Here is a 57,671-nt window from a genome sequence, read left to right on the forward strand (position 1 = left end):
TTGCACCAAGCTGCATGGATGTACAGTACTATTCGTAGTGTAACAAAATAAATAAGGATAAATATATGAGCTCTATTTTTATCATTAATATTAAAGAGCCGATGTGAATAAAAGGATTAGAGCCCTTTAAGTAAACTCTTCTGTAAAAACAGTATTTCAGTAGGTCATGTGATACCAGGAAACTATGAGCCAATTACAGGTTAACAATATATATAAACTATTTACTCTGGTTCATTGAAGGTGATGATTTATTTAAAGCCATTCTCGCTGTTAAAGTTTTCTACTAGCTTCCTTGCCATGCTTTTTTACATCAATACTTTTTAGTTAATAATTTTGTTGCCTTTTACAATAAAAATTAAATATAAACAGCGGAGTCATAAACACCGAAGGCAGGTTCGTTGAAATATCAGCGACGTGCTCATACTGACATATTAATCGAGTTATACTACGCCAGTTCCGGGCTCTTTGTTGACATAAATCGGCCTAACTTTGAAGACTAATTTAGGTCAGTCCTTGATCGAAAATAACTAAAACGTATTGTGCTTATAACGATGTGGTAATCTATTTCTGTCAAAAAAGAGCAGCTCGAAAGTATAATAGTTTATTGTAAAGGGTGATTCTTTTTTGTTGAGTATAAAACTTTATAGTCACTGCACATAAAACCCTAGTCCTCTTCAGGTGAATAACTTACTGCTTTATTAGCAATATTATATGCAAAGCCTTTAGCTACTAGGTGCCGTAATGCTTTTTGTTTAAGCTTTAAATCTTCAATAGGCTCTGCGCCAAATTTTCTTATTTTTAGTATTAGCGCTTTCTCAAAATACTCTTCGTCTGTTGTTTCAAGTTCACTAACACATTCAGCAATTGTTTGTGAGGAAAAGCCTTTTGAGTAAAGTTTTTCTTTGATCTTATTAGCGCCGATGTTTTTTTCCGATAAGCTCGCGGTTAATCGCTTTGCATAACGGAGATCATTAATAATATCTCGCTCAATTAGGTACTCAAGCGCAGGCTCATTAAATTGCTTATCGTCTTTAAACAATAGGTTGGCTTTTTGTAACATAATTTTAGCGGAGTAATCGCCATAGCGCTCAATCATCCAAAGCATATAAGACTTTACTCGCTCATAAGAAATAACTTGCGGCTTAGCGTCTTGTTTTCTTTTATACATAGGAGTTGTCACCCTTAATAGCGAAGACCAGTTGAAATTTACTGAACTTTTTCTAAAACTAAAAAGGTGCCTTTTGGCACCTTTCTCATGCTTTACTGACAGCTGATAGCTTTAAACTTATAGCCTGAATTTATAGCTCTACCCTATAAACCTGCAGCAACAAAAGCGGCACTTACAAGCTTTTGTGCATCACTAATAATTAGCTGTAAATGTTCGTCGTCAATAAAGCTTTCTGCGTATATTTTATAAATATCTTCAGTGCCTGACGGACGAGCTGCAAACCAACCATTTTCAGTGCAAACTTTAATACCACCAATTGCCGCGTTATTACCTGGCGCATGTGACAATATTTGGCTAATTTTTTCGCCTGCTAATACATCAGTGGTAATAGCATCGGCAGTGAGTGAAGTAAGCACCTGCTTTTGCTGTAAGTTAGCTACAGCTTCAACACGGCCATAACAAGGTTCACCTAGTTGCTCAGCTAATGCTTGATACAATTGATATGGGTCTTTGCCTGTAACAGCTAACATTTCAGCGGCGAGTAACGTCATAACAAAACCGTCTTTGTCGGTTGTCCAACAGCTACCATCTTTTGCCAGAAACGTTGCGCCAGCGCTTTCTTCACCACCAAAGGCATAACTTGAGTTATGTAAACCATCAACAAACCACTTAAAGCCAACAGGCACTTCAGAAAGTGGTCGGTCAATAAGGTTAGCAACACGGTCGATTAATGAACTTGAAACCAGTGTTTTACCTATTTTACAGGTTTTAGACCAATCTCTATGAGTCATTAAATAATGAATAGCTACGGCTAAGTAATGATTCGGATTCATTAAGCCGCCGGTTTTGGTCACAATACCATGGCGGTCAAAATCAGGGTCATTACCTACGGCAATATCAAACTTGTCTTTTAAAGCGATTAAGCCAGACATAGCGTAAGGCGATGAACAGTCCATACGTATTTTGCCGTCTTTATCTAAGGGCATAAACGCGAAACTAGCATCAACTACGGGGTTAACCACAGCTAAATTCAAACCATATTTCTTTGCTATAACGGGCCAGTAATGAATCCCTGAACCACCTAGCGGATCAACACCAATGTGAACACCGGCTTTGGCTATCGCTTCCATATCAACAACTTGACTTAGTTGTTCAACATAAAAGTTAATAAAGTCTTCACGCCCCAATAGCGTAGATTGCATTGCTTGAGAGAAACCTACGCGCTTAACATCGACCAGTTTATTACTGATAATTTCATTCGCACGTTGCTCGATAACTTTGGTTATTTCGCCTTCTGCTGGGCCGCCATGAGGAGGATTATATTTAATGCCACCATCGGTTGGTGGATTATGAGAAGGTGTAATGATTAAGCCATCGGCTTGAGATTCGTGCGTTTTATTATGCACAATAATAAGACGGGAAATAACAGGTGTTGGCGTAAAGCCTTCATCGCTTTGAATAACCACAGGAACATTGTTGGCTATTAATACTGAAATAGCTGAAGCAAATGCAGGCTCAGACAAAGCGTGGGTGTCTTTACCTAAATAAAGTGGCCCTTTAAATCCTTGCGCATTTCTATACTCTGCCACGGCCTGACAAATAGCTTCTATGTGCTGTTCATTAAAGCTTAACTTGCTTGCATTACCACGGTGCCCGGAGGTGCCAAAGGTAACTTTTTGCTCAGCTATTGTAACGTCGGGTGAACGTAAAAAATAATCACTGACTAAACGACCAATATTAATACGGTCTTCAGGTCTTACGGGATTTCCTGCATGCTGATGAACTGTCATGTCAACTCCTTGTACTCATATATGCGCTTAAATAAGGTTTGTCATTCAAGGTGAACATATATTAAAAATATAATGACAACATTAGAGTAAATCGCGGATTTTCTCTATATCTTGTTCATCATAACCTAATGCTCGACTAACTTCGGTCAGCATCATTTTCTTACGTGTGGTGTTTGAGTTCGTGATCACCCAGTATGGACTATCAGGGATTTGACGTGGTTTAGTACTGCTGCCACTTTCTGAAAGCTCAGTCTCACTGGCAGCAAAATATAATCTATCACGACCTCTTATATTACAAACTGTAGAGAATTGTTGATTATGAACACGGTACAAAGCAGCTAAAATTAATAAAAATCGACCAACGGCGCCGCGCTGCATAGCCAACTCTTCTCTATTAATGTAGTTAAATACTGAACCATTAATATCGAGCTTAAGCTTAGCTGCTTGAGTAGGAGCAACCTCATCTTCATTTCTATTTTTATTTTCGTTTTCGTTTTTTTCGATAGTATCGCTTGCAACTGCAATAAGGCTTGCAGCATCATTCTCACTTGGTAATTGCATAAGACGACGTAATATCGACGAAGCACTTTCGCCAATAAACTGTGTATTGGAGGCAATGTGCTGATAAAGCTCTTCATCTATTTCGATGTTTTTCATTGATGACCCTAGGATAATTATTATCGATCGCGGCAAGATTATACTTACGTTGATAAGAAGTCTCTAGTGTGGATCTGCAAATGATGACATTATTTTTCATAATGTAATTCCACTTAATGCCTAAAGCTCAGTGCAATTAAAACGCTATCGCTCATTTATGGTTAATTTCAGCGCAATAAATCACCTGAACTCTGGAGAATGAGTGCTTAATGGCTTAAAAGGGAACATTGAGCAAATGCTGCTTATCCAAAGTTTAGGTTAAATAGCACATTAAGCTTGCTTTTACGTTGCATCAACATCTTAAAACAACGACAATTCCTGCTATTAAACATCATAAACTAGAGAAAATAATGGCCAAGTTTTTAAACTTTCAACAATCCGGTAGCGGTAAAGACATTATTCTAATTCATGGCTTGTTTGGCCGTTTAGAAAACTTAGCAATGGTGGCTAAACCTTTAGCAGAAAATTACCGTGTAACTAGCGTAGATGTTCGAAATCATGGCGATTCATTTCACGATAACGTGATGGACTACCCTACCATGGCTCAAGACATTATTGAGCTTATGCAACACCTTGACATAAAAAGTGCCGTTATTTTAGGTCATTCAATGGGGGGGAAAATTGCCATGGAACTTGCGTTAACTTCGCCTGAGTTAGTTGAAAAGTTAATTGTTGCTGACATCGCCCCTGTTGAATACCCACCACATCATAATAAAATAATAGCCGGCTTAAAGTCGCTCGATTTTTCAACGATAAAACTACGAAAAGATGCCGACACCCAGCTTGCAAAATATGTAGAAGAACTTGGTGTTCGACAATTTTTACTCAGTAATTTAAAAAGTGAGAATGGACAACTAACATTTAGGTGTAACGTCGAAAATATTGCAAACAATTATCCTGAAATAATGAAAACCTACCAAGGTAGTAATAGCTATCAAGGCGCAACCTTGTTCATAAAAGGCGCAAACTCTAACTATATATTACCCGAACATCGCAGTGAAATTGTACGCTTATTTCCCAAAAGTCGTGCTCGCGTTATTCAAGGTGCTGGACATTGGTTGCATGCCGAAAAAACAATTGCTTTTAACCGAAGCGTAGAAAGTTTTTTAGCAAGTTAATTGATATCGTACATTTTTAATGTGCTTAAAAGCACTGATATGCTATAGTGCCGCCTGAAAATTCTAGGGTTGATTATGATAGCAAAAAACTTTGAATTAGTTGAAGCCATAGGGCTGAATTTATTTTATGCTTTTATCTTTATTTTCATTGGGTTAACTATCCATGATGTAATGAAAAAAAATGATGTCCCTAAGATGGGCAAGTTAGTAGTTTATTTTGTATTATTTTTAGGATGTGCCGGATTTATCGCAAAAGGTATCATTCAGTTTGTTTGGGAAAGCCAAGGCGTTGGATAAGTAAATAATAAAATGGCAAAAGAAGTAGCAGATTTAACAACCATTGATTTATTTAGCGATGAGAAGCGCCCGGGCCGTCCTAAAACGAACCCACACTCGCGCAGTGTTCAAGTCAAAATAAACAAACGTAATCAAGTCAAGCGCGATAAAAACAATGGTTTAAAGCGAGTAGAGTTTAAGTTACATCAAGATGTATTTGAACGTTTAGACGCTTTAGCGAAAGATAAGGGTGTTAGTCGAAGTGAATTAATAGAAATACTATTAGTTCAATCGCTTGATACCAACGATATTAAAGTTTAGTTAGATATTAAAAGGTTAGATTGATGGCAATTGTAGGTTTATTTTTTGGCAGTGATACAGGTAACACAGAAGCCGTAGGCAAAATGATCCAAAAAAAATTGGGTAAGAAACTTGTCGATGTTAAAGATATCGCCAAAAGTACTAAAGAAGAAATCGCTGAGTTCGATTTATTAATCTTAGGTATTCCTACATGGTACTACGGTGAAAACCAATGTGACTGGGATGATTTTTTACCTGATTTAGAAGAAATTGATTTCACTGACAAGTTAGTGGCTATTTTTGGTTTAGGTGATCAAGAAGATTATGCTGAATACTTCTGTGATGCGATGGAACCTCTGCGCGATATCGTTGAATCTAAAGGTGCAATCGTTGTTGGTAACTGGTCAACAGAAGGTTACGAATTTGAAGCTTCTAAAGCATTAACAGACGAAAACACTTTCATCGGTTTATGTATCGATGAAGACCGCCAACCAGAGTTAACAGAAGCACGAGTTGATGCTTGGGTTAAACAAATTTATGACGAACTGTGTTTAGCTGAATTAGAAGATTAACTTTAAGCAAAACACTCGCCGTTAATAAAGCCAGCTTCACGCTGGCTTTTTTGTCAGTAAAACCCGATAGCGGCATTTTACTTTCACCTGCTAGGGTTTGATAAAATAATAAATAAAGCGTGTTAACTATCATTCAGTAATTTGGTATAAAAATCTCTTGAGATATTGTTAACCTAAAACCACTCTAGCTTAATTATTTACCTAGCATCGAGACCTTATTAGTGAGCCAAGAACTTATGTACGACAAAAATAGCTTAATAATTATCATTACTTTGTTCATTTTAATGTTAATTATTAATCAAATAGCCTACACCTTAGGCCGAAACAATAAAGATGTTGAAAACGTTGAGATGAAAGCTCAATCAACGGCGATTCAAACAGGTATTATTGGTCTACTCGCCTTATTATTAGGCTTTACATTTAATATGTCATTGCAAAGATATGATGCACGCAGCAGTGCCGTAATAGAAGAGTCAGGTGCAATTAACCGAGTGGCTATGCAAGCAAAACTATTGCCTGTTGAAATTAGAAACGCGGTTTTTAATGAGTTAGAAATATACTTAACACTACGTATTTCCTTAAGCCAAATAGACTTGTCAAACCCTGAGCAAAGAAATGCTATTAATAAGAAGGTGAGTCAATCACAATCCAACCTGATTGAATTAGCGCAAAAAGAATTGGTTAATCCAAAATCACTTTTAATCGCCAATGGCTTTTATCAGTCGTTATCAGGGATGATACAAATAGAAAACAAACGTACTTCAATGTTGAGGTTGCACGTACCTGAGCCAGTGTTGTTTTTGTTATTCAGTGTATTTGTCACTGTTGGCGGTATGTTAGGTTACAACAGTGGTTTAGGAAAAAAGCGCCCAGCATTCCCCACGATTTTATTATTCACATTAATCGTGCTAGTGGTGTTTATCATTATTGATTTAGACCGCCCTAAACGCGGCATTATTCAAGTAAATCAAGACAGCCTGCACGATACTACAGTTACACTGCACGATTACAAAGCAGGTTAAAGTAACTATCTTAATATTGGCACTAAAAGAGCAGTAAATATTTACTATTTTCTAGTGCCAACATTTCAACTATCACTGCAATGATAGCTATCAAATTAGTAAATTAAACTGCCCTTTTCTTTCTTATATATAAAGTTCTATTCAGCTTAGCCACAACTTCGCCTTGCTCATCTTTAACATAAACCGGAATTTGAGGTAAATACTTCTCACCTTGTGCTGTGTTAGCCAAAATATCATCAATAAAAGCATCGGTAATAAGAAACTCTGCGGTTACTGTACCCTTACCTGGCTTAATGTAGTCAATATCGGCTGACTTATCCCACACAACATAACCTTTTCCTAAGCGTGACATAACCAATAACATACAAAAAGGATCTGTCATTGCATATAACGAGCCGCCAAAATGCACACCAACAGCATTTTGATTAAACATACTAAGCTTTAAACGCACTTTGGCTTTACGAAAATCTTCTGAAACTTCTAAAACACGAATACCTGTAAATAGAAATGGCGGCCAAAGATTTAATAATAATTTCATTTGCCAAGCTTTTTTAAACATATAACTACCTTGAAAACCCTTTATAAACTTTATTACCCATATAAACCGTATGGTTTATTATGCTAGACTGTTCAATTCTGACGGGCATTATGACGTTTCAGCTCAATAAAACCAGTAAAAGAGTTAATCATTTACAACTAGCTCTTTAAACCAAGCTCATAACAACCTATAATTTTCCCTAAATTGAACGCCGATGTAGAGATAAAAATTAATGCCTGAACAAAACGAAGAACTAAAAAGAGCCGGACTAAAAATTACTCTGCCGCGCATTAAAATTTTGGCTATTTTACAAAACCCAAATAATCAACACATAAGCGCAGAAGACGTATATAAAATTTTGCTTGAGCAAAACGAAGAAATTGGCTTAGCAACGGTTTATCGCGTATTAAACCAATTTGATGATGCCGGTATAGTAACTCGTCATCATTTTGAAGGTGGTAAGTCAGTATTCGAGCTTAGCCATAAGAAACATCATGATCATCTTGTTTGTCTTAACTGCGGTAAAGTTGTTGAGTTTGAAGATGACGTTATTGAACAGCGACAAGAAGATGTTGCTAAGTTGCATAAAATTAAGCTCACTAACCATAGTTTATACCTATATGGTGAATGTGAAGACGAAGAAGCTTGTGAAGCATACCGTAAAGCCCAGTTTTAAAACCGTAAATACCCTATAAATAAAAAGCCCTAGTTATTAAATTAACTAGGGCTTTTTTAATTAATAAGCTTGTAGTTCAAAATTAAATTTTAGACCAAGTAGACTCATTGTTTGATTCTTTTTAAATGCTCCGCAATGCTATTTATGCTGAGTGTTAGCCTTAATAGCCGAGCGCATATTATGTTGTTAGCTGCACTTATTGCAGTGCAAAATCGTGTTTTACTTATGCAGTACTTATCTCACTATTCTCGCTATATCGTGTTTAACTGCCAGCTAACATTAGAAAGTTATCAGTTATAATCACCAACGTTCTATAATCCATTGAATTGCCATAAAGGCTATTAATAAAGAGCCAGCAGGCATAATAGCTTTACTATAAACTTTGCTGTTACGCAGTAAGATCAAAATCGGTAGCAAAATTACCAATATCGCTAGTTGCCCTATTTCAACTCCTAAGTTAAAGGCTAAAATACTTAACAGTTGTTGATCAGCCGGTAGACCTAGTTCACCTAATACTCCAGCAAACCCCATACCGTGCAATAAACCAAAGGCGAAAGTTAACCAAGCTAACCGTAAAACAACAGGCTTTATATTATTTATTGCCGCAAACAATACCGAAACCGCAATGCCAAGCTCTACCCAACGACTGCTTGGCGTTAACCAACCTAATGCCGTAGCTGTTAATGTTAGCGAGTGTGCTAGTGTGAACGCGCTAATAATCCAAACAGTATGCGTTAAAATAGGTTTAACACTTTCAATAGCTTGCCACTGATTATTTTTTCGGTGCAATACTGCCGGCAATAATAATGCGAGTAGGAAAAGAATATGATCTATTCCTATCCAAATATGAATCATGCCTTGATAAACGAATTGAGTGAAAGTGGTTTGCCAACTACCTGCTTTTATATCTAGGCTTATTTCTCGGGTGGTATCGTCTAAAACAAAACTGTGTGAATTACTGGCATCGCCAATATTAAGGATAACTTCATGACTACTATCTAATGCGAATATCGCACTGTAATTAACATTTAGTGGGCCACTAATTGCGCATTGCCCTGAAAAATCGGTAACTGCAAAAGCTTCGTTGGCATGATCTTGTAAGCGCTCTACCACCCCAAAACTAAGGTTACATGAAAGGTTATCGCGAGTAAGTAGTAAATGCTCTGCTAAGTAACTAGCAATGTTAGTTTGACTACGTTTAACTTCTCCCCATGTTAATTCGCCATTGGCATTTAAGTCTAAACCTACTGCTAATTCCAAATCGGTTAAGCTTAATTGCCATTGGCCATTAATGCGGCCGGTATCGTCCATTTTAGCAATAATGTAACTGGTACTTAATTGATGAGCTGCAACGACATGGCTCAATAAAAACGATACTAGCACTAAGCTTATTTTTAACCACTTCGACATAGTTTACTCACTATCCTAATTTTAACTGTTAAAATGTTTATGGTGTTTGCTGTTATTAAATGTTGCTCGATTTTTGCGCTGCTTTTGCCCGTTCAAGAATACGCTTATCAGTGTGTAATTTTGCTTGTTGCCAATTAATTTCTGCCCAGTAAAGCGCTTTACTTTGATCCGGTTTAATATCTAAGTAATAACGAGCAATGTCTGCTGCGTGTGCGGTGTCGTTGCGCTTTAAACGTATGTCGATTCGTTGCTTTAACCTATTTTTCCAAATAGTGCTTATCGAGTTACCGCTGAGATTAATATTTTGTTCTGCTAAAGCGAGTCGTAATAATAAAGCATCATCAAAACTATCACTGCTTAAAACTATAGGGCCAAGGGTATTTAATACCGAATTGTTTTGTTGTTCTGACAACTGAATATCAGCCCATAAAGCTAAATAACTTACTGGCATTTCTGTTAACGGGTAACCTGCTAAATGCGCGTTTGCCTGTTGCGTCAACTGTTGTCGCTGCGCTAAATCAGCCAAGATTTGCTTAAGCCAGATATTCTCTTCATGTGGAATATCGCCTGCAACACTAACAACATGTTTTAACTGCTGGTAACTCTGCTCAACCTGACCTTGTTCCGCATTAACTTCTAATACACAAACTGTACTGACAAAAAGGCCGCCTTGACCTAATGCTTGCACACAGGCTTTTCTAGCTGCGGCTAAATCGCCTTGTACCATGTGAATATTGGCTTTCATTAGCCAAGCGCTGATATGACTTGGCTGTTGTTGTAGTATTTGAGTAAGCAACTGCCGCGCTTGGTCAAATTGATGATAATGCTGAAGTACTGTTGCTGAATAAAACTGTAGTTCTACATCATTAGGGCTTGCAGCTAGCAAAGGCTTAAGTAGTGCACTTGCTCGACCATAATATCGACTCGCTAAGCCTGGTTTACTGGCATCTTTAATGAGTTGAGCGATAAAAACTTTCGGTTGCTTTGCCGGTTTAGGCACTGTCCATTTAGCAACAATACTTTGTTCTGATTTAGGAATATAACTTTCGGAAAATACTGGAGACGTAATAAATAAAAAAGCCAAGATAAATACGTTTTTAAAGCGAATTATTCCACAACTTTTTAATTTAGTTTTAAGGTTGGTTTTCAGCGTTTTAATGGTGTAAGCGGTAAACATTTGCATTGGCATATTTTCATCCATAAAAGGGCGCCTTCCTTGGCGCAGTCAAGCTCGATATTACTGAGAGAGTATGTCGTCGTAAGCTGTTGGATCTTCAACATCTTGAATAAACACTCGACCATTTGTCGATAGTGGTTTATCTGTTGGCTGTTGATTAAAAGCTGCACGACTCGATGTATCAAAAGATACTGCTAACGCTTCAATGGTAATATTAACGGTGCCAGTAACCGGTGTATTTACGCCATCGGTTACTGCAAAAGTAAAGCTGTCACTACCAGTAACTTCGTCATTAGGCTGGTAAATAAAACCACCATTTTCAGCAATGGTTACAACCCCTAACATCGCTTGTTGATCTAAACTAAAGGTCAAAATATCGCCATCAGCATCATCAGCACTTAACAAATCAGTAATAGATGTTTCTGTTTGCGTGATCAGATCAACCGTTATTGTAGTGGGCGCTGTATTAGGTGTTTCAGCTTTATCATCATTGTTACAGCCGGCAAGCACTATTATTGCTCCCAAGCTTAAGCTCAATAATTTAAGTGGACGACGTGCATTAGTGTTCAATGCCGTATTGTGTTTACTATAATTCATCATAGTGATCCTTATTCAGAACCAGGTAATGGCATGGCTAAGTAAGGAAAACTTGTTCCTATCATAGAAGCATTACTAGGGGCTCCATCTGTAAATGGTACGTTACCAACGCTTGCATCTTCAGGCGCACACAAACCTAAATCAGTATCGGTGCCGTTAACTGGAATTGGATAACATAAACGTCCCATTACAACACGAAGCGCAATATCTACTACATCATCACCTGGACGACGACCATTTGGGAAGCCAGCTAAATCATCACCCGCAACACCAAACGATGACTGCATATCAGCAGAAACAGCTGCTATCCCAGTGTTTAAACGTAACATTTCCGAAGCAGTTACAGTTGACATTTGATTCACGCCAGGAAAGCCGGTTAAAAATGCTGTAACTAAATCAACACGTGGAAAGTTAGTTGGTGCAAGCGTTTCGATATTGGCATTAAGTGTGGTATTAACCGCATCTTTAAATAAGATGTTTAACAACTCAGGCAAGGTTGGGTGTGTTACATAATCAGCAAACTGTCCATCATTACTTGGATGCGAGGTAGAAAACTTATCTTTATCCGCAATACCAATAACTAACTCATTAACCAATGGAGAGCCAAGACGTGAAACTTGTGTCATTGCTCCGCCGTTTACTTCAGTTTTATCGAAGCTAGCATTTGGGTTTAAAATTCTCGCTTGCGGTAAACTTGCTGAAGTCCAGCTGCCAATTACACCATTACCATCGCCCGTTAAACAAGCAGTAGGCACTTCAATGGCAATACTAGTAACATTTTTGTCAGCTAAGTCATCATTCATTGCTGATTGTGTAATACCGCCAGGAAAACCAGCAGCATCGCCCGCACCTGGAGCACTATCACCTTCAACAGGCACAAAATTGACTAAATCAAATACGCGACCTAAATTAACGGTAAAAGCATCTTTACGTTGACCAACAAAAACTTTAGCAGGAGCGTCACAACCCGGAATAGCTGCTGAATAGATATGACTATTCGCATAAGCCATGTACTGCTGTGCACTACTGAATGTTTTATTACCAATGTAATCTAAAGGTTTAGCAAAGCTCGCGCCACCAGAGGTAGTATTTGTAACACTTACGCTAGTGCCAGTTGCCATTGGGCCAGAAGTCATTTTAACGGTATAGCTTTCAGAGAAGTTGGCTGCAGCTTGGTCTGCCATACTAATGCCACCTACGTTTTTAAGTGGCACACCAACCGACTTTTGTTCACCTTCAGGGCCAACCATTAAGGTTATACCGGCATTATTGTTACCTAACATTTGGCTGAAGTTAAAGCTAAAAGTTATATCTTCAACAGCATCACCATCGTTATCAATATGAATATCATAAGATGCTGCCGGATCCATAGCAAAGTAGTTAGGTCCACCATAAGCGTCTTGCAGGGGAATATAGTTTGCAATTAATGTGACGTAATCACCGCGACCTTCTTCGTAACTATTGAATGCGTAAAAATCTGTGGAATCTACTGTTGGCATACGCGTAAGATTAGGTGCTTCACGATGACTCGATGCTGAAACAGCTTGAGACAAGGTAGCACTCATGATTACCGAGGTAATCAGCGTTATTTTAAATTTTTTCATGACGTTTCCTTTTTAATTTTATACTTCTTAGTGGTTACTTTCTTGAAAGCTCATAAAGTTAAACGTCTGAAATTCGCTATTGGATTCAAAAAAATGAATATATTTTTCAAATAATTATATTTTCCTTTCATTATTTTATCTAAGTCTTTGTTAACCAATACTTATTAACAATATTTTAAATTTAATATTATTTTACCCTGAACATTCATCTCGAAAAGTGTCGTTGTAAATATTAACTAGCATGGTTATAGCAAGTAGATTAATGAAATAATCTAGGACTGAATCTGTAAAAAAGAGCTTAATAGCGCAGTAGCGCATTCATGTTAAACAGGTAAAATGAGTAGGTAATTAATCAACTTGATATTATTTCTAGTCATAAAAAAAGCGAAACAATTGTTTCGCTTTTGGCATTTACTGTTAAACCGCTCCATTTAGGTGTTACTTAAGCATTACGAAAGCGTGACAAGCTTAGAGGTATATAATACCGTTGTTGGTGAACCATTTGGTGAACCGCCTACTGGCTCTAAACTAACCGCTAACGCAGCAATGTCAATTTGGTCAAATATTGCTGGCTTACTTAAGCTTACCTTACCTGTTTTAGGCAGTAGCCCTAACGAAATTGGTGCTCTGCCATCGGCTGCGACTATCCACAATTCATAATCAGCATTGGCTTGTGCTACTAAGCTTTTAGTTGCCTGAACACTAATAGTATCGGCACTTATTTCTAATGCCCATAATAATTGCGTTTGTTCATTATTCACCAAAGCAATTTGCTGGGTGTCTGGAACGCTTGCATCAAGGTTAACTAGAAGTACAGCAAGAACTAATGCGGCAGCTGAAGCTAATCCTGCAATACTTTGCCACACTCTAGATTTAGCTTTGGTTATTGGTACAACTTTACTGACGGTTTGTTCGCTTGTTTTTATTGGCTGGTTATTTTGAACTGGCGCGTCAGTAAAGCCTAATTGTTGCTCTATTCGCAGCCAAACAGAACTATCCGGTGTTACCGGTGGTAGTTTTTGGCCTAAAGTATTTAAGTGTTGCTCCCATGTTGAAGTTGCCTCGCTGAAAGCTGAGTGTTGCATTATTAGCTTTTGAAAGCGTTGACGAGCAGGACCACGCAAAGTACCAAGAACATATTCTGCTGCTAGTGAGTTTTTGAGGTTTTCGGATTGATAATTCATGATGTTAAACAACTTTGTAAGCTCATAAGTCCGCGTCGGATCCAACTTTTAATGGTGCCCAACGGATTATTTAAGTGTTTAACCACTTCTTTATGAGAACAGCCATTAAAGTAAGCAAGGTATATTGCTTGGCGCTGTTGAGTATCGAGCTGTTGTAAGCATTTATCTAACAACAATTGCTCAGCATCGCTAACCTGCTCAATGGTTTCAATATCAAAATTATTACTTTCATCAAACTCACTTTCTTTTCTTACTTTGTTATAGCGAAGAACATCTAATGCACGATACCGTACAATACTTATCATCCAAGTAAGCACGCTACCCTTACCTTGGCGATATTCAGAGGCATTATGCCAAATACGTACATAGGCTTCTTGAAGTGCTTCTTCGGCTAATTCTTTACGCGTTAGCATTTTCAAACTCACGGCATAAAGTTGTTGGCTGGTTGATTGGTAAAGCTCTGAAAACGCCTTTTTGTCACCCTGGGCAATAGCCCCAAGTAAGGCTAGGTGTTGTTCATTTTCCATTTTATTGCTCTTTTAATGAAGGAATAATTTACTCATTTGAAACGATAGTATACTAAACAACCACCAATTACCTAGTGTTGTAAAAAACACCTGCTCAATTTTTTGCACCAAATAAATAAAAAAAACTTTGAATCAAAGGTGTTTAGCCTTTCAAAAAATCATTTAATAAACGCATAAAAATCCAACTAAAAAAACAGGCATTTAATAATTTATAACAACAACTTAAAACAAGAAGTCATTAATCTGCCATATCTATTAGTTGTATAGGTACAACATGTTTATTAACAACATTACCTCTTTTAAAGTGATATTTTATAAACTCAGTATTTTAATGGTCGCGTATAGCAGCGCTAAACTGATAGCAATAAAAGCGATAATCATTGAAAAGAACATAAGGTTAACCAGCTTGCTTTTTATACCACTAAACCAACCTTTATTTACTTTACTGGTATTGGGTATTTGCGCCAGCAACCCGATTATGGCACTAAATAACAAACTCCAAGTCGCAAATAATAAACAGGGTATGGCATAAGTATTTTGACTTTCTATTGAACCGTTAATAAACAAAATACCTATAGTCATGATGCCAATGACAAAGCTTAAATTTAATAATGGTTTGAGAAAAAATAATCGCTGCGCTAATAGGCTAACATGCATGCTAACTTCCCTTTTCCTTTAAACTAAATGTTCTCTAAATGTACTATTGCGATCACAGATTAACGGTTGGCTGCTGAGCATAAAACCATTCATTTCATGCTCAAAATAATCCTTTAAAAGTAAACATTTAACGAGAACTTAATAACCACTGTGGAACTAAAGTAGCATTCTAAACCTTTATATTATACGCCATGCTGATAAGCTGAGGTTGCCTCTTTTTACCTTAATATATAACACCCGATTTATAGTTTTTAACTTTGGAAAATTATCATGTATAAATGTCTATCGATGATTATTGTCACTACAACATTTTTTTTTACTAACGCTATCTTTGCAAAAACTTCAGCACTTACTGAGTTTGGCAATAACCCAGGCGAGTTAAGCGCTAGCTACTATCAGGGAGATATAAACAGTAAGACTTTAATTGTTTTACTCCATGGTTGTGTGCAACAAGGTGAACGCCTTGCAGAGCAAAGTGGATTAATGACGCTATCGCAGAAAAAAAAGTTTTCATTACTCATTCCACAGCAAAGTCAGGATAATAACATTAAAGGCTGTTTTAATTGGTTTTCCACCCAAGACATTGACAAAAATCAAGGTGAAAGCCTGTCTATAAAAAATATGATTAACACAGTTAACGCCGAGCAAGAGTTTAGCAATGTTTATATCATAGGTTTATCGGCTGGTGGCGCTATGGCAAGCTCTATGGTGGTAAATTATCCTGAGTTATTTACCGCAGGTGCTATTGTTGCTGGTTTGCCTTATCCTTGCGCAGATAATTTAATTACCGCTATTGCTTGCATGCGCAGCGGCCCTTCACAAACGGCTGAACAATTAACTGCTTTAGTAAAACAGCTAAATACAGTACAGCCAAAGTGGCCGGCATTGTCGATATTTACCGGTTCAAATGATGCAGTAGTAAATCCTAAAAATTCACAACAATTAGCCATACATTGGGCACAATTAACGGAGTCAACGCCGCGACCTAAGATTTCAAAATATCAAGGCTATCAAGTAAGCCAATGGCATGGAAAAAACAAAAATATCAATGTTGAGCTCATAGAAATTGAAAACATGGGGCACGGTATCGCTGTAGCGCCAGAACAAACCGATGGAGGCAGTGAAGCGCCATTTGTGCTCAGCACCCCTATTAGCACCATAAAGTACTTACTTGATGCATGGAAAATTTAACTTTAGGAAAATATCAGTAACAAATAACATATAAAAACAATTAAAATTAAATTTATACTCTTTATTTACAATAAGTTAAAACAAAAAATAGCAGCATACTACTATAGTACAAATTAACTTTTTTCAAATTTACTATAGAGTTTTATCCACACTAATAAAAAAACAATAAAGTGCTGGAACTAGCGGTTTATAAGATTAAAAAATACGGGGAAATACCATGAAACGTTTTAATACTAGGTTAAGTATTTTAGCCATAACAATTTCTACAGCATTAACTAGCCAAAGCATTATGGCTGCAGAGACCGATGAACAAATAAAAAATGATCCAACGTTAGAGCGTATTGAAGTAACAGCGCGTAAATCTTTAGAAAGTTTGCAGTCAGTGCCAGTTTCTGTAACGTCTGTTGGTGCTGAGCAATTAGCTCAAAATGGCGTCAGTGTCATGTCTGAGGTTCAACAGTTTTCGCCTAATACAACTTTACAAGCAAGTCGTGGTACTAACTCAACATTAACCGCTTTTATTCGTGGCGTAGGTCAAGATGATCCATTGTGGGGTTATGAACCCGGTGTTGGTATTTATGTTGATGACGTTTATATGGCTCGCCCACAAGGTGCGGTATTAGATATTCTTGACGTTGAACGCATCGAAGTTCTACGTGGACCACAAGGTAGTTTATACGGTAAAAACACTATTGGTGGTGCAATTAAATACGTGACCAAAAAAATGGCTGGTGATTTAGAGCTAGACCTTAAAGCAACCTTTGGTAACTATGGCCGCCAAGATTATAAAGTAGCGGGTAAAATCCCGGTAATCGACGACAAACTATATGTCGGCTTTGCCTTAGCTAATTTAACCCGCGATGGTTACGGTGAGTTTTTACAATCTGATCAACCTAATCAAGACCTAGAGAACTACAACAAAGATGTATTTGCTGGCCGAGTTACCATTGAATTTGAACCGACTGACGATTTGTTTTTCCGCTTTAACTATGACAAAACAACCGACGATTCTAATGCTAAAGGCGGTTACCGTTTACTACCAAGCATAATAACGGATGCGCCAGTACCGGATAGCGTTTATGACTCTTACACCAGTATGCCTACTTGGAATAGTGTTGAATCTGAAGGCTTTAGCTTAACCGCTGAATACTTTATCAACGATAATTGGTCAGTTAAATCTGTAACAGCAAGCCGCGAAAACTACTCAAAAACGAATATCGATTTTGATAATACCGCAGAGCGTATTTTTGATGTTCCTGCGATTTATGACGATGAACAGTTCAGCCAAGAGTTTCAACTTAACTATGACTCAGACAATTTAACCTTTGTTTCAGGTTTATATTACTTTGATGGCGAATCGTGTGGCGTTTTTGATGCTATTTTAGAAAACTTTGGTCAATCTTTAGGTTTACCAGGATTAACTCGCGAGGTTAGCGGTTGTAACAACAGTGAAAGCTATGCTGTTTATGCCCAAGGTTCATACGACCTTACTGAAAAGTTATCAATGACTTTAGGTGCACGTTATACCACAGAAGAAAAATCAGCTAAGGTGAATAATGGTTTAGCATTTGAAACCGTGTACCCTGAAAGCGATTGGGTACCAGGTTATGTGCGAACTTCGACCGAATTTCCTGAAGTGTTAAATGACAAAGAAGACTGGTCACGTTTTACACCACGCGTTGGTGTTGAGTATCAATACTCGAACGACATGATGTTCTTTGCTAGTTACTCTCAAGGCTTTAAGTCAGGTACTTTTAATCCTAGAGCAGAAGGTCCAGAGCCAGCAGTAGATCCAGAAGTTGTTGATTCATTTGAAGTAGGTGTAAAAAGTGAGTGGAATGATAACTTAAGGGTTAATGCCACCGTTTTCTACCTTGATCACAAGGACAGACAATTTGTGACTGTTTTACCTTCAGAAGACAACAGTGCTTTAAGCCAACGATTAGGTAACATTGGTAAATCAACCGCATCAGGTTTAGAGCTAGAAATAGAATACGCTGCAGCCCATAACTTAAACTTATTTGCCAGCATTGGTTTAATCGACTCTTCTTTTGATGAAGTAAGATCATTTGATGAAGCGGGTAACCCAATAGATATTAGCGATAGCTTTACAATTACCAATACGCCAGAAACTACCGCAAACTTAGGTTTTGCTTATGATATTGAAACCTCTGCAGGTGCTTTTGTTGTAAATGGTAACTACTACTATCGCAGTGATTACGACTTAAACGTTACCGATAACTTACTAACACAAGATGGTTACGGCTTACTTAACTTTGGTATTAACTGGTATAGCAATGACGGTGATTGGACCGCAGCACTACATTGGAAGAACATTACCGATGAAGAGTATTTAGTAGGTAATTACGCTTTCTTAGGTGCACAAAATACTGATGGTAGTTATGCGCCTGGTTTAGGTGGTGATACAACCTTGATTGGCTATTACGGTGACCCTGAAACTATTTCATTAACTATTGGTTATAGCTTCTAAAACAAGCGTTACTTTTAAACAATAAAAAGAGCTGGTTTTTACCGGCTCTTTTTTTGATAATAAAGCATCAATAAATAAGGCTGAGTTTTCGACTTGATGTGGAATAATATGTCACTTTATCCGCTCCTATATTGTTAATCATTCTTATAATTTTAATCATTTAAAGGCTACTGCAATGACCCAAGCAAAAGTAATTATCGCTGACGATCATCCCTTATTTCGTACCGCTTTAAAGCAAGCAATTGTAGAGTGTATTGAAGATGATGAAACCTTAGAGGTAGATAACTTTCACGACTTACTAAAAGCCGTTAACGAAAACGACAGTTTGGAAATTGTTTTTCTAGACTTGCATATGCCCGGCAACGACGGTTTTACGGGTTTAACGCAATTGCAAAACCATTTTCCTGATATTGTTGTGATCATGGTGTCATCAGACGATAACTCTGAAACCATGCAAAAAGCGATTAACTTTGGCGCTGCCGCCTTTATTCCAAAATCAGCTGATTTAGCCACTATAGCAAAAGCTATTGAAACGGTATTAGATGGCGGTATTTGGCTACCCGCACATATTGAGTTTAATGCTGATCAACAAACCGATTTAGCGCATCAAAAGCTTGCCAAACAATTAAGCCAACTGACTCCGCAACAATACATCGTATTAACGCAAATAGCTGATGGGCAATTAAATAAACAAATCGCTTATGATCTCGACATTAAAGAAACCACCGTTAAAAAGCACGTTTCTGCTATTTTATTAAAGTTAGAAGTGAATAATCGTACCTTAGCAGGGTTGGCTTACCAGCAACTAATGCTAAGTCCTTCACAGCATTTAAATGTCTCTTAATAAAAAATATTCAATGCCTATTGAAAAGTTACCTCGCTTTTTAACGGTAACTAATGGCTTTCTTGTTGAGTGGGATACTCAGCATAGTTAGCCACTCAAGCTAAGTCAGTAATTGTTTCATTATACGTTTTAAAGCTAACGATTTAATAGGTTTTCGTAAAAACAAACATTGAGCATCGCTGGTGTGCTGCCTAACACTTTCAGATGGGTCAGCAGAGCAAATTATGGTCGGTAATTGCCAGTTTTTAACTGCAAGTAGGTTAGCAACTAACTCAACGCCATTATTGCCATAATCAAGATGATAATCGGCAATAATTATATCTGGCTTAAGGCCGGCTTGTGTTAGCTTTTGCTGACATGACACTTGATCGTATGCCGTTAATACTTGGCAACCCCAGTCAATCAGTTGTTTAGTCATCGCCGTCAGCATTAATTCGTCATTATCAATTAATAAAACCACAATATTATTAAAAGGCTTAGTTGATGATATTTCTGAATTAGCCTCTGAACTTATATTACGCTTATTCGCTGCATTGGCAGTTAACAACGTCGCCTCAGTCGTGTTAACTCTTGGTATTTCAATACTAAAGCATGTACCTTTACCCTCTTGCGACTTAACCGATATAGATAAACCGAGTAATTTTGCTATTCGCTCAGAAATAGCTAAACCTAAACCTAAACCAGGTATTTCACGGTTTTGTTCTAAGCGCTCAAACTCACGAAATATGGCTTTTTGTTGTGCTAAGGCAATACCTGGTCCGTTATCCCAAACCTCAACTCGAATCATAGATTTCGTTCTTCGTATGCCGAGTAAAATTCTATTTCGAATACCTGCTTTCTTACCTTGCTTATCATTACAGTAATGCACGGCATTCGATAAGAAATTTTGAATCACTCTTCTTAACATCCGCTTATCGGAATGCACAACACATTGGCTTAATTGATAAGAAAACTGAATGTTCGCCTGCGTTGATAAGGCTGAAAATTCATTTTTTAACGGGCTAAGTAAGTCATCTAAGGCAAAGTGGCTTTTATCAATTTTTTCAGAGCTGCTATCTAAACGAGAGATCTCAACTAAATCAGACAATAACGCTTCAACGACATTAAGTGAATCATCAATATTTTCTGCAAGCGCTGTTAACTCATCTCCTTGTACTTTATTTTTTAACATAGATGTAAATAAAGATAAGGCATTAAATGGCTGCATTAAATCATGACTTGCTGCTGCTAAAAACCGACTTTTACTGCTATAAGCCGCTTCTGCTTCAGATTTTGCTTTTTGCAATTCTTGAGTGCGGCTTTCAACCCGCTTTTCTAAATTTTCGTTGGCTTTTTTTAGCGCTTTCTCCGCTTCAATATGAGCAGTAATATCAGAAAAAGTGCTCACAAAACCACCCGCAGGCATCGACTGACCACTGATTTCTAAAACAATACCGTTTGGCATTTTTCGTTGAAAATGATGACTATCGCCGTTTTTCATATGCGCAATGCGTTTAGCGATCATTTGCTCATTATTTGCATTGCCGGCAATAATGCCTCTTGAAATATTAAACTTTAACAAGGTTTCAACAGGTAAACCGGCTTGCACAAAGCCTTCGGGGTAATCAAGTAATTCGATATAACGTTGATTCCAAGCCACTAACCTCATGTCAGCATCAACAACACTGATGCCCTGCTCAATGTTTTCTACGCCCGATTGTAATAACTCACGGTTAAATCGAAACATTTCATTGGCTTCATCGACAATACTGACAACATCTTCAAGTGGCATTTTTTCGGAGGTTGATGCAGCCTTCATTACCATACGTGTTGAGGCGGAGCCTAAAACACCGGATAGTTGCAAACGTGTGTATTCAATAAGGTTAATAGCATCAACATTGTTATTACTTTGTGCTGCTTGATTCGACTTTGCAATTTTTAGCAAGGCATCGGCGGCATTTTTGTCGATAAAACGTAATAATAAACTGTAAAGATCTTCTGTACTTAAGTTACGTTCATGTTTGCGCTGACTTTTAGAGATAAAAATATCCGCTTGAAGTTTTTCACCAAGGCTACGATGAGTCAGCAAAGAAACAAGCACAAAACAGGCAATATTACTGATTAAGCTATAAAACACACCATGGCTGGTTAAGTCTAAAAAATCGATCCCCAAAAGCGCTGTCGGCTTTAACCAAGCAACGCCGAAAATACCGTTTTCTACCCAAGCTAAGTTAGGCGCAACTATGGGTAAAAATAAAGTAAAAAACCACATAACGCTACCAACAATCAACCCTGTTAATGCCCCTTTACCATTGGCTTTTCGCCAATATAATGCGCCGATAATAGCGGGCGCAAATTGCGATAGTAAAACAAACGAGAGTAGGCCAATACTGGCCAGGTGGCTTTGTTGATTTATACTGCGCTCGAAGGCAAAAGCAAATAACAAAATAGCGGTAATAGCGAAACGGCGTTGTTTCAGCAAAAGGCCTGAAAACTGCGGTGCGCCTGCCTTACTAAAGTATTTAAACTTTAATGTTAACGGCGTAATAACTTCGGTTGAAATCATAGTCGATAACACGATCGCAGATACAATTACCATGCTAGTAGCTGCGGCTAAACCACCAATGTAAACCAAAACACCTAGCCATGCTTGTTGAAAAAACAAAGGCAGCGTAAGCACATAAGTATCAGCGTCTACACTACCACCCGGAAAGGTAATTAGACCGGCAATAGCAATGGGTAAAACAAAAATATTGATGAGTATAAAGTAAACCGGAAATAACCAACGTGCGGTTTTTAATTCTTGCGGATGATGATTTTCGATCATCATCATATGAAACTGCTGCGGTAATACAAAAATAGTTATAGCGCCCAAAATAGCTTGCGCCACTGAAAGATAAACCGAATTGTGATCGGTAAATAATTGCTCGTTTTGTTGTTGCTGCGTTGCTAAATCTGCAAAGCCATCAAAAACAAAAAATGTCGCAAAAATCCCAACCGCGGTTAAGGCAATAAGTTTTACCACTGAACTAAAAGCAATCGCTAACACTAAGCCTTGATTTTGCTTGCTCGCAGCAATTTGGCGTGTACCAAAAAATATACTAAAAACAATTAACACAATTGTTACGACAAAGGCGGTACTAATACCCGATTGGAAGGTACCGGTAAGTAAATCAAAACTGGTGCTAATTGCCCGTAGTTGCAAGGCAATATAAGGCACGGTGCCAACTAAAGCGATTAATGCAACGGTAATGGCTATTTTAGGCGAGCGGTCGTAGCGAAAAGCAATAAAGTCAGCAATAGAAGTTAAGTTTTGCCGTTTGATGATTTTTAACATTTTCATCAACATAGGCCAGGCAAAAACCAAGCAAAGTATCGTGCCAATATAAATTGGTGCTAGCCAAGCTCCGGTAGTAGCAGCCTGCCCAACCGTGCCATAAAAGGCCCACGAGGTACAACTAACCGCTAATGAAAAACTATAAACCCAAGGTTTACAACGCCATTGTTCAGGTGACTGATTTTGGCCTTTATAAGCAACTAAAAAAAGTAGGCAAAGATAGCCAATAGAAAGAATGGTGATCAACCATGTGTCAATAGATAGCCAAGCTAACAAATTTATTCCTTTGTTTTAAAGATGCTATGCCTAGCATAGAGATGTCAAGAACTAGCATATCACTTAAGCTAGTGAGTTATAGTGCACTAAGGTAGTACTTATTTCCCCAACATCCTCAGGTAACCTAGTTATTCATTGTTGTTTTGTATAAAAGTTATCATAGATGAAAATTACTAACAAATATTTAGTCGAAGCTATTGTTTTCTTTAGTTATGTATTATTTGCCATGGCTTGGGTTGGTGGCACCGCTAGCATGCAAAGCATTATGCTTTCGCTCGACGTACACAGTTTAGCTTCAGCAAGCTTTATTAGTGGAGCAGTTACCATAGCGAAAATTGTGGGTACTTTCATCGCGGCTTGGATAGCAATAAAACTGGGCATTAAATATGCCTTTTTTGTCTCAAGTTTATTAATTACCATTGGCCTACTCACGCCTTACGCGCCCAATTATGAACTCTTACTGTTAAGCCGTTTTTTAATGGGTCTTGGTGGTGCGTTTATGGTGGTGTATTTCAACCCGATTGTTTTACAGTTTTTTAAAGCCGAAGAGCGCTCTACGATTAATGGAATTAATGCCGTAGCATTTAATATTGGCACTGCTGTAATTCTGTGGCAGATGGGCAGCATTAACGACCTTACCGGAGGTTGGCAGAATAGTTTAACGCTTTTCTCTGTGATGAGTTTACTTGTTGCTGTGCTTTGGTTATTCGTAAAATTTGAAGAGCCAGATGCTCCTGCGCCAAATGTCGATGTTACGCCAGAGGTATATCATTATCGTGAAGGCCTAAAAGACAGCTTTAATTGGATTTACGGCCTAGCATATTCAGGCATTTTAGCCTTCTACATTTGTTTATTCACTTTTTACCCTAAAGCGGGCATTGTACAAAGTAAGTGGGTAATAGGTTTTGGTATTATCGGTACTATATTTGGTATTATTTATGCCAAAAAAGTTCCTTTGCGTATCCCCGTTATTCGTTGGTCTGGCTTTGTAGTGATTATTAGCACAGCAATATTTTCATTTAGTGAACTCTATTGGTTACAAACATTTGCGGCCATGGTGCTAGGTTTCTTTATCTTCTTACCCGTTACCGCTTTAGTGTCAATTCCGCACGAATTGCCGAAAATGACTTTACCGCGCATTACCATTATTTTTAGTATGTTTTACTCAATCAGTTACATAATTTCGACCTTTATTTTATGGATATTCGGTAGTTTGGTGGATAGTCATCAAGGTGATTTTACTTGGTCGTTTATTTTGATCACCGTACTTAGTTCAACGCTATTTGTTGGTAGCTATTTTTTACCAGAGTCTGGCAAGAAAACAAATATACAAGCAGGGAGTTAATATGCGAGGTAGTGTTTCAGAAAACTTAAAACCCTTACTTAAGCAAGTAAATGCTGGAATTGAACAAGCAAAAGCAAGTGGCGCGGCTTTTGATCCTACGATTATTAGACAAAATTTAGAAAACCTAACCGCATATATGATCCCAGGCCCTGAAGTGCCTTTGATAAAAAATACTTTTATTAAAGCCTCAGATCATAATGTGGCGGTACGTATATATCATCCCAACCCAGAAAAAGCCTTACCGGTTTTATTACATTTTCATGGTGGTGGCCACATGTGTGGCAGTATTGAATTGTATGACCCTATAAGTCGCGAGCTAGCCATAGCGGCTAATGCAATTGTTATTTGTATTGATTACCGCTTAGCTCCTGAACATCCGTATCCCTGTGGAATAGATGACTGTCAGTTTCTTTTGGAAAACTATCAAGACCTACTCCAAGGTTATAGGTTTAATGAACAACTTTATATTGCCGGTGATAGTGCTGGTGGTGCAATTTGTACTAGTTTGGTTGCCAACAACATTAATAATACTGAAATCAATATTGATAAGCAGATATTGCTTTACCCAAGCGTTGATTACACCATGAGCTGTCCGTCAATTACCGAAAATGGCGAAGGTTTTTTACTTGAAGCCGATAAAATCCGTTGGTACTTTCAGCAATATTTTCAGCTTGATAATATAGAATTAGAGACAAATGAAGCTACAGCATCATTAATAAAAAATGCATCGCCACTACTGGGCGAGTTTACGCATAAAATGCCGAAAACATTAGTGATAACCGCAGGCTGCGATCCCTTACGAGATGAAGGTTGCTTATATGCTGACAAAGCTCAACAAGCGGGTGTAAGTGTTGAGCATTATCAATTTGATGAATTAATTCACGCTTACATGCTGCTTTCTAAATTGGTACCTGAGCAATATCATCAAACTTACTTGATGATTAAAAAATTTATTGCAGCTGAATAAGGCGCACTGTAATAGCCTTATTTAAGACAATTTATTCAGTAACTATAACATTCAGTAACTATAACATTCAGTAACTATAACATTCAGTAACTGTAACAAATACAAAGACTAACTCAAAATAACTATAACTATAACTACTTTACTAACTTCCTATGGGCTCCTCATTTATCCGAGACAGCCCTTTTTTTTACTGCTTTTTTTTACTTTTTTAAATGACCAAAGCTAGCTTACTATTGTGCGGTCCAGGCACCATCCATAGGCAATGCAGAGCCGGTAATACTTCTTGCGCTTTCACTACAAAGAAATAAAATAAATTCGCCTATTTGCTCTGGTGCCATCATCTCAGGTAAAGGTTGTTTTGCCGTTACCAATTTGTATTTTGCTTCATCAAAACTAATGTCTTGTTTTTCAGCTATAGCGGAAATTTGATTGTTTATTAGCGGCGTATCAACCCAGCCAGGACAAATAGCATTTACCGTAACACCATGCTCTGCGCATTCTAACGCTAGCACCTTTGTTAAGCCCACTAAACCATGTTTTGCTGCACAATATGCCGACTTATTTACTGAGCCAACAAGACCATGAACAGAAGCAACATTAATAATTCTGCCCCAATTGTTTTGTTTCATTTTTGGTAAAGCGTATTGAATTGCATGAAACGCGGCTGACAAATTAATCGATAGAATTGCATTCCACTTTTCTAACGGAAAATTTTCAGCCGACTCAGTGTGTTGTATGCCAGCATTATTAATTAAAATATCAACACTGCCCATTTGCTCAATAGCGTGTTGTATTAATCGCTCAATACTTTCAACTTTCATTAAATCGGCATCGTCAAAAATGGCTTTAATACCATATTGAGCAGAAAATTCAGTCGCTAACTCTTCGCCTTCATCAATTGACATTAAGCCATGTAAAACCAAGTTAATTCCCTGCGCGGCTAGCACATGGGCCGTAGCTAAGCCGATACCGCTAGTTGAGCCGGTAATCAAGGCAACTTTTTCGTTAAGCATAAGGTTTCCTTATTATATATTGGTAATATAAATTTATGCTCAAGATTAACTTATTTCGGCTTGTTAATATTTGGTCCCTTAGTACCATGTGAGTTAGCAATAATATTATTGTTGCTGAAGTATTACTTTATAATTCAAGATCAAAGACCACATCAATGGTTGCTGAAAAAACAATATTTTCTTGAAGATAACGACCAGGTTTTGCGGCGCTATCAGCCATACTTGATCTCATTTTATAACCTTCATTATTCGCACCGTATCTATGATAGCTTTGATTTGAACTGGCATTAATACTATAAATTGCGCCCAATTCAGCATCAAAAGCATTAGCTAACGATTTACCTTTGCTTTTAGCGTTACTAACAGCAAGTGCATTAACTTCTTGTTGTAGGTTTTTCTCATTTGACGACTTTAACTCTATATTTCGAATCGCATTAATTTTTACCGAGAGTACAAAGTCCATAAAGGTGTTCAGTTTATCAATATTATTTAACGTTACTTTTAGTGTTCTTCGAGCAATGTAACCTTCAATAGTATCTTGCTCACCGCGGTTATAACTGCGGCGTATTTCTGTTGAAATATTAGACGCCGAAACATTGTCTTCATTAATATCAAAATCGACTAAACCATCCAGTAAATTATTCACTCGCAGGTCCACTTCTTTTTTTGCCTCTAAACTGGTTTTTTGTTCACTTTCAACATTTAAATGTAGCACGGCTATATCTGGCATTGTCATTAACTCAGCCGTGCCGGTAACTGAGATATGGCGGTGAGTTGGCAAACTATTATTAGCAAATGTAAAAGAACAAAAACCGAGTAGTAATGTCACCATAATTGTAGAGGTAAATAATTTCATAAAATATCCTTTTGAAAATTGAATGGTAATGCGCCACCAACAGCAGCGTTATTATTAGATTAAACAAGCGATTTAATCACACTATCGTAAAAAATTAAGACGATTTTTAAACGGCGACTTTTGTAATAAATTAATCGCTATAAATGATTAATATTTTAAACCTTAGCTCAAAATATATACCACAAACTACAGGCATTAATCGCCAAATATTGCGCGATTAATTATAATTTAACATCAGTTTACTTAGTGCAAGCTGAATCTTAGCTGAACGAATGCAGTACGCGTTTTATCGGCGAATAGTTATAATCAAAAATTAAAGTCATATTTCACTCGATTTGTCGCTTTAAATCCATTATGGTGCCACTTTTATCGCACTAAAGTACGTTCTTAATGTATTAACTTATAGGTAACTCATGCTTCAAAATCTTCTAGAAAACAAATCTATAGTTACTATTGTTTTAATTGTTACTATCATTACCTTCAAGTTAGTTATTACCCGCTTTATAAAACGTCGTGCAAAAAAGAAAAAAATCGACAAACGCTTCACCGTTAACTTTTTAAATAATATTTTCAACTTTGGTCTGATCGTAATTTTGTTCAATATTTGGTCAGTTGAAATACAAATGTTCGCCTTTTCAATTGCCGCTTTTGTTGTCGCTATAGTGCTGGCAACAAGGGAGTTTATTCAATGTTTTATTGGTTTTATTTATGTTGTATCTAACCGTCCATTCAGAGTCGGCGATTGGATCCAAGTGGGTAATTATTGTGGTGAGGTAAACTCTATTGATTGGATTAACTTAACCTTATTAGAAGTGAATATAAGCAATTATCAATTTACAGGTAAAACGCTTTATTTACCGAACAATCAATTAATTACTACCCCTATTAAAAACTTAAACTTTCTTAAGCGCTACGCAGTACACCATTTTACCTTGACTCGCGATGGCAGCGTAAACCCGTTTGAATTTATTGACGCACTTAAAGAAAAAGCCAACAGCTATTGCGCTGATTTTAATGATGTTGCCGCGAGATATAACCAAGTCATTGAACATAGATTAGATATAACCATAGCTGGGCCTGAGCCGCACATTGAAGTTGCCACGTCAGAGCTTGGCGATACACAAATTATCTTCACCATTTTTTGCCCAACAGAGCGAGTAATGGAGATTGAAAACAAGCTAACGGCAGACTTTATGAATTTCTGGTTCAGTGCTAAGCAACACAAATAAGTAAGTTCACCTTCACTATCAAGCTTTTAACCTGACTTATTCAAGTTAAAGCTCGTAAATCTTTCATACGAGTTAATTTTACTTTTTATTTACAAATTAACTCGTTAGAATTAAATGTTTCTCAAAATTGGTTGCTTACATGCTTTTTCGTTTTCTCTCGCTTATTTTTATCCTGTGCTCTATCTCCAACGTAAATGCCGCTCAATATAATAGTTTTAAGAAAAAGCTTTCAAACAGTATTAATACTGAATTAAATAAATTCAGTATTCCTGGTGCTGCTTATGTTGTTGTTAAAGATGATAAAGTTATTGCCATTGAGAGTTTTGGTTACACCGATAAAACGAATAAACAAAAAATAAACGAAAACACGGTGTTTCGTCTCGCTTCTGTTTCAAAGCCTTTCGCAGCGACCATTGCGACTATGTTATCGCAAGAAAAAAAGCTTAATCTATCTGATCCTATTACAAAGTTTTTACCTAATTTCGCACTGGCAAGTAAAGGGGCAGCAGAAAAAATTCAATTAACACACTTACTCAGTCATTCAACGGGTTTAATGCCAAATGCCTACGACAATTTACTCCATGAAAACTGGAGTATGGCAAAAATAATTAGTCGTTTTGACCGTGTTACGCCTATTTGTCAGCCGGCTAAGTGTTACGGTTACCAAAATATTGCTTACGGATTTTTGCAACCTGCTATAGAGGCCGTTACTAAGAGAAGTTATGCAAGCTTGCTGCAAGAGCGAGTGTTTACTCCGTTAAAAATGGATAATGCTTCAGTCGGTATTGATGTGTTTTTAACTAAAAATAATACCGCTCAACCGCATATTTTAAGAAAAAGAGTAAAAACGGGTAAAAAAACTCGAGCAGGAAAAGACATCAGGCGCTATATTTGGCGCACAGTAAATGTAGAGCCCGACTATTATAAAGTTGCGCCAGCCGCTGGGGTAAATGCCAGCATCACAGATTTATCGAAATGGTTAATAGCCAACTTAGGTAATAACCCTGAAGTACTTTCACCTGCCCTGCTTTCTGAGCTCACCACACCAAGAATAAAAACCAAGAAAGATTTACGCCGTCGATATTGGCGAGAACACCTCACCGATGCTCATTATGGCTATGGCTGGCGAATTTATCAGTTTGCAGGCCACCCAATAATTTATCACTCTGGTTGGGTTGCTGGTTATCGTGCTGATATAGGCTACTCACCAACACTTGATATAGGTTTTGCCATTTTAATCAATGCAGAATCGAATGTTATCAATAAAATATCGAGCGATTTTTGGACTCAGGCGCAACACGTTTTTGACAATGTAGATTAATCGCTAAAGTCTTAAAATTTGATATGTAAGAGATGCTTATAACTTACTTTTACTGCTTTTGTTGACTTTAGTTTTTATAAAAACTTACCCTGCTAACAATGTAAAATGTACCTTAGTAGCTAAACGCAATAACTTATTCTTGCGCTCCAAAGCCATAATTTTGCCACAATTGCTCACCACTTTGCCTCAATGTTAACGCCTCGCATCCTTTTTGTTTTGTTGAAATAGCCCCAATAACTCAATATTGGAGCTTCAAGTGTTTAACTCAAATAAAAATTTAAGGCTAATCGATTATCAACATTCATACTTTTATCAACAAAAGCGCAAAAAACAACGCCGAAAATGGGTTAAATTTATCATTCTATTTTTGCTAGTAACAAGTGTTATTGCTGTTATTGTACCTTTTGCTCGAGCCGCTACAATTAATCAAGAATTACCACCGAAAATGTCGTCGGTTACCGAAAAACCTTTAATTCAGGGGCCTCAATTGTTATTTAGTCACCCTGACAAACGCCTACGCGCAGCATTACCGGTAGATATTACTGCAAATGTCGAGGTTAATGGCATAGTGGCTTATGCACGAATAAAGCAAGTATTTATCAACCCTTATAACAGCTCGGTTTCGGGTAAATACCAATTCCCTTTACCTGAAAGCTCAGCCATAAAACACTTAACTATCAAGATGGCTGACCAAGTTATTATTGGCCAAATTATGGAGAAACAAGCGGCAAAGGCCGTTTATCAGCAGGCAAAAAAACAAGGTAAGAAAGCGAGTTTAGTGCAACAACAAAAGCCAAATTTGTTCACTAACAACATTGCCAATATTCCGCCTTTATCAAAAGTAGAGGTAACGTTAGAGTTTATTATGCCGGTTAACGTTACTAAAAATGGTTTGAGTGAAAGTATTTTTAATTTACGCTTACCTATAGCAATAACCACTCGCTATCAAAGTATTCATGATCAAAAAACATTGGATGAGCCTAACTCTGGAGCACCTTTTGATAGCGCTAAAGAGACTTTACAGCGCGTTGAATATAGCTCAGAAGCATTGCCCAAAGCGATAGCAGATAACCATACTGCGATTAGTATTTCGCTTAATGCTGGAGCTAGCATTAGCACCATTAAAAGTGCTAGCCATAACATACAGACACAAGCGCTTGATAACCAAGAATCCCAGTACTTAATTACCCTACAAAAACAACAAACAACGGCTAAACAGGATTTTGAAATCAGTTGGCAGCTTAAAGCGAGCTATGAACCTCAAGTCAGTAGTTTTACTGAGCAAATAGGTGATGAATACTTTACTTTATTAACCTTTTTTCCGCCAGAAAGTGAGCAGGTGTCAACGTTATCGCGAGATATTATCTTCATTATTGACACGTCAGGATCTATGCAGGGAAGCGCTATAGCACAAGCTAAAGAGAGCCTTCAACAAGCGATTTTAAACTTAGGTCCAAAAGACAGTTTTAATATTATCGCCTTCGACGATAACGTAACGCTATTATTTGCCAAAACAAAAATGGCCTCTCGGCACAACATAAATCAAGCACAGCAATTTATTAATCATTTACAAGCTGATGGTGGTACTGAAATGTATCGTCCTTTAAGTCAAGCACTGGTTATGGCAAAAGATCAACAGCAAACTGCAAAAGCCATTCGACAAGTTATTTTTATTACTGATGGCGCAGTGGCTAATGAGTTCGAATTAATGCAGTTACTTGAAGGTGCCCAAGCCAACTTTCGCTTATTTACAGTGGGTATTGGCACAGCTCCTAATAGTTATTTTATGAAAAAAGCGGCGCAATTCGGTCGTGGCAGTTATGTTTTTATTAATAATAGTGAGGATGTGCAAAAACAAATGACTGCCTTAATGAGCAAAATAAACCATCCGGCGATAACCAATATTTCATTGATTTTTGATAATCTAGTTCATCAAGAAACTGAGGTTTTTCCAAAAAAAATTACCGATTTATACATGGGAGAACCCTTACAAATAACCGTAAAATCTAAACTCCCCATTACCAGCGTGCAAGCTATGGGTGATAGCGCACAAAGCCCTTGGTACCAGCAAGTAATAGTTGATGAGAATCAATCATCGAAAGGTATATCAACACTTTGGGCCCGCCGAAAAATTGAAAGCTTGTTAGACAGTTTGGTTACGGGTGCTGATAAAACGCAAGTAAAAGCAGAAGTCATTTCTACTTCAATCGCCCATCAAACCCTATCGCCATACACCAGTTTTATTGCCGTAGAAATGCCAACAGAGTTACTTCCTATAACGGCAAAAAATAGTGTGAAAAATAGTGCAAAAGATAACGCGATAAAAGCTAAGTACCAAATGAATACATTAGCAAAAGCCCATGAAAACTTAATGGTGGCCATGCCCAGAACAGCACTGGGTTGGCATCAACAGTTACTTATCGGTTTGTTATTAATGTTAGCCGCCCCAGCTTTGTTGCGTATTTGGTCTAAATAACATGACTAATGTCGCTAAACTATTTCGAAAATTAATCGTTTCAGCCTTGGTCATTGTTGGAGGCGTTATGTCTATTCAAGCCAGTTGGCTGCCAACTAAAGCGTGGGTGTCGCAACAATTAATTCATAACAGTTGGCAGCAATCAATAACAGCACATGAACGTTTAGTAGTGGTTAAACCTTGGCCTTGGGCTGATACATACCCTATTGCTGAACTGATATTTCAACGTTTAGATAAAAGTATTGTGGTGTTAAATGGCGGCGACCCAACCACATTAGCGTTCTCAGCTGGTGCCGTTGCGCCATTTAACCAACCTAAAGCAACAAAACCTTTTGTGGTGGCAGGTCATAGAGATAGTCATTTTGCTTTTTTAGAGGATATTGCCATGAAAGATGTTATTTCATTAGTTGACGGGCAAGGAAAAACCCAACTATATCAAGTACAAAATATTGATATAGTCGATGCCACAACAGGTCAACTGCCGTTAATCGCTGATGAACAAACATTAGTATTAATTACATGCTACCCCTTTAACCAACTAGGCAACGACTCAAACGAACGTTATGTTATTACAGCAAAACCCTTATGAAGTTTTAAGTTCGAAGCTGTCAGCTGTCAGTAAGAGACTAACAACTTATAGCTGATAGTTGATAGTTGATAGCTTAAAGCTGCCCTTAATACCCTGTAAGTTTATTAACTGTGGTAGGTAGCTGACCGGTTGTGCGGTAAGTTGTTATGTTTTTTGCGACAATGTCACTGGCACTATTGAGGTTTGTTGGCGCTGAAATATGTGGCAATACAGTTATACCTGGGTGTTGCCACAGTTCGCTTTCTGCGTTTAGGGGTTCATGTTCAAATACGTCGAGTACGGCGTGGTTAAGGTGATTGGTATCTAAAGCTGCTAGTAAATCGCTGGTGTTAATAATGCCACCACGTGCAAAATTAATAATGGCGCTACCTGTAGGTAGTTGATTTAATAAACCTTTATTAATAATCCCTTTCGTGATTGAAGTTAACGGCAGCAAGCACACTAGAATATCACTTTGCGCGACCATTTCAGCTAAGCCGCTATCGCCACTAAAACAGCTAATGTTTTCAATAGCTTTTTCAGTTCGGCTCCAGCCCATAACATTAAAACCATTAATTTGTAGCTGTTTTGCACTAACTTGCCCAAGTTCTCCTAAACCCAGAATACCAATACGTCGCTTACTCGCTGGCACTAGTTGATGTTGCTGCCATTGTTTGTTTCTTTGCTGCTTGGCATAGCGCGGCATCTCTCGGTGTAAATATAAGCTCCATGCTAACACCGCTTCTGCCATGGTTTGGCTAAGCGTTGGGTCCACTAATCGTACAACGTCAATCGATGAGTTAGCCAGTGAAAGTATTAAATTCTCAACGCCAGCCCAAACACTGTGCACCCAAATTAGGTTTTTAAGTTCAGCCAATTCATCGATATTTGGGTTAGCGACAATGGCTAATTCAATACCCGCTTTATCACTAGATTTAAGCTCAGAAAACGACACAACATTTTCATTCGGTAAGCGTTGATTAAGCGCTGCTAACCACCTGACTTCTTCATCTTTAGGTAACTGATTTATAAATGGGATCATAAGGCGTTGTGTTAATGTAAAATAGATTTGATTATACTACCCCAAGTTAATACGTAAACCAGACAATGTTTTAATCTATTGATAAATAAAAAGTTATAATTTTGTTCTATCTTCCAACGCCCAACTAAGGTATAACGGCGCTATGAAAGTACCTAAACGCATACAGCCACTTGTAAATGATGGCCTAATAGACGAAGTAATAAGCCAATTAATGAGTGGAAAAGAAGCCACTGTTTATATGGTGCGTTGCGGCGATGATATTCGCTGTGCGAAAGTTTACAAAGAAGCCATTAAGCGCAGCTTTAAAAAAGCAGCACAATATCAAGAAGGCAGAAAAAGTCGCAACAGTCGTCGTGCTAGAGCAATGGAAAAAGGCTCTAAGTATGGCCGTGATCAACAAGAATCCGCTTGGCAAAATGCTGAAGTTGACGCGCTATATCAACTAGCAGAAGCAGGCGTGCGCGTACCACAACCTTTTGGTTGTTTCGACGGCGTATTATTAATGGAACTTGTTACCACCGACGATGGCGATGTAGCACCACGCTTAAATGATGTAGTTATGCCAGCAGAGCAAGCAGAAGAAGATCACACCCTAGTTATGCATTACGTTAAATTAATGCTTTGTGCTGGGGTTATTCATGGCGATTTATCAGAGTTTAACGTTTTAGTAGATGACTACGGCCCGGTTATTATTGATTTGCCGCAGGCAGTTGATGCTTCTGCTAACAATAACGCCAAGTCAATGTTAATGCGTGATGTTACTAATATGACTAACTACTATGGTCAATTTAGTCCAGCATTAAAGCAAAGTAAATATGGCCAAGAAATGTGGGCATTATTCGAATCAGGCGAGTTAACACCAGAAACCCCGCTAACCGGCTTGTTTGAAGAAGATACTGACGCAGCTGATGTTGATACCGTGCTTGAAGAAATTAAAGCGGCATTTGAGGAAGAAGAAGCGCGCATTGAGCGCATTAAAGATGCAAATGCTGTTGATAGTGAATTTTAAATAAAGCTGTCAATTAATTAAAACGACATATTAAATTTGTGCGTACTACGACACGTCGAATACGCACTTTTTTATTTAGCCGCTAGCTGTTATCTATGTATGCTTATAAAGCCTTATTAATAAAAAAATATAATGCCCAAAATAACCAACCCAGCTAAAAACACGCTCTCACCCGCCATTAATAATACCGGGCGCCAACCAACAGATAACACTTGTTTTAACGATGTTCTAACACCAATGGCTGCAATAGCAATAACCAGTAAACTACTCGACAAGCTTCGAATAATGTCAATTAACCAGATAGGTAACACGCCAACATTTTTTAAAAATGCCAACACGAAAAACATAATTAAAAAACCCGGTATAAAAGCGCTAACACCAGCCGACATTTTGCTGTTTTTCTCTTTAAAGGCAAAAAATACCATCATTACTATTGGCATTAACAGCGCGACTCTAAGTAGTTTAATGTAAGTGGCAACATCGCCCGCTTCAGGAGAAATAGTATAACCAGCACCAACAACTTGAGCGACATCATGAATAGCGCCACCAATAAAAACCCCAGCAAGCTCGTCTGAAAAGCCCAAATAGCTCGCCACTATCGGATAAAAAACCATCGCTAAAGTGCTGAAGGTGGTAATACCTATCACCGTAAAGGCAAAGTATTTCTCTTGTGATTTGTCGTTTGGTAATACGGTAGAAATTGCTGCTGCGGCTGACACACCACATACTGCAACTGCGCCACCCGACAACACACCAAATACTTTCGACAAGCCTAAAATACGCGCAAACAGCACACCAAAAATAATCGTTAAAAACATACTTCCCATCACGATCAAAGGTGGTGTTATCCCCAGTGAAACAATATCAGAAAAAGCAATACGCACGCCGAGCAAACCAACACATAAGCGTAATAACTCTCGCGAACAAAAATTAACACCAAGTTGAAGGCTTGAATGACTATAAAAGGAATGTAGGCTCAAACCTATTAACAAAGCAAATAGAATAATGGGCGCTTGATAGCGTGTAGCAATAATAGCGGCGATAACCGCGATAGCTGCACATAAGGCGACACCGGGCAATTTAGCTTTAATTTTGGTGAGCATAATTCGTATAACCGCAGGGTTTTATTACTATAAATTAATCAAGAAAGTGTATCACTAAGCAAGACTTTATTAACTATTTTCAATTGCTAAAAATTGTTAACAACAGCGATTAATAAACAAAAAGCCTGCAATTGCAGGCTTTCAGAATAAACGTGTTATCGAATTAAATGGAGAAGTATTAGCTAAACCAGTTATTGTTACGACCTTTAATCGAAAATGCGACTAACAAGAAAGCGATAATGATTACCATAAGTGGCATTACCGTGCCGCCTGGACCATAAACCTCATAAGAGTTACTAATGAAAAATGAATGAAACATTTGCACCAATACCGCCACTAATGAAACGACAAATAAGGGATAACAAATGCGCTTTCTCATTAATAACGCAACACTACCTAAAGCCCCAGCAAACACAGCAACCGTAAAAGCAATGGTTGCCCATAATGGTACTTCGCTATAAAGTGCTTGCTCTGCTTGAGGTAGTTCGGCTATCGCTTCTGAAGTCATCGTTATATGACCAAAAAATGCCATAACGCCAAGTAAGTTCCAAACAAGTGCTAAAATAGCCACTAATGTAAACCAACGAGGTAAGCCGTTTATTAGTGCTGTTTGTGTATCTTCTGACATAGGTAGTTCCTTATTTTTATAATAATATAGAATCTATTTATTGCTGATGTATTTTTACATTTAGAGCAAAAAAGCCAGTGTTAACAAGTAACTATTCGCCCCAAATATCTTTCGGTTTAAGTTTTAACACTTTACGTTCGCCAGGCTTGCGTTCAACTTTTGTTTTATTCGGGTTAACATAAATTTTGCTCGCATTAGCTTTAGCCGAATTATAATTTTTATTTGCTAACACCTTTTCTAAATTATCTTTTGCTTCTTCGACAACCGGCTTGTTTTCTTGCGCTTTAGCGCGACGTTGTACATGAAACTTTTTATCAATACCTTGTAAAAAATTACGTAAAACTTGATCTTTACATTCGCGATAATTTTTATGATCTGGCTTGCGAGAAAAGGCGCTTAATTCTGGTTTATTTAAACGAAAGTTTGCTAATGCCAACATTTCAATAATATCTTCTGCTTTTAAATTAAAAGCAATTTTAAGCTTAGTAAGAATAATATTATTATTTAAGCGTTTTTCAGCTTTTGCTGGCTCGCCTTCTTTTTTGCCACGACGTTCATTAATAAAGCCATTTAAAAAAGCGGCAAAAGTGGTATCAGGGCAATTTACATAAGCCGGATCTTCTTCTTTTTTTAACCAGTTACTTATTTGCTCGCGCGTTACTGTTAGGTCGCCCGAAGCAAAAATAGCTATAACCTTTTGATCATTAAAATTAAAAGTGTATCGTAAGCGGCGTAAAACATCGTTATTAGTCAAAAATTTTCTCCAAGGGCCAACGGTTTTCGCTGGATATTATTACTGATATTAAACGTAAACTTAATAACATGCAGTAACATGTAATGATTTAATTGTGCGCTATTATACACGCTTTAAATAACCAGATCTTTACCCGTATGTGCTATTTATCCTAAAAGCGGTAAAGCATTAAATTTAGCGGTTAAAGTTCAGCTAAAACTCATGTTAAGATATGGAAAATTTGAGCATATGGCGTACGAGTAAAATGCATAAAATATTGCTTGAATCAAAATCATCAATGAGTAAGTTTTTCCAAGTTCACCTTTTTAAAACGCAATTAAATTACGAGTAATCATGAGTAAAAACGTTAGTATCTTCAGTCCTGTATTAGCTAAAAGCCGCGGCAAAAATGCCGATAAAAAGGTTTGGCAAAACCTGCCTGGTAGTAGTGCCACTGTTGCTATTTTTCATGGTGCGTTATCTACGCAACAGCCAATACTTTTATTAACTCATGATACGCCTTCGGCTTTACGTTTAGAGCAAGAGCTTGCCAGTTTAAATAAACAAGAAAAACTGCCTATTTGCTTATTTCCAGATTGGGAAACACTGCCTTACGACACGTTTTCGCCACACCAAGATATTATTTCTCAACGTTTAGCGACCTTATATCAATTATCTCGTATGGATAAAGGCATTGTTATTGTGCCTATTTCCACCTTGATTCAACGTTTAGCACCCAAGCAATATATTGAAGCAAACAGCTTAATCATCAAAAAAGGTGATAAAAAAGATTTACACCAACTAAGACAAAATTTAGAAGCGAGCGGTTATCGTTGTGTTGACCAAGTAATGGAACACGGTGAATTTTCTGCTCGTGGCGCTATTCTTGATATATTTCCTATGGGCAGCAACACTCCGTTCAGATTAGACTTTTTTGATGATGAAATTGACGAAATCCGTTTGTTCGACCCAGAAAACCAACGTTCTAGCGATAAAGTTGACGGTATAAATTTACTACCTGCACATGAGTTTCCAACAGATACTGACGGCACTAACTTATTTCGCAGCCAATACCGTGAACAATTCACTAGCACTATAGATAAAGAGTCTATATATCATCAGGTTAGTAACGGCATTATGCCCGCAGGTATCGAATATTACTTACCGTTATTTTTTGAACAAACCAACACCTTATGCGACTACCTAACTGAAAACACCTTAGTTATTATCAGTGGCGATATTGATAAATCGTTAAGCCATTATTGGAGCGATATTAGTTATCGTTATGAAGATCGTCGCTATGATCCCACTCGGCCATTACTGCCGCCGGAACAATTATTTTTAAACAGCGAAGAGCTCTACAGCGCTTTAAAACCGTTTGATCGTATTAATTTAAAGCCTGAGATTAATGAAGAAGAAGTCAAGCTATCTCAAGTACAATTTGATGTACATCCGTTACCTGACTTAACTATAGATCATAAATTAAAGCAGCCCTTTGAACTGCTGAACAACTTTATTGCTAGTAAAGAAACGCCAAATAAACTGTTATTTGTGGCTGAAAGCCAAGGCCGACGTGAAAGTGTATTAGAGCTACTTGAGCGTAATAAAATAAAACCCAATATCTTTAAAACCATTGAAGACTTTGTTAACAGTGACGCACCATTAGGTATCACCGTTAATGCCTTAAGTGCCGGTTTTATTTTCCAAGCCAAAGGCAGTGCCAAAAAGAATGCCATAGCATTAATCACCGAAGCTGAATTACTAGGCGATAGAGTTCGCCAAACTCGTCGTCGCAATAAACAACAAGAAATTCAAAACGACGCGATATTTAAAAACTTAGCTGAGCTGAGCATTGGCCAACCTGTTGTACATATTGACCATGGTATTGGTCGATACATGGGCTTACAAACCATAGAAAACAGCGGTATTACTACAGAGTTTTTAGTGCTGAGTTATGCAAAAGAAGCCAAACTCTATGTTCCTGTTGCTTCACTACATTTAATCAGTCGCTACTCAGGCGCCGATGCTGAACACGCCCCATTACACAAGTTGGGTAACGATACATGGAGTAAAGCCAAACAAAAAGCCGCCGAAAAAGTACGTGATGTGGCCGCTGAGTTACTCGATATTTATGCCAAGCGTGCCAGCAATCACGGTTATAGCTTCAAACGCGATAAAGAAGACTATCAAGCCTTTGCTGACAGCTTTGGCTTTGAAGAAACTTTCGACCAAAAACAAGCCATTAATGCCGTGATAAGCGACATGCTATCACCAAAAACTATGGACAGATTAGTGTGTGGTGATGTTGGCTTTGGTAAAACCGAAGTTGCCATGCGCGCGGCATTTGTTGCGGTAAATGATGCTAAACAAGTGGCGATATTAGTGCCTACAACCTTACTTGCCCAGCAACATTACGAAAGCTTCCGTGACCGTTTTGCTAACTGGCCAATAAGCATAGAAGTGTTATCACGCTTTAAAACCACCAAAGAACAAAATGCGGTCATTAAAGAGGTTGAGTCGGGTCAAATCGACATATTAATTGGCACCCATAAACTATTACAAAATAGCATAAAATATAAAGATTTAGGCTTACTTATTGTTGATGAAGAACACAGGTTTGGCGTTAAACAAAAAGAGAAAATAAAGCAACTACGCGCCAACGTTGATATTTTAACCTTAACCGCAACGCCTATTCCGCGAACCTTAAATATGGCTATGGGCGGCATGCGTGATTTGTCGATTATAGCAACACCACCGGCAAAACGTTTAGCGGTTAAAACCTTTGTTCGCCAACGTGACGACGCGCTCATTCGTGAATCAATATTGCGTGAAGTTTTACGTGGTGGACAAGTTTACTTTTTGCATAACAATGTCGACACCATAGATAAAACAGCCGCCGATATTCAAAAATTATTACCTGAAGCAAAAATTATTACCGCACACGGGCAAATGCGCGAGCGCGAACTTGAACGGGTTATGAGCGACTTTTATCATCAACGCTACAATGTTTTAGTCTGTACTACGATTATAGAAACCGGTATTGATGTTCCCAGTGCTAACACCATCATTATGGACCGTGCTGATAATCTTGGTTTAGCACAACTACATCAATTACGTGGTCGTGTAGGTCGTTCGCATCATCAAGCTTATGCTTATTTATTAACACCTCACGAAAAGCGCTTAACCAAAGATGCCAAAAAACGCCTCGAAGCCATCGCATCACTTGAAGACCTAGGCGCAGGTTTTACACTAGCAACCCACGATTTAGAAATACGTGGCGCAGGTGAATTACTTGGCGAAGACCAAAGTGGATCGATGAGCCAAGTGGGCTTTACCTTGTATATGGAAATGCTAGATGCTGCTGTTGAAGCGCTTAAAGATGGTAAATCGTTAACGCTTGATCAAGTCACTAAAACACAAACTGAAGTCGATTTACGAGTACCTGCTCTGCTTCCCGAAGACTATATATTTGATGTTAGCCTCCGACTAAGCTTATACAAACGCATTGCCAGTTGTAAAAACAAGCAAGCGCTTGACGATGTACAAGTTGAACTGATTGACCGTTTTGGTTTGTTGCCACAAGCGGCAAAGAACTTAGTGCATATTGCTAAACTGAAACTTAAAGCTGAAAAAATTGGTATTACTCGCATTGACGCTGGTCCTGCAGGAGGTTCATTTGAATTTGGTCCAGATACCAAAGTTGATCATATGTTTATTCTTGGCTTAATTCAGCAGCAACCCAAAATTTACACCATGGACGGGGCAAATAAGCTCAAATTCAAAGTGCCGAGTGAAGATGCTAAAGCCCGTTTTATTTTAATCACGACTATGTTGAACGAGTTGGCGAATCATTTACGCCCTTAGCTACTAAGCAAACACTTTATTACACATATAAAACAGATAACTAATTGATAATTTAAGTATTGAATAACTTTTTGCTATTATCTCTTGGTAAATAACCATTAACTGGATACTGAATGAAATTAACGCAACTATTTTTATGTTCTGCCTCGTTAGCATTACCGCTAACTTTAAATGCAGCAACGCAAAAAAGTGACGACAGATGGTTTGATGTCGAAATTATTCTTTTTAGTCAATTAGATGATAAAAGTCAGTCGAAAGAAAGTTTTCCAGAGCTTAGTGAACTGCCCACACACCGCCGTGTAGAAGATTTATTGCGCCAGTACTTAAATCCAGATATTCGCAGCTTAAAGCAATTGTTACCTCGCTGTGACGCCATACAAAATCATAATAACTTAGTACAAAAGCAGGCAAAGCTGCCTGAGATATTTGAAATAAAATCGTTAGCACAACTTGAAGAATTAGTAGCCGAAAGCATGGCAATTAACGACGCAAACCAAGCTTTGGGAGCAAGTGAAAGCGAACTAAATAACGCTTTAGTATCAACCAAGCAAAGCGTATCAGAAACTATTGTAGTGCCAGAGCAATTAACTGAACCGAATAACAACACAAAATACTCTACCACTGACAGTAATGCTGCCCTATTAAACGCTGACTCAAACCTAAATGCAGCTCAAGGTAGTTCATTGAGTGAAAATGATATAGAGCCTTCTCAAGCGTTAACAACTGCAGAACGTGAAAATATTCAAGCATTATTATTAGCTGCTGAAAATGCATTTCAAGCACCAAAGTTTGAATATTCAATGATCGTTGAACCTAATATATTATGTAAAATGGATGAATCAACATTTGCTGACTATCAAGCCAATAACCCAAGCTTCGATTACTATGGTTTTAGCGTCGATAAAGTGCCTTTGTTAATTGATGGGAAAGAAGAAGTTTCTAATAACCATACTCATTTGCTCAGTAAAGAATCTTTGCAGCTTGGCGATATAATTAAAGACTTAAGATATAGCAAAAACTTTCGTCCTATGCTGCATATGGGCTGGCGACAGGTTGCTAGACCAGAAAAAGAATCGATACCGGTAAAAGTTTATGCTGGCGACAATTTTTTTGCCGATCACACCAAGCAATTAGCCCGCTACAATCAACAGAAAAATCTCTACATAGCCGAAGCGAAAGATGCGGATAATGAGCAAAGTATTGTGAGCATTGAAACCATGCATGAACAGGCTGATAATAATCAAAATGCACAATTACAAGCAGCTAAAGCATTGCGAATTCAAGAGATAATTACCCAATTACCCAAGGTTAATGATAATACAGAAGCGTTATTAACTTCGATTGAGTCACAAGACTTATCCCTTAATTTTGAAAACCAAAACCCATTAATAGCAACACCACCTAAAGTGCCTGTTCAACCCTGGTTTATCGACGGTTTTTTTAATATTCATTTACAACATTATTTATTTATAACCGCCGACTTTAATATTTTAGATAAAAATTTAAGCGAAATCGCTACGGCTCGGTTAACCGATACTTCATCAATTATTACCCCTTCGGTAGCAGAAACAGCAAAACCGATTCAGGCAAAAGCGATTAGATTTAAACAAAATCGTCGTGTTATCAGCGGTGAAGTACATTATTTCGATCACCCTTACATGGGGATGATTGTTCAAATAAGACCTTATACAAAACCAGAGCCTGAAGATAATTAATTATCATTGGGCTGATTTTTAAATAATACCAAATGTAATAAGTTATTGACCAATTTTAAGCGAGGATAAATTGTTCAAGAATAAGGCTTTTGATTGAGTAATAGCAGGCTATTGGGATTGAAAATAACGCAGTTATTGACGATTTAAACCGCCTTAAAATGATCAATTATTTATTTCAATTGGTATAAAGCATAAGAGAACAAAATGGATAAAGAAGTTGAAATTCAAGCAGCGGTTTTTCGTCGCTTACTCGCACATTTAGATAACCGTAAAGACGTGCAAAATATCGAATTAATGAACCTTGCTGGCTTTTGCCGCAACTGTTTTTCTAAATGGACAGTAGCAGAGGCTGAAAAGCTAGGTGTTAATGTTGATATTGATACTGCCCGTGAACAAGTTTACGGTATGCCATATAGCGAATGGAAAGAAAAGCACCAATTGCCTGCAACTGAGGAACAGCTTGCAAAATTCAACCAATTAAACGCTAAAAAATAAAAATTAAGATTTTGCTTTAATTGCTTTAATTGCTTTAATTGTTATGATTAAGGCAGTTATTACTGCTATTAACGTTATAGGGATATTCCATTTATGAGACTCCAATCTACTTTAGTCATGTTTTCTTTAATGTTTACATTAATGCTGACTTCAAGTAACTCTTTTGCGAATAAGCCACTGCTTAGAACCTCTTATTATAGCCAAAATGTTGCCCCGCAATTATTTTATGACGATATGGGTCGCCCAACCAGTGGTATTCTTTTTGATATTACCCATGCAATAGCGAAGCAGCTAGATATGGAATTAGAAATGCTGCCTATTCCACGTAAAAGAATAGAGCAGTCTTTAGAAACCAATATGGTTGATTTGAATTGCGTAGCTAATCCTAAATGGTATAAATCGATGTACCTAAAGTGGAGTGATGATCTATATAGCAACCCAGATATTTTGATTAATCGCGAAGGTATAAAAACCTTGAATGCATTATCTCAATATAAAAACCTTCGAATTGGCACTACACTAGGTTACATATATCCAGAGATTGCGGGTTATATTAAGGACAAAAATATACTTCCTGTTATCAGTACAACGCCTTCAGAAAGCTATGAAAAATATCGTAAAAACAAAATATCAGGTTTTGTTAGTGCATCAATAGAGGCATCTTATTTTTATAAAAAAACGGAAGATGAAGTTATTCATATGAATGATAACAAAATACATTGTGCGCTTTCTCCAAGTCTGAGTAATTCAACCATTAATAATATCAACAATGCTATACATAAGTTGAAAGATTCAGGTGAAATAGAGAAAATTCTTGAAAGATATAAAAAGGTACCCGGCTCAAACTTTCAAACGGTTCAAGCTTATAGTGACTAAATAACCTGAACTCTGGATAAGCAGCACTTGCTCAATGTTCCCTTTTAAGCCATTTTCTGCGTTAAAAAGTCGATAAATAGCGCGCTATTCATAAACGTTTTGCCTTGGAAATGGCATAAAATGAAGCATTGATGATATCTATTCGTGATGTTCACCTGACTATAGCATTTACTTTATTACCTAAGCTTTTGGTTCACTTGAGTTTCAAGCACTCATTATCCAGAGTTCAGGTTAAATACTTATTTCAGCTTTGTCGTTAAATTTTTACGCTAATTTTCTGGTTATTCGCTCTGCGATCTTTTCTATCACGAGATTCTAACCATCGGCCTCTATTAACGGATTTTTCTCGGCGTTCTTCTCCAGTGCGACGCTCTGCTTCAACCACTTCTTTCTGCTCAGTTTTATCCTTAACCGACTGCGGTGTTGATGGCTTGCTTTTATCATTGCGCGTCTTTTTCTGTTTACTATCTTTTGCCGTTGCTTCAGGTTTAGTGGTGAAGCTAGCGGGAAGTAATTCAGTAAATACGTCCATTTTAATGCACTTTTGCCTTTTATAAATTGAATGGTATTAAGTGTAGATGATTAATTTATCGGCAATTCATAAGAAAAGTTTACTTTTTATAGCAAAAAAAAAGATCTTTGTACAAGTACTACCGAGCAATACCCAAGCCTAGTTATTACGAAAGGTATACCAGCAGAACAATGCAAGAGTATTTTACCGTACATTAAAATATTGTTGTTAGGAATCGGGCTGGGATTTAACACAATATAGAAATTGCGTTGTTCGAAAATGTATAGCTGTCAGGATATCAATCGGTTTGATATAAAATGTTATTGGTTTATAAAACAAAAACAAAATACCATTCAACTTATAAAGTAATTGATTAATTTCAATAAGCTAGACTGGCTTCGATTGAATTAGCATTATTTTAAAGTTGTTATTTAAGTTGTTTTAAACAAAAGCCAAACTTAGCAAAAAATTCTATAGTAGAGCTAGCTTTATATAAAACCTATTTATGTAAAGCCTATTGGTATAAAGCCTACATAGATATTGATAAAATATCTCTACACAAATGCACTGACTTCTTCGGGTGTTAAATACCGCCATTGAGCCAATGGCAAGTCTGCAAGCTTAACTGGACCTATTTGCTCTCGGTGTAAACCAACAACCTTATTACCGACAGCAGCAAACATACGTTTTACTTGATGGTACTTTCCTTCGGTTATGGTTAACAATACTTCACGCTCATCAACTTGCTCTAACTTAGCAGGGCGCGTTAAATCATCTTCACCTTGAAGTTGTACACCAAGTAAGAATTTTTCTGCTGTATCGTCCTTTAAAGGGCTTCTCAACCACACACGATATACTTTTTCACACTGCTTTTTAGGGGAAATTATATTATGCGACCAACGACCGTCATCTGTTATCAATACTAAGCCTGTTGTGTCAGCGTCTAATCGACCTGCAATGTGCATGTCGAATGCTCTATCCACATCAATTAAGTGTAATAACGATGGATAAATTTCATCGACATTTGAACAAATGGTATCTAAAGGCTTATGAAGAATAATATAGCGAGAGCTACGTGCTGTAAGTGTTTGCCCTTCTATACAAATATCATTATTTTCGTGAACTTGTGTCGCGGGATCTTTCACAACCACATCATTCACGGTGACTTTACCCATTTTAAGTAGTTTCTTAGCTTCGGTGCGAGTAAGCTCGGTGCTTTTGCATACAAATTTGTCTAGACGCATAGTCAATAATATCGTAATAAGGTTGAGGGTTAAGGCGAGGCTATTATCACTATTTGAATATTTTTATCAAGGTTAGCGCCATAAAACTGTATTGATGATGCCTCTTTTCTATTTTTATTTCTGCCCTATGAACCGTTAAATTCCGTTTATTTACTGATTATACTGAGGGAATTCTTTTATCATATACAAGACATTATTTAAGCTAAGGTGTTCAGGATAACTTTCAAAGCTAAAACCAAACTTTTGATAACTTTTAATAGCGCTGTGATTTTGCTCTAAAACAAATAATGAACAAACATGAGTTTGCAGATCAGCCATTCCTTTGTTCATTAGTTGTGTTATTAAATGACCCGCAATGCCTTGCCCTCTTAGCTTAGGTTTTACGACTAACCTTGCAAGATGGCATCTACCATGGCGCAAGTAATACTGTCCGAATGCTAATAATTCGGCTTGCTCTGAAAGTAAACAGTACGATGGCAAGCTCATTAACTTTAATTCACTCTTGAGCGTATCTAAACTTAAAGGAAAGTTAATGCTTGGACCTGACCAAATATCTAGCTCATCTTGGCTTGAAAACCATGACATAAGTTCAATTAATTGGTTATCTGTTGCGGGAGATAAATGCATAGCCACCTTATGGTTTTTGGGTAATATAGTCAGTAATAGAGTTAATTAACAAAAGCCAACTAACGATTCGCGCTTAACTGCTTGAGTATTCATCAGAGTTACTAAACAATTAAACGGCTATTCTAAGAGCCCTTAGTTCTTGTCGTTATTAATAAACTTACCTGACAATGCCAAACCGTTGCGCTGATGTAAAACACTATGACATTGCGCTAATATCGATAAAGCTATTGATTCAGGAAGCTCACCGCCAATATCTAGACCTGCGGGGCCATTAACTTGTCGCATAAGCCAAGCTTTATCTGCAATATTAGATAATGCTTCAACATTGCCTCTGCGTTCAACAGGTCCTAATAAACCAATGTATTTTGCGACATTATTTTCATGCAATAAACGCAACCATGCTGAATCTAAGTTTAAGTTATGAGTCATTAATACAGCGGCATCAATTTGCTTAAATTGTGCTAAAGCAGAAAAGTCATCAGGGTGAACACGAATAATTTCAGCAGCATGTTTAAAGTTACTATTGCGAGCATAACTTGAACGATGATCAACAACGGTTACTCGCCACCCCATTTGTGCAGCCATTGTAACCAGAGCGATAGCATCAGAGCCGCCACCAAACACCCATAAATTTGTTGGGGCAGAAATTTTAGTTAAAGACTGCTCATCTTGATCTACAGTGGCATTACAATGCGATTTATTCTCTGCGATCATGTTAGCCAAAGCATTGTTGGATATTTTGCTACTTTCTTGTTGTGTTGTTAATAACTCCTGCCCTAAGTTATCAAATAAAACTAATTCATTTAAGCTTGTTTTTAATGAGTTTTGGGTTAGAAATACCTGCTGTAAATAACTGGTTTCACCCATTTGCATGCGTTGAAAAAGTAGTGCTAATAATTGATTAAATTCAGGGGTTATATATTGTAATAATACGCCTATTTTTCCCTTACATCCAACGCCTAGCTCTGCGGCATAGCCATCTTCTTCAAGCATATCGTACTCAACAAAGTGAGCTTGCTCGTTATCGAAAACTTTTTTAGCATGCAAAACAATATTGGCTTCTAAACAACCACCACTCACTAAACCATGAGATTGCCCTAGGTTATTAACCAGCATAATAGCGCCAGGCGAGCGATAGCTTGATCCTTCTTTACTGACAATGGTAACAAGTACCCAGTTAAGTTTGTCGTTATGATTAAGATAATATTCTAGTAAAGAGAAGTGTGAATGGTTATTAAGCAAGGATAATCCTTAAGGTTTAGAAAAAATGTTCATCAATACATTAAAAAAGACAGAGTAAGTAAGAATGGGAGGTTTTATATGCCTAGCCAATATGTAGCTATTATATCGACTAGACAGACTTTAAATCAATATTCAGCTTAGCAAAGCTTCCATATCAAATTCATCAAGCTGTTTCGGATCAGCGAAGTTTAAAATGTAAGCTTCGTATACTTTAGAACGTACAAAAATAGCAAATAAATCTGAATCTAGATGATTGTTTTTTGCCATGCTGCTCATTATTTTTAAACATTCACTAACGGGTTTTGCACTTTTGTAGGGCCTATCTGCAGCAGATAATGCTTCGAATATATCAGCTAATGCCATTAACCTAGCCGGTACAGACATTTGCTCTTTAGTTAACCCTCTTGGGTAACCTTTACCATCCATGGTTTCATGATGACCTAACGCATATTCTGCAACATTAGATAAATGCTTAGGAAAAGGTAATGCTTCTAGAATATCTAAAGTAACATTCATATGCCTTTGAATAATTTTTCTTTCGTCATTGTTCAACGTGCCACGTTTAATACTTAAATTAATGATTTCATCTTCTGAGAGTATTGGCTGCTTTACTTTATCGATCATGATTTCGTATCGTGTTGAAATCATGTGTATATTTTTTTCCTGCTCGTCAGTTAAAAACTCGCCACCTACATTTACTTTTTGCAGAAACGCCGTATCTAATTTCAACTGTTTTTTAGCTAAGTCTCTTTCTCTTTCTAACTGCTCGACTCGAACAGTTTTCCCAGCTTTTAGTGCTGTGATCATCTGTTCTTGAAAGTGAATATCTATATCTCGACCCGCAATTTCTAATTTAGCGGTAACATAATGAATGCGATCAAATATCGTTTCTAATTTTCTTGATTTCTCCATCACATGATCAGGTGTGGCGATCTTGCCACAATCATGCAACCAACCCGCAATACTTAATTGATGTCTATCTTGTGCCGAGAGTTTGAACGAGGCTAAAGGCCCTTCATCATAGTCACTAACAGCGTCTGCAATCATCAAGGTAAGCTCTGGTACACGCTTACAATGCCCACCGGTATGAGAAGATTTAGCATCAATCGCTACCGCGATAGTTTTAGCAAACGACTCAAACAATTGCTGCATGTTTGTAATCAGTGCTCGGTTAGTTAACGCAATTGCCCCTAATGACGCAAAAGATAAAATCTGTTGCTCAACTTCTGGTGCGTAACTAATAATGTCATTATCATTCATGGCATTAATTAATTGAATAACGCCAATAATATCACCCGTATGATCTTTCAACGGGAAAGTAAGCATTGATTTTGTACGGTAGCCTGTCGTACTGTCCATTTTTCTCGCAGCACTAAAATCAAAGGGGAAAGCATCGTAGACATCTTCGATATTGATCACTTCACCGGTGTTAGCGGCATGGGCAACTATAGCTGAACAGTTTGGTTGATTATCAATAAATAGTGGGATGCCTGGAAAATTAATAGCTGAGCCTGAACTACCACCAAGGTGAAGGTTCATGCTTTTATTGTATATGGTGCGAAACTCTAATTCTTTTAAGCCATTGACCAAATATATAGAACCAGCATCTGAGTTCGAAACCTCTACAGCCGCCAGCAGAATTTTTTCCATAAGTAAGTCGGTATTTTCTTCTTTACTTAATTGGATACTAATATTAAGTAAGTGCTCAAAAGCCGCTTGTTGTGATGAATTATTTGTCATAATGAATTACTTACTTTCATGGGTATATACCCCATCCCAGTTCGTTGCATCGGCATTATCGATAAGATTAACTATTCGTTCTATTAATATACTATAAATAGTGATTGGTAAATTAGCATTTTGTTTTAATTGCATAAATATTTCTTGAGCTTCAATAAAGTTACCGGTTAAATAACCTTCCATAGCTTGTTCATGTAATAAAATATCTGCTTTAGTTTCATCATTTATATCTGTATCAAAACCTATAGGTTGATAAATTTCAACCGCGGTGTTTTTACCTTTCACTTTTATCCTATCCATTTTTCGACAGATAACATTATGTTGAGAGATATCTTCAAAAGTGCTGCTTGAAACTAGAATATCAACGCCATAATATTTTGTTAGCGATTCTATTCTAGCACCTAAATTTACCGCATCTCCAAGCACAGTATAAGCTTTTCGATAAGTAGAACCCATATCGCCCACCACCATTTCACCAGTGCTTATGCCAATACCTACTCGAATGGCTGGCCAGTTTTTCTCTTTAAACTTCTCACTTAACACTTCGGTTAACGAAATTAGTTGCATGGCGCTCAGCACAGCATTAACAGCATGGTCTTCGTCGTCTAACGGCGCATTCCAAAGTGCCATGATCATATCACCAACGTACTTATCTATTGTGCCTTTGTTATCAAAGATAATAGCCGTAGCTTCAGATAAGTATTCTTTAAGAAAGTCACTTAACTCTTCTGGCGTAAACTGCTCTGACAAGGTAGTAAAATCCCTAATATCAGCAAACAGTACCGACATTTCTTTTCGTTCTGTTTTAAGTTCAACACCCTTTGCTGAACGGATCATTTTTTCGATATACGCGGGAGGCACGTATTGATCAAACATGCTTTTTATCTTTTTACGATTAGCGTTTTCTGATACAAAACCAGCCGCGCCATAATAAATGGTTAGTAGTGTTATCAGCAAAATTATTTGAAATAGTGGCAAACTCACTTTTAATGCCCACCAACAATACCAATTAAAACTAATATGCAAAGCAAAGCTTACTAGGCTAATGATTAAAATTCTCATCGGCCCTTGCTTTGTCATCAACATAGCTAAAGTAAAGCCTGTTAGCAGTAACAACGTAAAAACAATGGCTAAAGTGATATCAAGCTCGACAGGTATAATTTCAGGGTGTATAAGCCCTTCAAAAACATTCGCATGCACTTCTACTCCAGGGTATTGAACACCCACTGAAGTGGTTCGCAAATCAGCTAATCCAACGGCTGACGTGCCAATAAATGCTACTGAGCCATTCAATACATCTTCTTCAACACGATTATTTAATACATCGGTAGCTGAAACATATTTAAAACTGCGCTCACGCCCTTTATAAGGGATAAATATTTGACCTTTTTCATTGGTTGGAATGAAATGACTACCAAAGCTAAGACCTTGCAGCCAAGATGTTTCACCAGAAACTTTACTTTTTGCTTCAATGGTATCAGCTAAAGTATAAACACGCGCTGCCTCTAGAGCTAACGAGGGGTACAGTTGTCCTTGATAGTTTAAAACCAATGATGCCTTGCGAATAAAGCCGTCACTCTCTGGTACCGAGTTGATAAACCCTGCCCCTGTTGCTGCCGACTGTAATGTGGGAATATTTCCTAGTACATGTTTAAAGCTGGCTATTTCTGAAAGTTGCTTTTGATCATCTGACCAGTTAATAACGGGCTCAGGTACCTGTCCAGCATTTTGCGCACTATCATCAAATAAAAAGCCTAGTACGACTTCTGAATTTCCCAACGTTTCGGCAAACTCTTGATCAAAATTTACTGACGCTATAAGTTGCTTTAGTTGCTCTCGAGGTTGTTGCCCCAAGTGTTGGTTTTTACTTAAAACAACTTCAACAGCATTTCTTTCAGGTTCAGCAAAAAATATATCGAATGCGACAACAATAACCCCTGCATCCATTAGCTTAACAACGAGATCACTGACTTTGCTACGACTCCAAGGGTATCGGCCTTGCTCACGCATACTTTTTTCGTCAATATCAATAATAATAACTTGTTCATCAAATTGTCGAGGTACATTTGATAACGTTGCTAAAAGACGTGCATCATACAAAATACCTTCAACCCGTTGTAATAGCTTTTGAACGTTATCAATACGAATAAAGTTTAAGCCGATTACCAATAAGGTAATGACTAAACCTACTAGAAAGCTTTTTGAACGTAAAATATTGATCATTAATTTATGCGCTGCGCATTATTTTGCTTAGACAGATTAACAATCGTTCCCTCTCGAGCGCAGAAAATTTCCAGTTTATTTTTGTATTGCGCTTGTAATAGTTTTTCTTCGTGTAATAGCTCTGTGTCGGTACGGGCAGGATCGTGGCTAATAATGTATAAACTTTTAACTTTTGCTTCGCACGCTAACCTTGCCACTTCTGAAAAGGTACTGTGCCCCCAACCAAGCTTTAAAGGTAAATCAGCTTCAATATATTGTGCGTCATGAATTAACATATCGGCATCAGCAATAAAATCAAGCCATTGTTGCCATGAGGTGTTTTTTACATCCGGTGAGTTCAGTTCGTTATCGGTAACATAGGCAATTTTTTTACCTTTTGCCACTAAACAATAAGCCGTACCGCCATCAGGGTGATTTAAGCGTTGGGTACTGACTTCAAAACCAGGAATTTCAAACTGTTTTAACGCTGAACTTTCAATATCGACTTTGACATTAGCCGGTAATTGCTCAAATTTAACTGGATGAGTCGACCCTGACATTTGCGTGAGAATCGCATCTTTATCATCGCCATCAACGTTACCGATGACAATTGAGATATCTCTATTCTTTTGAAATATTGGCCTAAAATAAGGAAAACCTTGAATATGATCCCAATGATTATGCGTTAACAATATCTTGATAGGATGTTTTGTTTTTTCCAACTTTGCACCAAGCTCAACGATGCCTGTACCTGAATCTAGAACCACGTCATGGCCATTATCTAGAGAAATATAAACACAGGAAGTATTACCACCAAAGATCAGGGTGTTCTTACCCGGTGTAGGGGTAGAGCCCCTAACACCGTAAAATTCTATTTTCATAAAGTCGCTTATTCTTGTCAGATTAATTTAATTTATAGTGACTTATATTAATATTGTTTTTTTCTGTTGCATCTTGATAGCATTGGCCGGCAACAACAAATGAACTATTGTTAAGTAATATAATAGACTCGACACTTGCTGATGATGAGCAATTTAATTCAATATAATAGCCATTATCATCAAACGATGTATCTATATCGCCACTGGCTTTAATACGGCCGATCAGGTAACCACTGTTACCTAAAATTTCACCATAACCAGCGACAATAATATTGTTATTACCATCCATTAAAGCGTCTTTAACTATAGTATCTCCAAGCACCGCCATGGTATAGCTTGCTTTACCATCATCAGAGAAGCTAGTAACTAACTCACCTGATGATGTAGTTTTAACTACTTTAAGTGTCATTGGACTTAAAAAAGCTGAGCCACTTCCAATCCATACTAAGTCATTGTTGTTGTCAAATATTAATTTTTGTACGCTATCATCGTAAGATGGACTCATATCGATAGTTTGTTCATTATCTAATAGGCCTGTTGATAAGTACTTCACTACCAACATATCTTTATCACCGGTATCACGATTACCACCTGCAAAAATATTATCGCTAGCGTCGATTTCAACGGTTAAATAATCATCGGTGTTAGCACCTATAATATAGCCGGAGTTAGCCCCAGTATTAAACAAAGTATCAAGCTCACCGTTACTGGTTAATCGCAAAGCGAAAGCACTTATATTACCACTTTCAACATTACCCACGGCAATAAGCCTATCTAAGCTATCAGCCTTAACTTGATTAAATTTAATATTGGTTGAAGTTATAGCCGAGGTTGTATAAATGCCATTATCCCCAAAACTTAAATCTAATAATCCGTTTTGATCAATACGGGCAATAAAACCATTAGTTTTAGCACTTTCAGTAACATTACCATACACAATAAAATTGCCAGTTGATAATTCAAACATGCCATTTACTTTAGCACTGGTGCCAATTTTTAACTGCTTATGTCCGTCACTATCAAAACTATTATCTAATTGCCCTAAGTTGGTTAATCGAGTAAGAATAATATGTTGATTATTAGCATCGTCCGCTGTAGCAGCAGTTAAGTATTTACCTGCTTGAATGCCATTTTCAATTTGAATGATTTCAGCGGCAGTGTCATCTGAATATAAACTAGAATGTGTTAAGGTGTTTTTACCATTTACTATGTCATTTGTAGTAAGTAAATCGCCAGTAGAAGTAACCGCACTAATGCTCATATTTGTATCAGTACCTGAAGTAATATAACCTGGAATCCACATAGTTCGAGTATTTTCTATGCTCATAGAGTTTGCAAAAGCATCTCCTGCGGCATAATTTATTTTTTGATAGCCATTCACACCATAATTAGTGTCTAAAATACCTTCATCAGCTGAAATACGCGAGGTAAACGGTTTGCTTTTTCCATCGAATAATGTGCCACTTAAGTACAATTCGTTACCGGTTGCTGAAATACCTGAAAAATCAGCAAAGCCTGTACCTGCATCTACGTCGAACGTCACGATACCATTATCAGTAGGCCCAAAGTCAGTAATTTCACTAGTTTTAAAAATAGTTAGAATAAATGCATCCTTTGCGCCAGTACCTAAATCAGTCGCGCCCACTATGTGCGCTATATGCTCAGTTATGCTTAAACCACCTATCGCTTTCGCTTCATCATCTAACCCTAAGCCGCTAACATCGTAAAACTTGGCGTTACCACTATTAAAAGAAGTTTTGCCAATGTTGTCGTCAAATATCCAAGCGAATATGTCTGTATCACCATCGGCTGTTAAAACATTTCCGGCAATAACCATTTCTTCATTATGAGGGTTGTAAAGCGCAATTCCTTCATCGTTTAAATCAGCACCACTAATATCGATAGTAAAATGTGGTGAATCGAGCGTATCAAGCGGAGTATGATCATAAAACTCACCAGCAGTATCTATTTGTATAATCAGTAAGTCACTGTTACTCACTGCTGTCTGCACTTTACCAATAGCAAAGATATTATTGTTTGTCGCACCCGTATTATAAACCGCGTCGTTCACTGAAAGGATAGTATCTTCTTGGGTACAACGAAGGCCATTCGAACCAAAGCTAGTATCTAGCGTGCCAGTATCATCAACTTTGATAAAACAAATTTCAGTATTCGCCCCATTATCACTATTAAACGTTAGATAAAGCGCTCCAGAAACCTCAACAATAGCTTTACCGTATTCTTGTTGACCAAAATCAAAGCTTTGTATACCGTTATTACCAAAACTAGTATCTAAAGTACCATCATTGTTATAGGCCACTAAATACACATCTTTATCTATGTTATCTATGGAGCCAACAAAGTAAATTTTAGTGCCAACGTAAACTGAATCAGTTAATTTCGCCTGAGTTTTCAAGCCTGTTAACTCTAAAGAGCCAAAAGCCGTGCGACCAAAATTAGACTCTTCTTCTATTGAAGCGTCCCCTAAAATATCATCTACATTTACAGTAATGCCCACATCGACAGATTCGGCTACTGGATTACCATTATCGGTAATAGTGGCCGTTAATGTATGTACTTGAACAGTTTCAAAGTCTAAAGGAAAAATACCTTTTACTGAGACATCACCCGTTGATGAGTCGATTTGAAATAGATTTGTGTCACCTGCGCTAAGTGAGTAAAGCAGCGTATCATTTTCGATATCGCTCGCAGCAATGGTGCCAACAACATCACCTTCTGTGGCCACTTCTGTAATACTAAAAATATAAGAAGCTGCGCTTGGTGTAGGAGCATCATTTACAGCTTGAATATTAAGTGTAACAGTAACAATTTCACTAAAATCTTCTCCATCAGTAACGGTATAGCTGAAACCATTAGCACCAAAAAAGTTAGCTACAGGTGAAAAATTAAATGAGCCATCAGCATTAAAGGTTAAATCACCGTCAGTGGTATTATCAGAAGTAAGTACTACGGTTAACGAGTCACCATCAACATCGCTGGCATCTTCTAATAAATTATCAGTATCTGCTGCAGACTTACTAAAAGTAGCATCTTCATCGAAGGTATAGCTTTTTGTAGTACTTGATACAAGGGGAATATCATTAATAGGATTTATGGTTAATGTGACTCTACTGGTACCTATGCTATCACTCGTACCATCATTAACTTTATATTCAAATACTTTATCCCCAAAAAAGTTGAGTACTGGCGTATATATAAATGAGCCATCTGTATTCAGGGTTAAGTTAGGATCGTCGTCAGAAAACAAAGTCACAGTTAACGTATCACCATCAGCATCAGTCGCATTACTTAATAAGTTATTACTATCGCTCGCTAATAGTGTAAAGCTATTATCTTCCTCGAAACTAAAGCTTTTATTTCCTGTTAATACAGGGATATCGTTAACAGCATTTACAGTTAATGTAACACTAGCCTGAGCTGTACCACCATTTCCGTCACTTATTTGATAAACAAAATTGTCTGTAGTATTGAAGTTTAAATTCGGCGTATAACTAAACGCACCATTGCTATTTAAGACTAAAGAGCCATTACTTGTGCTAGAAACCAAAGAAACAGTTAAGCTATCGCCATCTACATCACTATCATTATTTAATAAGTTATTAGTATCTGAAGCTAATATATTTAAAACAATATCTTCATTAATACTATAGGCATCAGCAATGGCAATCGGCAGGTCATTAACAGCACTGACCGTTAGCGTAACGTTGCCTTGAGTACTGCCCCCATTGCCATCAACAACTTCATAGGTAAAGCTGTCTGTGCCATTAAAGTTAAGGCTTGGTGTATAACTAAATGCACCATTGGCATTTAAGGTTAAACTGCCATTATTAACAGTTGAAATCGGCGTTGACTTAATAGCTAAATTATCACCGTCTGCATCAGTTGCACCGCTCAGTAAATTGTCAGCATCACCAACTAATTTAATTAAATTACCATCTTCAAGAATAGTAAAGACCTTACTTACTATTATTTCAGGTACATCGTTTAGTGCGGCAACGGCTATCGTAACACTCGCCTCAGCCGTGCCACCATTACCGTCTTTTATTTGGTAAATAAAACTATCAACACCATTAAAGTTAAGATTAGGAATATAAGTAAATGAGCCGTCACTATTTAGCGTTAAATTACCGTTATTAACGTCTGACAACGGTGTAGTATTAATCCTGAAGCTACTTCTAGTAGCACTAGCTACAGGCGTAGTACTAACCGTTAAAGTATCGCCATCAACATCACTATCGTTACTTAATAAGTGATTATTGCTGCTTGGTAAAACTCTCAACACGGCATCTTCAGCAAGGCTATATCGGTCATTAACGGCTATTGGCGCATCATTTACGGGTAAAACAGTTAACACTAATGAACCTGAGCTAGGCCCATTAATGCTATCAGTCATTGAATAAGTAGCAGTAATTTCACCAAAAAAGTTTAATGCTGGAGTGATGTTAAGTTTATTATCTACAATAGCTGCTGTGCCATTTTCTAAACTAACCGATAGAATTGTTAGAAAATCACCTTCGCTATCCATATCATTCGCTAAAACATCAACTGTAATTGGCGTATCTTCGTTTGTGC

At 37.5% G+C, this 57,671-nt stretch carries 45 protein-coding genes and 1 pseudogene (1 of these 46 running past the window's edge); 20 read left to right on the forward strand and 26 right to left on the reverse strand.

What is annotated here, in order from left to right:
* Positions 1-664: 664 nt before the first annotated feature.
* The 3 genes from AC27H3_RS00005 to seqA form a co-directional block, all read right to left on the reverse strand.
* The gene (locus AC27H3_RS00005) at positions 665-1,168 is read right to left on the reverse strand and encodes a regulatory protein RecX (protein WP_487102810.1); all 504 of its coding nucleotides are present in this window, start codon (positions 1,166-1,168) and stop codon (positions 665-667) included.
* Between the two features lie 143 nt (positions 1,169-1,311).
* Entirely contained in the window at positions 1,312-2,958 is a 1,647-nt protein-coding gene (gene pgm / locus AC27H3_RS00010) for a phosphoglucomutase (alpha-D-glucose-1,6-bisphosphate-dependent) (protein WP_487102811.1), read from the reverse strand.
* 81 nt (positions 2,959-3,039) lie between these two features.
* On the reverse strand, positions 3,040-3,615 hold the full coding sequence (seqA, locus tag AC27H3_RS00015; protein ID WP_085306437.1) for a replication initiation negative regulator SeqA: 576 nt from the start codon (positions 3,613-3,615) through the stop codon (positions 3,040-3,042).
* Between the two features lie 350 nt (positions 3,616-3,965).
* On the opposite strand from seqA, the gene AC27H3_RS00020 reads away from it, so the two are divergent.
* From AC27H3_RS00020 to AC27H3_RS00040, 5 genes are all read left to right on the forward strand, one after another.
* Entirely contained in the window at positions 3,966-4,733 is a 768-nt protein-coding gene (locus tag AC27H3_RS00020; protein ID WP_487102812.1) for an alpha/beta fold hydrolase, read from the forward strand.
* A gap of 75 nt (positions 4,734-4,808) precedes the next feature.
* Positions 4,809-5,030, forward strand: coding sequence for a DUF2788 domain-containing protein (locus AC27H3_RS00025; protein WP_085306435.1), 222 nt, complete (start codon positions 4,809-4,811; stop codon positions 5,028-5,030).
* Positions 5,031-5,042: 12 nt separating this feature from the next.
* Positions 5,043-5,330 carry a LexA regulated protein gene (gene ybfE / locus AC27H3_RS00030; RefSeq protein WP_085306434.1) on the forward strand — a complete coding sequence of 96 codons (288 nt, stop codon included), beginning with the start codon at positions 5,043-5,045 and terminating at the stop codon, positions 5,328-5,330.
* 23 nt (positions 5,331-5,353) lie between these two features.
* Positions 5,354-5,881: a flavodoxin FldA gene (gene fldA, locus AC27H3_RS00035; RefSeq protein WP_085306433.1), complete on the forward strand. Its 528-nt coding sequence runs from the start codon at positions 5,354-5,356 to the stop codon at positions 5,879-5,881.
* A gap of 221 nt (positions 5,882-6,102) precedes the next feature.
* Positions 6,103-6,903 carry a bestrophin-like domain gene (locus tag AC27H3_RS00040; protein ID WP_487102813.1) on the forward strand — a complete coding sequence of 267 codons (801 nt, stop codon included), beginning with the start codon at positions 6,103-6,105 and terminating at the stop codon, positions 6,901-6,903.
* 103 nt (positions 6,904-7,006) lie between these two features.
* Here the strand turns inward: AC27H3_RS00040 and AC27H3_RS00045 are convergent, their stop codons facing one another.
* Complete coding sequence (locus AC27H3_RS00045) at positions 7,007-7,462, reverse strand: DUF4442 domain-containing protein (protein ID WP_487102814.1); 456 nt, start codon at positions 7,460-7,462, stop codon at positions 7,007-7,009.
* A 211-nt stretch (positions 7,463-7,673) separates the two neighbouring features.
* Between AC27H3_RS00045 and fur the strand changes: the two genes are divergently transcribed.
* On the forward strand, positions 7,674-8,117 hold the full coding sequence (gene fur, locus AC27H3_RS00050) for a ferric iron uptake transcriptional regulator (RefSeq protein ID WP_487102815.1): 444 nt from the start codon (positions 7,674-7,676) through the stop codon (positions 8,115-8,117).
* A gap of 300 nt (positions 8,118-8,417) precedes the next feature.
* Here the strand turns inward: fur and AC27H3_RS00055 are convergent, their stop codons facing one another.
* The 7 genes from AC27H3_RS00055 to AC27H3_RS00085 form a co-directional block, all read right to left on the reverse strand.
* Positions 8,418-9,527, reverse strand: coding sequence for a HupE/UreJ family protein (locus AC27H3_RS00055; protein WP_487102816.1), 1,110 nt, complete (start codon positions 9,525-9,527; stop codon positions 8,418-8,420).
* Positions 9,528-9,582: 55 nt separating this feature from the next.
* The gene (locus tag AC27H3_RS00060; RefSeq protein WP_487102817.1) at positions 9,583-10,728 is read right to left on the reverse strand and encodes a tetratricopeptide repeat protein; all 1,146 of its coding nucleotides are present in this window, start codon (positions 10,726-10,728) and stop codon (positions 9,583-9,585) included.
* A 36-nt stretch (positions 10,729-10,764) separates the two neighbouring features.
* Positions 10,765-11,301, reverse strand: a complete 537-nt coding sequence (locus tag AC27H3_RS00065; RefSeq protein WP_487103513.1) for an Ig-like domain-containing protein — start codon at positions 11,299-11,301, stop codon at positions 10,765-10,767.
* Positions 11,302-11,312: 11 nt separating this feature from the next.
* The gene (locus AC27H3_RS00070; RefSeq protein WP_487102818.1) at positions 11,313-12,905 is read right to left on the reverse strand and encodes a DUF4331 domain-containing protein; all 1,593 of its coding nucleotides are present in this window, start codon (positions 12,903-12,905) and stop codon (positions 11,313-11,315) included.
* A 449-nt stretch (positions 12,906-13,354) separates the two neighbouring features.
* Positions 13,355-14,089: an anti-sigma factor gene (locus AC27H3_RS00075; RefSeq protein WP_487102819.1), complete on the reverse strand. Its 735-nt coding sequence runs from the start codon at positions 14,087-14,089 to the stop codon at positions 13,355-13,357.
* Entirely contained in the window at positions 14,086-14,616 is a 531-nt protein-coding gene (locus AC27H3_RS00080; RefSeq protein WP_085306424.1) for a sigma-70 family RNA polymerase sigma factor, read from the reverse strand. Before AC27H3_RS00080 ends, AC27H3_RS00075 begins: the two co-directional genes overlap by 4 nt.
* A gap of 312 nt (positions 14,617-14,928) precedes the next feature.
* Positions 14,929-15,273 (reverse strand): hypothetical protein, encoded by a 345-nt coding sequence (locus tag AC27H3_RS00085; RefSeq protein ID WP_487102820.1) that lies wholly within the window; start codon positions 15,271-15,273, stop codon positions 14,929-14,931.
* A 270-nt stretch (positions 15,274-15,543) separates the two neighbouring features.
* On the opposite strand from AC27H3_RS00085, the gene AC27H3_RS00090 reads away from it, so the two are divergent.
* The 3 genes from AC27H3_RS00090 (at position 15,544) to AC27H3_RS00100 (ending at position 19,799) form a co-directional block, all read left to right on the forward strand.
* Complete coding sequence (locus tag AC27H3_RS00090) at positions 15,544-16,464, forward strand: extracellular catalytic domain type 1 short-chain-length polyhydroxyalkanoate depolymerase (protein WP_487102821.1); 921 nt, start codon at positions 15,544-15,546, stop codon at positions 16,462-16,464.
* A gap of 217 nt (positions 16,465-16,681) precedes the next feature.
* A complete protein-coding gene (locus tag AC27H3_RS00095) occupies positions 16,682-18,955 on the forward strand; it encodes a TonB-dependent receptor (RefSeq protein WP_487102822.1) in 2,274 nt (757 codons plus the stop codon).
* Between the two features lie 175 nt (positions 18,956-19,130).
* Positions 19,131-19,799, forward strand: coding sequence for a response regulator transcription factor (locus tag AC27H3_RS00100; protein ID WP_487102823.1), 669 nt, complete (start codon positions 19,131-19,133; stop codon positions 19,797-19,799).
* A gap of 100 nt (positions 19,800-19,899) precedes the next feature.
* Here the strand turns inward: AC27H3_RS00100 and AC27H3_RS00105 are convergent, their stop codons facing one another.
* Positions 19,900-23,391 carry a hybrid sensor histidine kinase/response regulator gene (locus tag AC27H3_RS00105; protein ID WP_487102824.1) on the reverse strand — a complete coding sequence of 1,164 codons (3,492 nt, stop codon included), beginning with the start codon at positions 23,389-23,391 and terminating at the stop codon, positions 19,900-19,902.
* Positions 23,392-23,554: 163 nt separating this feature from the next.
* Here AC27H3_RS00105 and AC27H3_RS00110 point away from each other — a divergent pair, with 163 nt between their 5' ends.
* Together AC27H3_RS00110 and AC27H3_RS00115 are read left to right on the forward strand one after the other, a co-directional pair.
* The gene (locus AC27H3_RS00110) at positions 23,555-24,736 is read left to right on the forward strand and encodes an MFS transporter (RefSeq protein WP_487102825.1); all 1,182 of its coding nucleotides are present in this window, start codon (positions 23,555-23,557) and stop codon (positions 24,734-24,736) included.
* 1 nt (position 24,737) lies between these two features.
* Positions 24,738-25,703, forward strand: coding sequence for an alpha/beta hydrolase (locus AC27H3_RS00115; protein WP_487102826.1), 966 nt, complete (start codon positions 24,738-24,740; stop codon positions 25,701-25,703).
* Between the two features lie 230 nt (positions 25,704-25,933).
* Here the strand turns inward: AC27H3_RS00115 and AC27H3_RS00120 are convergent, their stop codons facing one another.
* Both AC27H3_RS00120 and AC27H3_RS00125 read right to left on the reverse strand, forming a co-directional pair.
* Positions 25,934-26,716, reverse strand: coding sequence for a 3-hydroxybutyrate dehydrogenase (locus tag AC27H3_RS00120; RefSeq protein ID WP_487102827.1), 783 nt, complete (start codon positions 26,714-26,716; stop codon positions 25,934-25,936).
* Positions 26,717-26,843: 127 nt separating this feature from the next.
* The gene (locus AC27H3_RS00125; protein WP_487102828.1) at positions 26,844-27,572 is read right to left on the reverse strand and encodes an SIMPL domain-containing protein; all 729 of its coding nucleotides are present in this window, start codon (positions 27,570-27,572) and stop codon (positions 26,844-26,846) included.
* Positions 27,573-27,985: 413 nt separating this feature from the next.
* Between AC27H3_RS00125 and AC27H3_RS00130 the strand changes: the two genes are divergently transcribed.
* The 4 genes from AC27H3_RS00130 to AC27H3_RS00145 all read left to right on the forward strand — a co-directional run bounded on the left by AC27H3_RS00130 (position 27,986) and on the right by AC27H3_RS00145 (position 33,187).
* Positions 27,986-28,801, forward strand: coding sequence for a mechanosensitive ion channel family protein (locus tag AC27H3_RS00130; protein WP_487102829.1), 816 nt, complete (start codon positions 27,986-27,988; stop codon positions 28,799-28,801).
* 139 nt (positions 28,802-28,940) lie between these two features.
* On the forward strand, positions 28,941-30,122 hold the full coding sequence (locus AC27H3_RS00135; protein ID WP_487102830.1) for a serine hydrolase domain-containing protein: 1,182 nt from the start codon (positions 28,941-28,943) through the stop codon (positions 30,120-30,122).
* A gap of 256 nt (positions 30,123-30,378) precedes the next feature.
* Positions 30,379-32,598, forward strand: coding sequence for a marine proteobacterial sortase target protein (locus AC27H3_RS00140; protein ID WP_487102831.1), 2,220 nt, complete (start codon positions 30,379-30,381; stop codon positions 32,596-32,598).
* Position 32,599: 1 nt separating this feature from the next.
* A complete protein-coding gene (locus tag AC27H3_RS00145; RefSeq protein ID WP_487102832.1) occupies positions 32,600-33,187 on the forward strand; it encodes a class GN sortase in 588 nt (195 codons plus the stop codon).
* 85 nt (positions 33,188-33,272) lie between these two features.
* Here AC27H3_RS00145 and AC27H3_RS00150 read toward each other — a convergent pair whose 3' ends face one another.
* Positions 33,273-34,208 carry a 2-hydroxyacid dehydrogenase gene (locus AC27H3_RS00150; RefSeq protein WP_487102833.1) on the reverse strand — a complete coding sequence of 312 codons (936 nt, stop codon included), beginning with the start codon at positions 34,206-34,208 and terminating at the stop codon, positions 33,273-33,275.
* Between the two features lie 142 nt (positions 34,209-34,350).
* On the opposite strand from AC27H3_RS00150, the gene AC27H3_RS00155 reads away from it, so the two are divergent.
* Positions 34,351-35,217, forward strand: coding sequence for a PA4780 family RIO1-like protein kinase (locus AC27H3_RS00155; protein WP_487102834.1), 867 nt, complete (start codon positions 34,351-34,353; stop codon positions 35,215-35,217).
* A gap of 116 nt (positions 35,218-35,333) precedes the next feature.
* On the opposite strand, the gene AC27H3_RS00160 is transcribed toward AC27H3_RS00155, so the two are convergent.
* The 3 genes and pseudogenes from AC27H3_RS00160 to AC27H3_RS00170 all read right to left on the reverse strand — a co-directional run.
* The gene (locus AC27H3_RS00160) at positions 35,334-36,320 is read right to left on the reverse strand and encodes a YeiH family protein (protein WP_487102835.1); all 987 of its coding nucleotides are present in this window, start codon (positions 36,318-36,320) and stop codon (positions 35,334-35,336) included.
* 178 nt (positions 36,321-36,498) lie between these two features.
* Positions 36,499-36,948: a hypothetical protein gene (locus AC27H3_RS00165; RefSeq protein WP_487102836.1), complete on the reverse strand. Its 450-nt coding sequence runs from the start codon at positions 36,946-36,948 to the stop codon at positions 36,499-36,501.
* A 304-nt stretch (positions 36,949-37,252) separates the two neighbouring features.
* Positions 37,253-37,702, reverse strand: a pseudogene (locus AC27H3_RS00170) (YehS family protein); the annotation flags it as partial.
* A gap of 333 nt (positions 37,703-38,035) precedes the next feature.
* Between AC27H3_RS00170 and mfd the strand changes: the two are divergent.
* The 4 genes from mfd (at position 38,036) to AC27H3_RS00190 (ending at position 44,631) form a co-directional block, all read left to right on the forward strand.
* Positions 38,036-41,545, forward strand: coding sequence for a transcription-repair coupling factor (gene mfd / locus AC27H3_RS00175; protein ID WP_487102837.1), 3,510 nt, complete (start codon positions 38,036-38,038; stop codon positions 41,543-41,545).
* Between the two features lie 113 nt (positions 41,546-41,658).
* Positions 41,659-43,260 carry a CsiV family protein gene (locus AC27H3_RS00180; RefSeq protein ID WP_487102838.1) on the forward strand — a complete coding sequence of 534 codons (1,602 nt, stop codon included), beginning with the start codon at positions 41,659-41,661 and terminating at the stop codon, positions 43,258-43,260.
* A gap of 204 nt (positions 43,261-43,464) precedes the next feature.
* Complete coding sequence (locus AC27H3_RS00185; RefSeq protein WP_487102839.1) at positions 43,465-43,755, forward strand: DUF1244 domain-containing protein; 291 nt, start codon at positions 43,465-43,467, stop codon at positions 43,753-43,755.
* A gap of 93 nt (positions 43,756-43,848) precedes the next feature.
* The gene (locus tag AC27H3_RS00190) at positions 43,849-44,631 is read left to right on the forward strand and encodes a substrate-binding periplasmic protein (RefSeq protein ID WP_487102840.1); all 783 of its coding nucleotides are present in this window, start codon (positions 43,849-43,851) and stop codon (positions 44,629-44,631) included.
* Positions 44,632-44,887: 256 nt separating this feature from the next.
* Here the strand turns inward: AC27H3_RS00190 and AC27H3_RS00195 are convergent, their stop codons facing one another.
* From AC27H3_RS00195 to AC27H3_RS00230, 8 genes are all read right to left on the reverse strand, one after another.
* On the reverse strand, positions 44,888-45,163 hold the full coding sequence (locus AC27H3_RS00195) for a hypothetical protein (protein ID WP_487102841.1): 276 nt from the start codon (positions 45,161-45,163) through the stop codon (positions 44,888-44,890).
* A gap of 533 nt (positions 45,164-45,696) precedes the next feature.
* Positions 45,697-46,386, reverse strand: coding sequence for a pseudouridine synthase (locus AC27H3_RS00200; RefSeq protein ID WP_487102842.1), 690 nt, complete (start codon positions 46,384-46,386; stop codon positions 45,697-45,699).
* 150 nt (positions 46,387-46,536) lie between these two features.
* The gene (locus AC27H3_RS00205) at positions 46,537-47,013 is read right to left on the reverse strand and encodes a GNAT family N-acetyltransferase (RefSeq protein WP_487102843.1); all 477 of its coding nucleotides are present in this window, start codon (positions 47,011-47,013) and stop codon (positions 46,537-46,539) included.
* Positions 47,014-47,145: 132 nt separating this feature from the next.
* Complete coding sequence (locus tag AC27H3_RS00210; protein WP_487102844.1) at positions 47,146-48,255, reverse strand: XdhC family protein; 1,110 nt, start codon at positions 48,253-48,255, stop codon at positions 47,146-47,148.
* A 132-nt stretch (positions 48,256-48,387) separates the two neighbouring features.
* Positions 48,388-49,995: an HD domain-containing phosphohydrolase gene (locus AC27H3_RS00215; protein ID WP_487102845.1), complete on the reverse strand. Its 1,608-nt coding sequence runs from the start codon at positions 49,993-49,995 to the stop codon at positions 48,388-48,390.
* Between the two features lie 6 nt (positions 49,996-50,001).
* Positions 50,002-52,218 carry a CHASE2 domain-containing protein gene (locus tag AC27H3_RS00220; protein ID WP_487102846.1) on the reverse strand — a complete coding sequence of 739 codons (2,217 nt, stop codon included), beginning with the start codon at positions 52,216-52,218 and terminating at the stop codon, positions 50,002-50,004.
* Positions 52,218-53,078: an MBL fold metallo-hydrolase gene (locus tag AC27H3_RS00225; RefSeq protein WP_487102847.1), complete on the reverse strand. Its 861-nt coding sequence runs from the start codon at positions 53,076-53,078 to the stop codon at positions 52,218-52,220. Before AC27H3_RS00225 ends, AC27H3_RS00220 begins: the two co-directional genes overlap by 1 nt.
* 22 nt (positions 53,079-53,100) lie before the next feature.
* A protein-coding gene (locus tag AC27H3_RS00230; protein ID WP_487102848.1) for a tandem-95 repeat protein crosses the window boundary here: on the reverse strand, positions 53,101-57,671 show its 3' portion. 2,047 nt of this gene lie beyond the right edge of the window; only the last 4,571 of its 6,618 coding nucleotides appear in the window; its start codon lies beyond the right edge, outside the window — the gene reads right to left on this strand; the stop codon is at positions 53,101-53,103.

The organism is Colwellia sp. NW0002-52-1, assembly GCF_057550865.1.

Excerpts from the sequence above, each read along its gene's own strand:
- AC27H3_RS00005 (WP_487102810.1), bottom strand. The coding sequence starts at position 1,168 with ATGTATAAAAGAAAACAAGACGCTAAGCCGCAAGTTATTTCTTATGAG.
- pgm (WP_487102811.1), bottom strand. The coding sequence starts at position 2,958 with ATGACAGTTCATCAGCATGCAGGAAATCCCGTAAGACCTGAAGACCGT.
- seqA (WP_085306437.1), bottom strand. The coding sequence starts at position 3,615 with ATGAAAAACATCGAAATAGATGAAGAGCTTTATCAGCACATTGCCTCC.
- AC27H3_RS00020 (WP_487102812.1), top strand. The coding sequence starts at position 3,966 with ATGGCCAAGTTTTTAAACTTTCAACAATCCGGTAGCGGTAAAGACATT.
- AC27H3_RS00025 (WP_085306435.1), top strand. The coding sequence starts at position 4,809 with ATGATAGCAAAAAACTTTGAATTAGTTGAAGCCATAGGGCTGAATTTA.
- ybfE (WP_085306434.1), top strand. The coding sequence starts at position 5,043 with ATGGCAAAAGAAGTAGCAGATTTAACAACCATTGATTTATTTAGCGAT.
- fldA (WP_085306433.1), top strand. The coding sequence starts at position 5,354 with ATGGCAATTGTAGGTTTATTTTTTGGCAGTGATACAGGTAACACAGAA.
- AC27H3_RS00045 (WP_487102814.1), bottom strand. The coding sequence starts at position 7,462 with ATGTTTAAAAAAGCTTGGCAAATGAAATTATTATTAAATCTTTGGCCG.
- fur (WP_487102815.1), top strand. The coding sequence starts at position 7,674 with ATGCCTGAACAAAACGAAGAACTAAAAAGAGCCGGACTAAAAATTACT.
- AC27H3_RS00055 (WP_487102816.1), bottom strand. The coding sequence starts at position 9,527 with ATGTCGAAGTGGTTAAAAATAAGCTTAGTGCTAGTATCGTTTTTATTG.
- AC27H3_RS00060 (WP_487102817.1), bottom strand. The coding sequence starts at position 10,728 with ATGGATGAAAATATGCCAATGCAAATGTTTACCGCTTACACCATTAAA.
- AC27H3_RS00065 (WP_487103513.1), bottom strand. The coding sequence starts at position 11,301 with ATGAATTATAGTAAACACAATACGGCATTGAACACTAATGCACGTCGT.
- AC27H3_RS00070 (WP_487102818.1), bottom strand. The coding sequence starts at position 12,905 with ATGAAAAAATTTAAAATAACGCTGATTACCTCGGTAATCATGAGTGCT.
- AC27H3_RS00075 (WP_487102819.1), bottom strand. The coding sequence starts at position 14,089 with ATGAATTATCAATCCGAAAACCTCAAAAACTCACTAGCAGCAGAATAT.
- AC27H3_RS00080 (WP_085306424.1), bottom strand. The coding sequence starts at position 14,616 with ATGGAAAATGAACAACACCTAGCCTTACTTGGGGCTATTGCCCAGGGT.
- AC27H3_RS00085 (WP_487102820.1), bottom strand. The coding sequence starts at position 15,273 with ATGCATGTTAGCCTATTAGCGCAGCGATTATTTTTTCTCAAACCATTA.
- AC27H3_RS00090 (WP_487102821.1), top strand. The coding sequence starts at position 15,544 with ATGTATAAATGTCTATCGATGATTATTGTCACTACAACATTTTTTTTT.
- AC27H3_RS00095 (WP_487102822.1), top strand. The coding sequence starts at position 16,682 with ATGAAACGTTTTAATACTAGGTTAAGTATTTTAGCCATAACAATTTCT.
- AC27H3_RS00100 (WP_487102823.1), top strand. The coding sequence starts at position 19,131 with ATGACCCAAGCAAAAGTAATTATCGCTGACGATCATCCCTTATTTCGT.
- AC27H3_RS00110 (WP_487102825.1), top strand. The coding sequence starts at position 23,555 with ATGAAAATTACTAACAAATATTTAGTCGAAGCTATTGTTTTCTTTAGT.
- AC27H3_RS00115 (WP_487102826.1), top strand. The coding sequence starts at position 24,738 with ATGCGAGGTAGTGTTTCAGAAAACTTAAAACCCTTACTTAAGCAAGTA.
- AC27H3_RS00120 (WP_487102827.1), bottom strand. The coding sequence starts at position 26,716 with ATGCTTAACGAAAAAGTTGCCTTGATTACCGGCTCAACTAGCGGTATC.
- AC27H3_RS00125 (WP_487102828.1), bottom strand. The coding sequence starts at position 27,572 with ATGAAATTATTTACCTCTACAATTATGGTGACATTACTACTCGGTTTT.
- AC27H3_RS00130 (WP_487102829.1), top strand. The coding sequence starts at position 27,986 with ATGCTTCAAAATCTTCTAGAAAACAAATCTATAGTTACTATTGTTTTA.
- AC27H3_RS00135 (WP_487102830.1), top strand. The coding sequence starts at position 28,941 with ATGCTTTTTCGTTTTCTCTCGCTTATTTTTATCCTGTGCTCTATCTCC.
- AC27H3_RS00145 (WP_487102832.1), top strand. The coding sequence starts at position 32,600 with ATGACTAATGTCGCTAAACTATTTCGAAAATTAATCGTTTCAGCCTTG.
- AC27H3_RS00150 (WP_487102833.1), bottom strand. The coding sequence starts at position 34,208 with ATGATCCCATTTATAAATCAGTTACCTAAAGATGAAGAAGTCAGGTGG.
- AC27H3_RS00155 (WP_487102834.1), top strand. The coding sequence starts at position 34,351 with ATGAAAGTACCTAAACGCATACAGCCACTTGTAAATGATGGCCTAATA.
- AC27H3_RS00160 (WP_487102835.1), bottom strand. The coding sequence starts at position 36,320 with ATGCTCACCAAAATTAAAGCTAAATTGCCCGGTGTCGCCTTATGTGCA.
- AC27H3_RS00165 (WP_487102836.1), bottom strand. The coding sequence starts at position 36,948 with ATGTCAGAAGATACACAAACAGCACTAATAAACGGCTTACCTCGTTGG.
- mfd (WP_487102837.1), top strand. The coding sequence starts at position 38,036 with ATGAGTAAAAACGTTAGTATCTTCAGTCCTGTATTAGCTAAAAGCCGC.
- AC27H3_RS00180 (WP_487102838.1), top strand. The coding sequence starts at position 41,659 with ATGAAATTAACGCAACTATTTTTATGTTCTGCCTCGTTAGCATTACCG.
- AC27H3_RS00185 (WP_487102839.1), top strand. The coding sequence starts at position 43,465 with ATGGATAAAGAAGTTGAAATTCAAGCAGCGGTTTTTCGTCGCTTACTC.
- AC27H3_RS00190 (WP_487102840.1), top strand. The coding sequence starts at position 43,849 with ATGAGACTCCAATCTACTTTAGTCATGTTTTCTTTAATGTTTACATTA.
- AC27H3_RS00195 (WP_487102841.1), bottom strand. The coding sequence starts at position 45,163 with ATGGACGTATTTACTGAATTACTTCCCGCTAGCTTCACCACTAAACCT.
- AC27H3_RS00200 (WP_487102842.1), bottom strand. The coding sequence starts at position 46,386 with ATGCGTCTAGACAAATTTGTATGCAAAAGCACCGAGCTTACTCGCACC.
- AC27H3_RS00205 (WP_487102843.1), bottom strand. The coding sequence starts at position 47,013 with ATGCATTTATCTCCCGCAACAGATAACCAATTAATTGAACTTATGTCA.
- AC27H3_RS00215 (WP_487102845.1), bottom strand. The coding sequence starts at position 49,995 with ATGACAAATAATTCATCACAACAAGCGGCTTTTGAGCACTTACTTAAT.
- AC27H3_RS00220 (WP_487102846.1), bottom strand. The coding sequence starts at position 52,218 with ATGATCAATATTTTACGTTCAAAAAGCTTTCTAGTAGGTTTAGTCATT.
- AC27H3_RS00225 (WP_487102847.1), bottom strand. The coding sequence starts at position 53,078 with ATGAAAATAGAATTTTACGGTGTTAGGGGCTCTACCCCTACACCGGGT.